This window comes from Lonsdalea britannica, from assembly GCF_002111595.1.
Classification (GTDB): domain Bacteria; phylum Pseudomonadota; class Gammaproteobacteria; order Enterobacterales; family Enterobacteriaceae; genus Lonsdalea; species Lonsdalea britannica.
The window spans coordinates 57,672-99,562 of sequence record NZ_LUTN01000015.1 but is presented as its reverse complement, the minus strand read 5'-3'; the positions used below and the strand labels follow the sequence as shown (position 1 = coordinate 99,562).

The 41,891-nt window shown below is 54.9% G+C and carries 32 protein-coding genes and 2 pseudogenes (1 of these 34 only partly in view); 25 read left to right on the top strand and 9 right to left on the bottom strand.

What is annotated here, in order from left to right; translation table 11 throughout:
• Positions 1 to 976 (bottom strand): DUF3289 family protein (locus tag AU509_RS13195; protein WP_139824056.1); only part of this gene is annotated, 976 nt, incomplete at its 3' end.
• Between the two features lie 911 nt (positions 977 to 1,887).
• On the opposite strand from AU509_RS13195, the gene AU509_RS13185 reads away from it, so the two are divergent.
• The 5 genes from AU509_RS13185 (at position 1,888) to AU509_RS13170 (ending at position 7,221) form a co-directional block, all read left to right on the top strand.
• A complete protein-coding gene (locus tag AU509_RS13185; protein WP_085652750.1) occupies positions 1,888 to 3,546 on the top strand; it encodes a methyl-accepting chemotaxis protein in 1,659 nt (552 codons plus the stop codon).
• 1,013 nt (positions 3,547 to 4,559) lie between these two features.
• A complete protein-coding gene (locus AU509_RS13180; protein ID WP_254901583.1) occupies positions 4,560 to 5,486 on the top strand; it encodes a glycerol dehydrogenase in 927 nt (308 codons plus the stop codon).
• Positions 5,487 to 5,497: 11 nt separating this feature from the next.
• Entirely contained in the window at positions 5,498 to 5,665 is a 168-nt protein-coding gene (locus AU509_RS18745) for a hypothetical protein (protein ID WP_254901582.1), read from the top strand.
• A gap of 290 nt (positions 5,666 to 5,955) precedes the next feature.
• Complete coding sequence (locus AU509_RS13175; protein ID WP_094118549.1) at positions 5,956 to 6,606, top strand: DUF421 domain-containing protein; 651 nt, start codon at positions 5,956 to 5,958, stop codon at positions 6,604 to 6,606.
• Positions 6,607 to 6,879: 273 nt separating this feature from the next.
• Positions 6,880 to 7,221 carry a zinc ribbon domain-containing protein YjdM gene (locus AU509_RS13170; RefSeq protein ID WP_026738787.1) on the top strand — a complete coding sequence of 114 codons (342 nt, stop codon included), beginning with the start codon at positions 6,880 to 6,882 and terminating at the stop codon, positions 7,219 to 7,221.
• A 345-nt stretch (positions 7,222 to 7,566) separates the two neighbouring features.
• Here the strand turns inward: AU509_RS13170 and AU509_RS13160 are convergent, their stop codons facing one another.
• Positions 7,567 to 8,295 (bottom strand): GGDEF domain-containing protein, encoded by a 729-nt coding sequence (locus AU509_RS13160; protein WP_094118547.1) that lies wholly within the window; start codon positions 8,293 to 8,295, stop codon positions 7,567 to 7,569.
• Between the two features lie 772 nt (positions 8,296 to 9,067).
• Between AU509_RS13160 and AU509_RS13155 the strand changes: the two genes are divergently transcribed.
• The 8 genes and pseudogenes from AU509_RS13155 to AU509_RS13130 all read left to right on the top strand — a co-directional run bounded on the left by AU509_RS13155 (position 9,068) and on the right by AU509_RS13130 (position 16,869).
• The gene (locus tag AU509_RS13155) at positions 9,068 to 9,625 is read left to right on the top strand and encodes a hypothetical protein (protein ID WP_139824055.1); all 558 of its coding nucleotides are present in this window, start codon (positions 9,068 to 9,070) and stop codon (positions 9,623 to 9,625) included.
• 2 nt (positions 9,626 to 9,627) lie between these two features.
• A complete protein-coding gene (locus AU509_RS18000; RefSeq protein ID WP_139824054.1) occupies positions 9,628 to 10,149 on the top strand; it encodes a hypothetical protein in 522 nt (173 codons plus the stop codon).
• A 213-nt stretch (positions 10,150 to 10,362) separates the two neighbouring features.
• A complete protein-coding gene (locus tag AU509_RS18740; RefSeq protein ID WP_254901581.1) occupies positions 10,363 to 11,034 on the top strand; it encodes a uroporphyrinogen decarboxylase/cobalamine-independent methonine synthase family protein in 672 nt (223 codons plus the stop codon).
• The gene (locus AU509_RS18735; protein ID WP_254901580.1) at positions 10,986 to 11,471 is read left to right on the top strand and encodes a uroporphyrinogen decarboxylase/cobalamine-independent methonine synthase family protein; all 486 of its coding nucleotides are present in this window, start codon (positions 10,986 to 10,988) and stop codon (positions 11,469 to 11,471) included. Before AU509_RS18740 ends, AU509_RS18735 begins: the two co-directional genes overlap by 49 nt.
• 127 nt (positions 11,472 to 11,598) lie before the next feature.
• Positions 11,599 to 13,257 (top strand): multidrug ABC transporter permease/ATP-binding protein, encoded by a 1,659-nt coding sequence (locus tag AU509_RS13145; RefSeq protein ID WP_094118545.1) that lies wholly within the window; start codon positions 11,599 to 11,601, stop codon positions 13,255 to 13,257.
• Positions 13,258 to 13,576: 319 nt separating this feature from the next.
• Complete coding sequence (gene aroL, locus AU509_RS13140; RefSeq protein WP_085652743.1) at positions 13,577 to 14,098, top strand: shikimate kinase AroL; 522 nt, start codon at positions 13,577 to 13,579, stop codon at positions 14,096 to 14,098.
• An 85-nt stretch (positions 14,099 to 14,183) separates the two neighbouring features.
• On the top strand, positions 14,184 to 14,468 hold the full coding sequence (ppnP, locus tag AU509_RS13135; protein ID WP_094118544.1) for a pyrimidine/purine nucleoside phosphorylase: 285 nt from the start codon (positions 14,184 to 14,186) through the stop codon (positions 14,466 to 14,468).
• Between the two features lie 611 nt (positions 14,469 to 15,079).
• A pseudogene (locus AU509_RS13130) lies at positions 15,080 to 16,869 on the top strand (methyl-accepting chemotaxis protein).
• Between the two features lie 53 nt (positions 16,870 to 16,922).
• On the opposite strand, the gene rdgC reads toward AU509_RS13130, so the two are convergent.
• From rdgC to sbcD, 3 genes are all read right to left on the bottom strand, one after another.
• Positions 16,923 to 17,834, bottom strand: coding sequence for a recombination-associated protein RdgC (gene rdgC / locus AU509_RS13125; RefSeq protein ID WP_094118543.1), 912 nt, complete (start codon positions 17,832 to 17,834; stop codon positions 16,923 to 16,925).
• A gap of 142 nt (positions 17,835 to 17,976) precedes the next feature.
• Positions 17,977 to 21,660 carry an AAA family ATPase gene (locus tag AU509_RS13120; RefSeq protein ID WP_094118542.1) on the bottom strand — a complete coding sequence of 1,228 codons (3,684 nt, stop codon included), beginning with the start codon at positions 21,658 to 21,660 and terminating at the stop codon, positions 17,977 to 17,979.
• On the bottom strand, positions 21,657 to 22,889 hold the full coding sequence (gene sbcD / locus AU509_RS13115) for an exonuclease subunit SbcD (RefSeq protein ID WP_094118541.1): 1,233 nt from the start codon (positions 22,887 to 22,889) through the stop codon (positions 21,657 to 21,659). Before sbcD ends, AU509_RS13120 begins: the two co-directional genes overlap by 4 nt.
• A gap of 210 nt (positions 22,890 to 23,099) precedes the next feature.
• Here sbcD and phoB point away from each other — a divergent pair, with 210 nt between their 5' ends.
• The 5 genes from phoB to proY all read left to right on the top strand — a co-directional run bounded on the left by phoB (position 23,100) and on the right by proY (position 29,634).
• Positions 23,100 to 23,789, top strand: coding sequence for a phosphate response regulator transcription factor PhoB (gene phoB, locus AU509_RS13110; protein WP_094118540.1), 690 nt, complete (start codon positions 23,100 to 23,102; stop codon positions 23,787 to 23,789).
• A gap of 27 nt (positions 23,790 to 23,816) precedes the next feature.
• A complete protein-coding gene (gene phoR / locus AU509_RS13105) occupies positions 23,817 to 25,142 on the top strand; it encodes a phosphate regulon sensor histidine kinase PhoR (RefSeq protein ID WP_094118539.1) in 1,326 nt (441 codons plus the stop codon).
• Positions 25,143 to 25,377: 235 nt separating this feature from the next.
• Complete coding sequence (locus AU509_RS13100; protein ID WP_094118538.1) at positions 25,378 to 26,484, top strand: cobalamin-independent methionine synthase II family protein; 1,107 nt, start codon at positions 25,378 to 25,380, stop codon at positions 26,482 to 26,484.
• 398 nt (positions 26,485 to 26,882) lie between these two features.
• Positions 26,883 to 28,202 carry a branched-chain amino acid transport system II carrier protein gene (gene brnQ / locus AU509_RS13095; RefSeq protein WP_085651682.1) on the top strand — a complete coding sequence of 440 codons (1,320 nt, stop codon included), beginning with the start codon at positions 26,883 to 26,885 and terminating at the stop codon, positions 28,200 to 28,202.
• Between the two features lie 73 nt (positions 28,203 to 28,275).
• Positions 28,276 to 29,634 carry a proline-specific permease ProY gene (proY, locus tag AU509_RS13090; RefSeq protein WP_085651683.1) on the top strand — a complete coding sequence of 453 codons (1,359 nt, stop codon included), beginning with the start codon at positions 28,276 to 28,278 and terminating at the stop codon, positions 29,632 to 29,634.
• 111 nt (positions 29,635 to 29,745) lie between these two features.
• On the opposite strand, the gene AU509_RS13085 is transcribed toward proY, so the two are convergent.
• Positions 29,746 to 30,348, bottom strand: a complete 603-nt coding sequence (locus AU509_RS13085) for a peroxiredoxin C (RefSeq protein WP_085651684.1) — start codon at positions 30,346 to 30,348, stop codon at positions 29,746 to 29,748.
• Between the two features lie 154 nt (positions 30,349 to 30,502).
• Positions 30,503 to 31,102 carry an acyl carrier protein phosphodiesterase gene (locus tag AU509_RS13080; RefSeq protein WP_094118537.1) on the bottom strand — a complete coding sequence of 200 codons (600 nt, stop codon included), beginning with the start codon at positions 31,100 to 31,102 and terminating at the stop codon, positions 30,503 to 30,505.
• A 116-nt stretch (positions 31,103 to 31,218) separates the two neighbouring features.
• Between AU509_RS13080 and queA the strand changes: the two genes are divergently transcribed.
• The 5 genes from queA (at position 31,219) to secF (ending at position 36,798) form a co-directional block, all read left to right on the top strand.
• Entirely contained in the window at positions 31,219 to 32,289 is a 1,071-nt protein-coding gene (queA, locus tag AU509_RS13075) for a tRNA preQ1(34) S-adenosylmethionine ribosyltransferase-isomerase QueA (RefSeq protein ID WP_094118536.1), read from the top strand.
• Positions 32,290 to 32,382: 93 nt separating this feature from the next.
• Entirely contained in the window at positions 32,383 to 33,513 is a 1,131-nt protein-coding gene (tgt, locus tag AU509_RS13070) for a tRNA guanosine(34) transglycosylase Tgt (protein WP_085651687.1), read from the top strand.
• Between the two features lie 93 nt (positions 33,514 to 33,606).
• On the top strand, positions 33,607 to 33,942 hold the full coding sequence (yajC, locus tag AU509_RS13065) for a preprotein translocase subunit YajC (RefSeq protein WP_026738805.1): 336 nt from the start codon (positions 33,607 to 33,609) through the stop codon (positions 33,940 to 33,942).
• A gap of 29 nt (positions 33,943 to 33,971) precedes the next feature.
• Complete coding sequence (gene secD / locus AU509_RS13060; protein WP_085651688.1) at positions 33,972 to 35,819, top strand: protein translocase subunit SecD; 1,848 nt, start codon at positions 33,972 to 33,974, stop codon at positions 35,817 to 35,819.
• Positions 35,820 to 35,829: 10 nt separating this feature from the next.
• Complete coding sequence (secF, locus tag AU509_RS13055; protein ID WP_027063691.1) at positions 35,830 to 36,798, top strand: protein translocase subunit SecF; 969 nt, start codon at positions 35,830 to 35,832, stop codon at positions 36,796 to 36,798.
• Positions 36,799 to 36,912: 114 nt separating this feature from the next.
• On the opposite strand, the gene AU509_RS13050 is transcribed toward secF, so the two are convergent.
• Both AU509_RS13050 and mgtA read right to left on the bottom strand, forming a co-directional pair.
• Positions 36,913 to 37,488 carry a DUF3251 domain-containing protein gene (locus AU509_RS13050; RefSeq protein WP_094118535.1) on the bottom strand — a complete coding sequence of 192 codons (576 nt, stop codon included), beginning with the start codon at positions 37,486 to 37,488 and terminating at the stop codon, positions 36,913 to 36,915.
• Between the two features lie 229 nt (positions 37,489 to 37,717).
• Positions 37,718 to 40,418 (bottom strand): annotated as a pseudogene (gene mgtA, locus AU509_RS13045) (magnesium-translocating P-type ATPase).
• A 451-nt stretch (positions 40,419 to 40,869) separates the two neighbouring features.
• Between mgtA and nrdR the strand changes: the two are divergent.
• Entirely contained in the window at positions 40,870 to 41,319 is a 450-nt protein-coding gene (gene nrdR / locus AU509_RS13040) for a transcriptional regulator NrdR (RefSeq protein WP_026738810.1), read from the top strand.
• A 43-nt stretch (positions 41,320 to 41,362) separates the two neighbouring features.
• Positions 41,363 to 41,891 carry the beginning of a bifunctional diaminohydroxyphosphoribosylaminopyrimidine deaminase/5-amino-6-(5-phosphoribosylamino)uracil reductase RibD gene (ribD, locus tag AU509_RS13035; protein WP_085651691.1) on the top strand. 587 nt of this gene lie beyond the right edge of the window, so only the first 529 of its 1,116 coding nucleotides appear in the window; its start codon is at positions 41,363 to 41,365; its stop codon lies off the right edge, out of view.

Below are 41,891 nucleotides of genomic sequence, written 5' to 3'. Positions count from 1 at the left end.
ACCCATAGTCATAATCGATTGCGGATTTCAGCGTCTTTTTGATATTTAGAAGTGTACTGCTGCTGGAATTGTCTTCCAGTATTTGCTCTTTCAATGCACAGTCCAGAAAGGGGTTACTAAAGGGAGTACCCGTGTTTTCTTGCATGTGGTTGATCATCTCGATGATGATATGCTTATATTTCCCAGCAAAAGAAAACATCACAGCATAGTTCCTGAATTCATCAAACATCATCGCGGCCGCTTTTTCCTGGGGCACCTTTTCATTTTGTATAGGTATAGTAGGCAGATCTATCACACAGGGATCGATATCTAGAGATGGCGGGAGCACTGGGCTGATCTGTTTTTTTACAAGATCTACGGGATCCACAACGGAAGATACATTATTGACATCGATATTATATTGACTTTTCAGCGTCTCAATATCGAGATCGCCGCACTTCATGTCATCCGCTTCGTAATCATCCATTTTATGTCTGGTGGTAAAGATGAGCGCCGGTATGGCCATTCTTTGCGGCTCCTGTCGCTCTTCGTTGGCCTTAGGCTGCACAAATTGCGTGAGCGTATCTTCTAAGGGTTGCGGCATGTAACAATAGGCAGGCCTTTTAAGCTGTTTATTGATCAGATAATTCAGTCTGTCCTTAAGAAAAATAGGCAGTCTCTCATTGAGCCTGTTTCCACCGGAAAGAACGCCCATGATTTCTACGCCATAAAACGTATTTCTAATCAGCAATAGCGTTCCGTTGCGTATCTCCTCCAGCACGCTTCGATAGGCCATCCAGCGGTAGTGATGGAAGAGTTGATGTTTATCCGCGGATAACCTGAGTCCCATCGGGAGCCTGGCGTCGTCAATGTTGGCCTCAGGTTGCGCGATGTGTTGCAGAGACTGGTAAGCGTGTTCAGGGTGAAGGATATAGGGAATATCTTCAAAGTAGACAGCGTCTAAGGGGTTGGCTGTGTAAGCATGCAAATTATTCAATTATGCAATTCCTTTTGTTTGAATGTTTATACTGCGTAATCCTCCGATTGACGCAGTGTTTTGATAAAACGAATTTTAACCCTGCTACTAATACCATAACATCTTCGATATCAAGGCGATAAATAACCCGTTAAATTGAGTGTTAATAACTGTTTGCCTGGAATAGCGTTGTTCGCATGGCATGGTGCTCAGAAATAGACTCACGCGGTTATGTCACACAACAACCACGGTATTCCGGTCATTGACGATGCCCCCACGCTGCAGGCGCCGATGACCAAAATCAGTACGTCGGCCAGCAGAGTGGGCAAAGGCTATTTTCTCTTTCTACATGGCTTGCAGATGTGTCGATATGCTTGGGATTCTCAGTGTGTCATTTCTTTATTCGCCCTTCAGGCCACACTTTGCCGATGCGTTGATTGTTCGTTGAAGCAGGGCGCGATGCTGATCGTATATGCTGTCTTTCTGCGTCATTTCTTCGCGTTTGTGCTGAAAAAAGGCGGGGTTTTATAAATGTATGTTGAATAATACCCTAGGTTAAAGATGAATAAACCTTCACGATAATGCGGGGTTCTTCAGGTTTCCCGGCATCAATCTTTTTGTTTTATTTCTGATCAAATAATGGCTCATCTTCTCCTTGTCATCAAAGGGTGATATGGGAGTGATTTTCCATGCCTTTCAGCATGATTTCAGCGTAACGTTCAGTATTTAAGACTGAATCATCAAAATCCATTTAATTAAATTATTCTTTTTAATCAATGGTTTTTTGTGTTTTGGTTGATCTTGGTTGGTTTTTTGATAAAAAGTCAGCTCCAACTCATGTTTACAGTCCAATTGAGCTTAACTGCGCGCTTTTTCTGCCGATAGTAATGATGTCGGCAATATCGTCATTTTGCTCATTTATAGGACTCATCATGTCAATCAAACGCTTCTCTCTCATTATTCTTGGTACACTTTTACTTATATTTTTCGCGAGTACGATATCGAATGTCTGGATGCTGATACGCAGCAACGATTCGCTGGATAGTGTGAATAAAGAAATACGCGTCGTGCTGTCGGTCATTGACCCCATCAACCACAGCCGCACCCTGCGCGTTCGTATCATGGAATATATGGAGGATATGGAAAAAGGGGGCGGTCAGAATTCTCAGTCGATGCTGGAAGGCGTGAATGCCGTTATGGCGAAAGCGGATGCGGCGTTTCAGTCTTATCTCAACGCACCTAAACAACCGTCGGAAGGTCCACTGGCCGACGCGTATCGCACGACTTATCTCGCCTATCGTCAGGATGGATTGCAGCCTTTGCTGGATGCGGCGGCCAAAAATGACGAACCTAAGTTTTATGCGCAGCTGGCCGTTGTTAGACAGCTGGATCGTCAGTACGAAATCGCGCTGGATAAACTCCTGGAATTCCGTGAGCAATATGCCAAAACGCTGAATCAGGATGCGCAGAGTAACTTCACCTTCTCAATGACGCTGATTGTGATCTTCGCCGTGGTGTTTATCGCCATCATCGCCGGGATGATGATCCTGCTGAAACGCTTTGTGCTGGATCAGCTGGGTATCGCCAAGGATCACTGCAGCCAGATTGCCAATGGTCATCTGGAAACCACGGTCAATGCGCATTTGAAAGGTGAGATTGGCGACCTGATGCGCTCGATGGAGCAGATGCGTCTCTCTCTGGTGCAGATTATCGGGCAGGTGCGCGACTCGAGCTATACCGTCGCTCACGCGTCTCAGGAAATTGCCGCGGGTAACATCGACCTCTCTTCCCGTACTGAGCAGCAGGCGTCCGCGTTGGCGCAAACGGCGGCGAGCATGGAAGAACTGGGCGCGACCGTTAAGCAGAATACGGCGAACGTCTATCAGGCGACGAGCCTGACTCAGGACGCGGTCAAAGCCGCGCAGGAAGGGGAGAAGGTGGCGAAAGAGGTGGGGGAAACCATGCTGGGCATCACCTCCAGTTCGAAGAAAATCGAAGATATCACCAGCGTCATCAACGGCATTGCATTCCAGACCAACATACTGGCATTGAACGCAGCGGTAGAAGCGGCCAGAGCCGGAGAGCAGGGCCGAGGATTTGCCGTCGTGGCTGGTGAGGTCCGTAATCTGGCGCAGCGCAGCGCTCAGGCAGCGAAAGAGATTGAAGGGCTGATCAGCGAATCGGTGAACGGCGTGCGCATGGGGTCGGATCAGGTCACCAAGACCGGAGAGGCGATGACCGCCATTATCACCTCCATTACGCGTATCAACGATTTGATGGGTGAAATCGCCACGGCGTCCGACGAACAGAGCCGCGGCATCGGTCAGATAGAACAAGCCGTGACGGAAATGGACGGCGTGACGCAGCAAAATGCGGCATTGGTTCAGGAGTCCGCTGCTGCGGCCGCGTCGCTGGAAGAACAGGTGCATCACCTGACGAATGCCGTCTCTTCCTTCAAACTTCCCACGAATGAAAACACGCTGTTACGGCCGACGCTAACGAAGAAAACGTCGTCTTCTTCCAGCGTCAAAGCGCTGCCTGCAACTACCGGCGGTAAAAAGACGGGCGAAGATAACTGGGAGAAATTCTAAAAAAAACAGGCGCGCCAATCACCCATCGTCGCAACGTTTCTCACGCTGTGGCGGTGACCCGGGGAACTGGCCGAACCGTATAATGGATGTACGGTCGGCGAGTGGATTTCCCCCGTTTGCCGACAAGTGATTGGTGATAGGGCATCGCGGACTCGCAAACCGCGATGCCCGCCAGCCTGACGTTCCTCGTCCGCTCCCTTCCTCTGATCTTCTCGTCGTTTTCATGGTGTCGCGATGCTTTGTTGCGTGCCCAAGGGAAGCGCTGCGTCTGCCTGATGGCAATAAACTCTCTCCTTTTTACGTGATAACCGCTGCGCTGCTCTTGATAACCACGCAGATGATCCGCCAAGACAACACCGATCGCGCTCAGCGTTGTGGAAATAAGATGGCGACTCATTGACCGCTTTAGGTGTGGGTATCACCGGTTTGTTTTTCTTTTGTCGTGCAAAGAAAATCGAAAACAAGGGTTTATTTACCCTCAATCCGGCGGAAGAGAAAAAGCATAATAGCGGCTGAAATGAGACTTATTTTTTAAAGAATAAAAAGGGGATTTCTATAGAGGACTCATCGCGGGAAAAGCGTTATTTCTGTTATTTGGGGATTTAGAGAAGAGGCTATTTCGGGACATGTTTTGGTTAAAAATTAGTGCCTGTTTTTTATATTAAAATCCTGACTAATTTCATCAGGTATTGTTTGTTTATTGTTCTTTCATTGTCTTTGTAATTAGTTTTTTAATTAAAAACATTTAGTTAGCTGTCGGCGGTCTTGTTGTGCGGTATGACGTACTTTGAAATCCATCTTTAATGGAATAATTTATTGATTTTAGTGGGGTTGATAGGGCTTCATTGCCTGATTTTCCCTATCTTGCCGATTTTTGATTTGCGACAACATGGCCTCGATAAAAATGATTACTTTAGTTTCATAATGGCGGTGTTATTATATCGCGACACCAGGTTGCCGTATGGGTAATCAAACTGGCACGGCAAAACTTAATGATTCAGGAGCTTCAGATAATGAAAACGCCTCGCACTATAACTTCTCCTAAAAAATTCTTTATCGGCAACGGTATTCTTAATCAGCTCCATGATTTCGTAAAAGATTTCGGGGATAACGCATTAATCGTCTGTGATGAATTCATTCTGCAGAAAGTTAAAGATGATGCTGTCCCGCCCCTGTTGGAAAAAGGGATGAAATGTACCGCTGAGAAATTTAATTACGAATGTACTGATGTTGAAATCAATCGCCTGGGCGACATCGTCAACAGCCAGAAAGCGAATGTTATTGTCGGCGTCGGCGGCGGTAAAACGCTGGACGTATCTAAAGCCGTGGCTTTCTATCAGAAACTGCCTGTCATCCTGTTCCCGACCATTGCGTCTACCGATGCGCCTTGCACCGCGCTATCCGTTATCTACAAAGAAAACGGCGAATTCGACCGCTACCTGTTCCTGCCTCAGAACCCGGATGCGGTGATTGCGGATACCGCTATCATTGCTTCCGCGCCGGTTCGTTTCTTTGCGGCAGGCGTGGGTGATGCACTGGCGACCTATTTTGAAGCGCGCGCCTGCTATCAGGCGGACGGCATCAACCTGGTTCTGAAAAAACCGTCAAGAACGGGGCTGGAGCTGGCAAAACTGTGTTATCAGCTGCTGAGTGAAAACGTTGAATCCGCCATGGATGCCATCAAAAACAAGGTCGCAACGCCCGCGCTGGAACAGGCGATCGAAGCGACAATTTATCTGAGCGGCGTCGGCGCAGAATCCGGTGGTCTGGCGGCGGCCCATGCGGTGAACAACGGGATGTCCGTCGTTCCCGATTTGCACAGAGCCCAGCACGGTGAAAAAGTGGTATTTGGCCTGCTGACGCAGCTGGTGCTGGAAAACGCGCCGGTCGCTGAGTTTGATGAAGTGATTCGTATCATCAAACGGCTGGCCTGCCGTTGACGCTGGAAGATATGGGACTCAAAACGTTTGTCGAAGCCGAATGGCGTAAAGTGGCGGAAATCGCCTGCCACAAAGACGACACCATGGGCAACATGCCGATGGAAGTCACGGCAGAGGATGTTTACAACGCGATGGTTGCGGCTAACAGCCTGGCTGAGCGTTACAAAGCGAAAGCCTAACGTTACCCCGCGATGTTTCATGCCGACCCGCCTGTCGGGTTGGCATGTCCCTGCTTTCCTTTTCATGCGGCGTTCTGCCGTAGCCGCTCAACGTCTTTTCTTACCGACAGTACGTATTCACGTATGATTTCTCATCGTTAATAAACTACTTCGTCATCTTGCTATGGTTGATCATGATTGAGTATGAATTAATCCCCGACAGGGCTGAAGTCAGGCGAAGTTCTCATTCTCTATTATACTGTCTTCGGTCATAAAACTGAGGCGCAGCAGACGCTGTGAATAGAGCAGAGATGGAATATTATTGCTTCGTATTAATCAAGTTCATTATTGGTTTTACTATTGTCATCACGCACCTGAATGTTTCAGGTAAAACACAGTTATCGCAAATGACGCCGGTGGACTTCATCGGTAACTTCGTGCTCGGGGGAATTATCGGCGGGGTCATTTATAGCGACAGCATCCCACTCTATCAATACATCATTGTATTATTTATCGGCGTAGGACTTATTTCATTGCTGAATTTCATCAGCAAGCATTTTCATCTGTTTCGTTCTATCGCTATTGGCGATCCTTTGCCGATCGTCAAAAAAGGCCGTTTTCTGATGGAAAACATCCTGCGACAGAAGAACAAAATCGATATCCTCAATGTTGCCTCACAGCTCCATTCGCAGGGGATTCGTTCATTTCAACAAATCACCTACGCTCAGATCGAGCCCAGCGGCCAGCTGACGGTCGTCTGCGAAGACAACGAAATGCCGTCGGTGATTGTCATGAAAGACGGCGAAATCAGACGGCGAGAGTTGGAACAAATTGAAAAAGATGAGGATTGGCTGGCAAAACAGCTCAGCAAGCATGAACTCCAAGAAGACGACATCTTTATCGCCGAGTTTTGGGACGGAAATCTGATGTTTATCCTGCGGGATGGTTCGGTAATCAAATAGCGTTTGCGCGCAATCCGGCGGATAGAGCCAGTTTCTTTTAGCGGCGCAATGAGGCATTGATGCCGCTAACGCTCTGTCTTAATTCTTATTTCCCCCCTTTTCCGGGGCCATCAACCTGTGTTGGCGGCCCCGGTTTTCGTGTTGTCCGAAAGACCTTTACGTAAAGATGGCTACTCAGTGGGGCCTTAAAACGTTAAAATATGCTCAGCTGAATATACTGCTATTGATTTCATTGGTTTTTTACATACATTTTTTATTTTTAGGAATTTTATCATGCAACAGCTACCCAATTGCCCAAAATGCCAATCTGAATACACCTGGCAGGACAACGACATGCTGAACTGTCCTGAGTGTGGGCATGTTTGGTCAATGGCGGGCGAGGCCGCGGAGCAGGAAGAAGGACTGGTCGTTCGCGATGCTAATGGCAACCTGCTGGCCGATGGCGACACGGTCACCGTGATCAAGGATCTGAAAGTGAAGGGCAGCTCTACGCCGCTGAAAATCGGCACGCGCGTGAAAGGGATCCGCCTGGTGGAAGGCGACCATAATATCGACTGCAAAATCGACGGTTTTGGCGCCATGAAGCTGAAATCCGAGTTCGTGAAGAAAAACTAATTGCCGCGCCTTCGCTTCCTGAAATAACGTTATCGATTTCAGGAAGCGTCTCTTCTTATTTATTCCACGTATCATCTTCCCGTCATTTTATTATGACTTCAGCCTTCCATTTTTTATTCAATGAACGTGATGTTTCATTTCGTTCCTATTCGCTTCTCGAAAATGGAAAAGGCATGGCGCTGCGCTTTTATTTCGCTATTCCATCATAAATCGTTTATTTCGCGACGCCATGCCAGCGATGACGAGGCGTTATTCATGGATGCCCATAAGCCAACGGTCGTCGACCTTCAGGCTTCACCGTCTTCCTGCTCGATGACGCTATCAGCGTCACTTCATTAACGCTGCTCACGAGGACGTCACACCCAGCGGGAGATGCTCCACGCGATTTTTCCCCTGATGCTTGGCGTGGTACAGCGCGGTATCCGCCGAGCCATACAAGGTATCGAAATGCGTCAGCGGCGGCGCCCAGCTGATGCCGAAGCTGGCGGTGACGACATCAGTTGGGAGAGGCTCCAGCGGCCGCTGATTCAGGCTCAGATGAATCTGCCGGGCGATATCCAGCGTTTGCGCCAGCGAGTAATCCTCCAACAGTATCGTGAACTCTTCACCGCCCACACGGCCGATGCTGCCTTGCCCGCGCAGCACATGGCGTATCCGGGCGATCAACGCACAGATGACCGCGTCGCCCGCCGGATGGCCGTAGGTGTCGTTGACGCGTTTGAAGTGGTCGATATCCAGCACAATCAGCCCGGCTGGCGCTTGTTCCAGCGTGTGTTCGATTAAATCGATGATGGCGCTGCGGTTGAAGACATCGGTCAACGGATCGTGGGTGGCTCTGTATTCCAGCTCAACTGCCAGCGAATGAAGCTGGTTGTTGAGCTGAGTCAGCTCCCGTTCGGCGCGATCGCTGCGGCTGATGAGTCGGTGAGTCTCCCTGACCAGTCGCTGGTAGTGCTCGGTCAGTATCTGGAGACTCTCCCGATAGACCTCCGGCGGTAGCGCTTGCTGATCCGCTATCGTCCGCGCTGAGAGCAGAATGTCGTACTCCGGCGTAAACAGTTCATAGTGGCTCATGACGTTACTCCAGGTGATGACGCTGAAAGTCCAACGTCGGAAAGTCCATGTTGAGATCCTGTCCAAACATTTTCGCAATGTCGTCATCCGGATGGTGATACCCGTGAAGCGCCACAGGGATGTGTCGTGCCGCTGCCTGAGCAATCGCTCGGCTCCCAGACCAGACACCAGTCGGCGAGGGTGGCGGACATCGCTTGCCGGGAGGTGCTCAGTGCGCAGGGGACATCAAGACAAAAAAAGTGGCGAGTCGAAATGGCGAACGAGCCCATAGCGTATTATCTTTATGCGGGTAGTCGTTTGTAAAAAATAACAATGGTGCGTGACGGAATCATGACATTCGTTTTCAACGGGGATATCGCGCAAGGGTGAAATAGTGGCAAGTGCCATGAATTCCCTATTTTTATTCTTTTTTAGTCTTAACCAAAAAATACATTAGCCGATATATTTTAGGGAACAGACTTTTTTGACTTTGACCTCAGCCGTCCCCGATCGATGAACGCCTTTCATTACAGGGCAATCGCTGAGCCTGTTTTCTCTAGTGTTTGATATTCGCCACCAGGAGCCTATTTGCATTTCCAATAATCGCTGTCGGGATGACGGCATTTGAACGCTATTTCAATGTATTGGTGTTTGTTATTACGATAACTCGTAATTTTTACGGTATGACGGCATTAATTGAAATATAACAAGGAGACGTATCGTGGCTATATCTGGTATTGAGACACACAGTCAAAATATAAAGCCCTATTATCCCCTCGTGACATCAATTAGCGTGGCGAATAAGAGCGGCTCATCCACCGCGGATAGCACAAGCGGCTTTCCGTTGAACAATAGCCAGTCGGGGGCGAGCTTTAGCGACGTTGCCACGCAGGCGTTCACCACGGGCACCGTGAGCGCATCGGATTCAACTCAATCGACCGACGAGCGGCTGGAGGAGTTGGAGACTCAATTGCAGTCTCGCGAAGCCCAGCAGGCGAAGGACGACAGAGAAGAGGTGCAGTCCGAGTCGCTGGAACGTTCTCTGCAAATGATGAATGGGATCCCCATGTACGGCGGCACGTTGGTGTCGATGATCAGTTACCCCGACGGCAGTTGGGAGGCGCACGACGCCTTTTCCGGCGAGCCGGTCACCACCGAGGAACTCGTCAAAATGGGGCAAGACAGCAGCAGTGCGGACAGCGATATGTTCAGCTTTTACAGCAAAGGAATATATAAAGGCCTCTCCGCCGCCGAAATTTACGAAAAGATACAGCAAATGATGGGGGCTGGCTCGGAAGAGATGGCCTGGGGGATGATAGGTTCTTCTGAGGTTTCCTCGACAAACTCATAACAATGCTTGCGTTGTTTTCCGAGTTTGCTGCGGGTGTCGCACGTTTTTGGATAAAGCCCATTCCGGTTAATCAGGCGTTGTTTCTGACGTATGGACTTTCGCACCGGATTCGCTTTACTGCGTATCAAACAGCGACCGGAATATCTGCATTTATCGTTTTGATGATGTGCCCTGTTTCGTATGTCGTTAGCCACCGACAAATCTTCATGTTACGCACCTTGTTGTTATCGGCGGACCGCACTTTTCGGTCCGCCTATTTTTACGTTATGGCCCGGGTGAACCCCCTTATCGCCAGCCTTCCGCATCACACTTTCTGCGCCATTCATCTTTTAAAAACAAAAACGAACAAAAACGGCGCCTGCCCCCCGGAAGTCCGACGACTTCAACGCGCTTATTCGGGTATCCTTGCGCTGAATAAGTTGCCTGACCGCCTTATTCGCCCCCGGTGTATTCGACGTTTTTCCCATTTTCACTCTTCGATACCGAATCTTCCTGTGATGGACTCGGTGAAAAACCGGATCTAAATGTTTCAAAAAAAATAATTACTTAAAGTGACTCTTGCCAGTAACTTCAATAAGTTAAGCCATGTTTTTTCATCACCGACCGAGGGTCGAGCGGCAGTGTTTGCCGGAAAAAGGCGATGTCTGCCGACAATGTGACCCTGGTGATGGCGTTAAGTGAAAAACAGAGCGCAGAGAAGCGCAAATCACGACAGTTAATCAAAAGGATCCGTTTTCATGAGTCGTAACACTCACAAGCAGCCCCCGCCTTTCCATGCCGAACACATCGGCAGTTTCGTTCGCTCGTCACGGCTACGGCAAGCGCGCCAGGATTGGGAGCTGGGGCGGCTTTCTCGCGACGCACTGACCTACATCGAAAACACAGAAATACAGCATGCGATAGATCAGCAGAAAGCCTGCGGGTTGCGTGTTCTGACTGACGGTGAACTGAGGCGCGCTTGCTGGCAGACCGATTTCTTCGAACATCTTTCGGGAATCCAACGACTCCCCGAACCGTCCGGCGGGCGAAAGAAGGGCGAGATCGGCATTGAGATCGTGGGAGAGATTGAATTTGAAGCCTCTCACCCGTTCCTGGCGCATTTTCGCTTTCTGCATCAGGCCATTGGTGGCGAATCCGAACTGCTGGCCAAGCAGACGCTACCGAGCCCGACCATGCTGCTGCATCCCTCTCTGCGTGATAACGGCTGTTATCCGTCGATTGAGGCCTACGCTAGCGCGTTGTCCCACGCCTATCGACAGGCGATACGGGCATTTTATGAGGCGGGCTGCCGCTATTTGCAGCTGGACGACATGATGTGGCTTATCTCTCCGACCACGCCGTCATTGCGCATGAGCAGGGGATGGGGAACGACCCGCAGTATCTGCTGGATCTGTGCATTCGTACGCTGAATCAGGCGTTAGTGGACAAACCGGAAGACATGTCTATTAGTCTGCATCTGTGCCGGGGCGAGTTTTCCGGTCAGTGGCGCTATGGCGATGGCCTCAATGCCATTGCTTATGCGATGGCGCACGCGCAGGTGGATTGCCTGATGGTGGAATATGACGACCACCGCCCGGCGGAACTGGAGTTGCTTCGTCACGTTACCCATCAGAGGGTCGTGCTTGGGATTGTAAACAGTCGGCAGGCCGAGTTGGAAGACCCGTCGCTGGTCATGATGGCTATCAACACGGCATCCCTGTATATGCCGCTGCGCAGGCTGGCGCTGAGTCCGACCTGCGGTTTCGCTTCACAAAATGGGGATGACGTGTTGAGCGAAACGGAGCAGTGGGCCAAGCTCAGGCACGTCGTCGACATCGCAAAAGCCGCCTGGCTGATCCCGGATTAAGTCCCAGGATCCGTGAGCCGGTTGGTGAAAAAGGCGGTGCTAATCGCAGCCGCCTTTAATAACTGATTGATATCGTTTTGCCGCTAACTACACTGGCTGCATCCAACTTCTCATCATGCGGGATCCCATGGAGCTGATTCACCTTGTTTACCGGCAATATCGCTGGCCTTTTTTCGCCGTCATTCTGCTGAGTCTGGCCAGCGCGGCGCTGGGAATCGGCCTGATCGCGTTCATCAATCAGCGGCTCATTGCCACCACGCATTCAGACCTCTGGGTGCTGCCGCAGTTTCTGGGCTTACTTCTGTTTCTGATGTTGGTCACGTTGGGGGCCCAGCTGGCGTTGACGCTGTTAGGGCACCACTTTGTGAGCCGCATGCGCGGACAGCTCATCAAACGTATTCTGGATACGGGCGTGGAACGCATTACCCGCATTGGCCATGCTCAGTTGCTCGCCAGCCTCTCTAACGATATCCGCAGTATCACTATTGCTTTTGTTCGACTGCCGGAGCTGGTGCAAGGCGTCGTCCTGACCGTCGGCGCAGCCGGTTATCTGGCGTGGCTGTCACCGCGGATGATGTTGTTCACTACGCTGTGGGTGACGATCACGATTTGGGGCGGATATTGGCTGGTCTCGCGCGTTTACCGCCATTTCAACCGCGTGAGGGAAATGGAGGATAGCCTGCATGAAGACTATGAGCGGGTCATTTCGGGGTGCAAGGAGCTGGGACTGAATCGGGACCGCGCTCAGCGGCTGTACGAAGAGGATTATCAGCAGCATGCCAACGAATATCAGCACCATATTGTGCGGGCTGACTCCTATCATCTCAGCGCCATCAACTGGTCGAATATTATGATGCTGGGCACGATTGGCGCGGCGTTTTTTATGGCGAATGGTCTGGGCTGGGCGGACAACACGGTGGCCGCGACCTATTCGCTGACGCTGCTATTCCTGCGCACGCCGCTGTTGCAGGCGGTCGGCGCGTTGCCGACGCTGCTCAGCGCACAGGTGGCGTTTGATAAACTGCGTCGACTCAAGCTAAATCCTTATCAAGAAGGGTTTCCGGCGTTCGCGGCCCCGTCGCACTGGCAATGTATCGAACTACGCGACGTCTGCTTCCGCTATGGGCAATCCGGCTTTGATATTGGTCCGATCAACGTGCGTATTCAACGTGGCGAGCAGGTGTTTATCATCGGCGGCAACGGCAGCGGCAAGTCCACGCTGGCGATGCTGCTGACCGGGCTTTACACGCCGGTCAGTGGACAGATTCTATTGGATGGCAATCGGGTATCGCTGCCGAATTATCAGGCGCTGTTCTCCGCCGTCTTTACCGATTGTCACCTGTTTGACCGCCTGATGGGACCGCAAGGCGAAGCGCCGCCCGCGAGGCTGATCGAACGCTGGGTAGAGCGTCTCAATATGCAGCACAAACTGAAGCTGAACGGGACCCAAATCGAAAATCTGTCGTTGTCTCAGGGGCAGCGTAAGCGGGTCGCGTTGCTACTGGCGCTGGCGGAGCAGCGAGAAATCCTGCTGTTGGATGAATGGGCCGCCGATCAGGATCCCCAGTTCCGACGCGTGTTTTATCAGGTGCTGTTACCGTACCTGATGGCCGAAGGCAAAACGGTCATCGCGATCAGCCATGACGATTATTACTTTGGTCAGGCGGATCGTTTACTGGAGATGCGCGCCGGTCTACTGGTTGAGCTGACCGGGCAAGCTCGCGCCGACGCCAGCCGCGATGCCGTCGCGAGGATCAACCGTCCCGAAGAGGGCGAGGCGGGCTGACAAGCCGCTTTCCCCTCGCCACTTTCTTGCGTTGACGCCCGTGTCATCGCCGCGTTGCGGCGGTTCGATATTCTTATTCCCTCGCTTTGCTTGTATGATTCAACTCTTGGTATGACCGAAGACGGCTGATGTGATGGCCGTCGACTCAGAGCCTATTCTCTGCGGGCGATGTCAGCGGTCATTCGGGCCTGGCCGTGCTTGAAACCTTTTCGCACTCTCGTGTGCGCGCCGGTTTCACTGCGCTGGTGGCGTCCAAATGGGCGGCGGCAATAACGCCTTGTGGGATAGGTTCTATGATTAATTAAGGACTCGTCGTTACATGACACGACCGATTTTTATGGTTGGCGCCAGAGGGTGTGGCAAGACTACCGTGGGCGGGGAACTGGCGCGCGCGCTCGGCTATCAGTTCGTTGATACCGATATTTTCATGCAGGAAACCAGCCAGCTGACGGTGGCTGATGTTGTCGCACAGGAAGGCTGGCCCGGTTTTCGTCGTCGCGAGAGCGCGGCGCTTCAGGCGGTAACGCAGCCTGAGAGCGTCATTGCCACCGGCGGCGGCATCGTCCTGCTGGACGAAAATCGCCGCTTTATGCAAGAGCAGGGAAGAGTCATCTACCTGCATGCGCCGGCAGGGTTACTGGCCCAACGGTTGGTTGCCGATCCTCAGGCCGAGCAACGGCCCACGCTCACGGGACGCCCGATTGCGGCGGAAATGGCGGCGGTACTGGCTGAACGCGAGGCGTTCTATCAGTCTGTCGCGCACCACGTCATTGATGCGACACAGACGCCCGAGTCCATCGTGGCGGACGTATTGCAGGCGCTCAGACTGGCGGCGGCTTGAATCCGCATCGCGGGCGACAGCCGGTACGGTCTTTTTCCCTATGATTTTTTATAACATGATGACTGTTCGATAAGAGGATGTTTGTATGCTGCAGGTGAACGAGTATTTCTCAGGAAAAGTAAAATCGATCGGCTTTGATAACAGCGCCGATAGCCGCGCGAGCGTAGGGGTTATGGCGGAAGGCGAGTACACCTTCGGGACAGGTCAGGCCGAAGAAATGACGGTCATCAGCGGCGCGTTGAACGTGCTTCTGCCGGGGACGGTGGAGTGGCAGCTGTTCTCCGCAGGAGAAACGTTCTCCGTCCCGGGGAAGAGCGAGTTTAATCTGCAGGTTGCCGAACCTACGGCTTATCTGTGCAAATATCTCTAATTTACATCGTCTGAAAGGCGGGCACCGTCAGAAAAGGTGCTCGCTGTCCCGCGGTTGAGGTATCAGGCCGTACGGTATTTCCCCTGTTGTTGCTTCTCTTCTCCTGCCGCCAGGAGGTATTTCTTTTTCTCTACACGTTGTTATTGAGGGAATGACATTCCGTCTATTCACGCGCTGATGCGTTATTCTTCGTATAATTAAATTCATTAACGGACGTCGTAAATTTATTTATGCATCATATATAAATCTGTGATTGTCTATTTTTAAGCGGCGCATTATCGGCAGGATAAATAAAAACTTTATGTGCTTATTTGAAATATAAAAATTGCCTATGGCACAAGGTGTTCTATTTTTATTGATGGATCGCGCAGCTACGCCATTCCTGATTTCTGATGCTATTTTCTTATATTAAAAAAAGGACATAACGCTGTGAATAAATTGCCTCCCGTTGTATTTTGCTGAGAGGCCCCGCAGCGGCGCGGGAGAGAAGGGTGCTAAACAGGAGGGGGACGCAAAACGCTGGCCGAGTCTATAAAGAAAAGAAAGCCTCTGCATTTGATTGAGGAAATTATATTGGATATTCAAATCCTTATTACGAATGGTTGACTATTATGCTCAAGACTACACGCGCTCGTATTTTGGCTGTATGTACCGCAATTATCGTATTTTCTCTGATGATTAATACCTTCCTGAATTACCAGGTAGCAGGGAAATATAACGACAAATCTATTAATAATATGCTGTCCGCCGTCACGGAAAGCCATAGTTTGGCTATCGGCGACTGGGTGGAATCTAAAAAACAGATGATGGCTTCGTTGTACGACGTCGCCGCGGGTAGCGACGATCCCGTGCCGATTTTCCGACAGATTACCCATTCGGGCGACTTCATCAACGTGTACATGGCTACGCCAACGGAACGGCGAAGTTCGTCGAGACAGGCGGTATCCCTGCAGACTATAACCCGACGGTGAGGCCGTGGTATCAGCAGGCGGTCAAGGCAGGAAAACCGCTGGTGACCGCTCCCTACGTGGACATGGTCACGAATACCATCGTGGTCTCGTTTGTGGCGCCAGTGGTTGATAACGGCACCCTCAAAGGCGTGGTAGGCAGCGATATGGCGATGAAGAACGTCATTGCCAACGTCAACGCCATTCATCCTACGACCGAGAGTTACGGTCTGCTCATTCAGGCCGACGGCACCATCATCGCTCACCCCAACCCCGAGCTGACGATGAAGCCGCTGAAGGATATCGCGCCGGATATTGCCTTGGATCGCGTGTTGTCCGCCAAAACCCCTGTCGAGGTCACCCTCTCCGGCGTCAGCAAGCTGGTGTTGGCTAAGCCTGTCGCGGGGACGGACTGGTATGTGCTGGTGGCGTTGGATAAGGCGCAGGCCACGGCGGGGATGCACTCGCTGCTCCTGACATCGGTGATTACGCTGGTGGTCATTGCGCTGCTGGGATCGTTGATCGTGGGCCTGATGGTGAATTCGTCTCTGAGACGTCTGTTGCAGGTGCGTGATGCTATGGACGACATCAGCAATGGGACGAATGACCTGACCCGTCGCTTGCCGGATGACGGTCATGACGAAGTGGCGCAAATCGCCCGCTCGTTCAACACGTTCGTCGACAAACTCAGCATGATTATGCTGCAAATTCGCGACGTGAGCGCCTCGCTACAGATGGCGGCCAACGAAATCTCTGCGGGCAATAACGACTTGTCCTCTCGAACCGAGGCGTCTGCGGCGAGCCTGCAGCAAACGGCGTCGGCGCTGGAACAGATTTCGGCGACGGTCACTCAGTCGGCGGGATCGGCGCAGCATGTGAATGAGCGCTCACTGATACTGGCGAAAGACGCCCGCAGCGGCGGCAAAGTGGTCTCGGACGTGATTGTGACCATGGATGATATCGTGGTGGCCTCCGGTAAAATCGGCGACATCATCGGCGTGATCGACGGCATTGCGTTCCAGACCAACATTCTGGCGCTCAACGCCGCGGTCGAGGCCGCGCGAGCCGGTGAGCAGGGGCGAGGATTTGCGGTTGTTGCAGGAGAGGTGCGAGCGCTTGCTCAGCGTAGCGCCCAGGCGGCAAAAGAGATCAAGGAGCTGATCGAATCGACGGTACGCAGCGTAGGCGCAGGTTCGAAACAGGTGCGCCAGGCCAGCAGCACCATGAATGAAATCGTTGGCGGCGTGTCGACGGTGACCACGGTAATGTCAGAGATCACCCATGCATCGGAAGAGCAGATGCGCGGGATTCAGGAGATCAACAAGGCGATGGCGCAGCTGGACTCGATGGTGCAGCAGAATGCGGCGTTGGTTCAGGAATCTGCCGCCGCGTTTGCTTCGCTGCAATCGCAAACCGAGGAGCTGAATTCGGCGGTCGGACACTTCAAACTGTAATCGTCATTCCCCCGCCTTTCGGCGGGGGAGTGTTGACGAAGAAGCGGAGGGCATTAACGCGGAGCTTCTCCGCCCAGCGCTTCGATCAGGTTAGCGATGAGCGCCGCCAGTTCAGCGGTCATCAGAATGAAATCCGCATCGAATTTCTGCGCGAAATCTTCACGGTCGATATCGTCATTCTGTTCCCGCAGCTCGTCGGAGAATTTCAGGCGTTTCAGCGACCCATCGTCGCACAGCATCAACTGAACGCGTTCCTGCCAATCCAAAGCCAGCTTGGTCACCAGCTTTTGCGCTTCGATATGCGCGGCAATTTCGTCGCTGACCAAGTCTTGCTTCTTACAGCGAATCACGCCGCCGTCTTCCAGAATAGCCTTCAACTCGGCTTCGTCCTGCAACGCAAAGCCCTGCGGCGTTGTGCCGGAGCGGACCCATTCGGTCATCGTCAGCTCGATAGGGCTTTCCATCGTCAACGGCACCACGGGCAGAGAACCGAGCGTTTTGCGCAGCAGCGCCAGCGTATCTTCCGCTTTTTTGGCGCTGGCGGCATCGACCATAATCAGGCCGTTGACCGTATCAATCCACAGCCAAACCTGGCTGAAGCGGCTGAATGCGCGCGGCAGTAAGCTGTGCAGCACTTCATCCTTGAGGGCGTCTTTCTCAGTTTTTTTCAGTTTGCGATGCTGTTCGTTTTCCAGCTTATCGATTTTGGCTTCCAGCGCTTGCTTGATGACCGGCGACGGCAGGATCTTTTCCTCTTTGCGGGCGCAGATCAGAATTTGGCCGTTAACTTCATGCGTCAAGGCATCGCTGTGGGAACCCATCGGCGTCACCCAACCGCTTTTGGTCATATCCTGACTGCCGCACGGCGTGAAGGAGAATGAGGCCAGCTGCTTTTCCATCTCATCCGCGGACAAACGGACGTCGCGGCTGAGGCGATAAATCATTAAATTTTTAAACCACAGCATTCTGTTATTCCAGGCTGATGCGCAAAAAGAAGACGCGCGCAGGATTAATGTCAGCGCGCATGATAACGACTGAGGCGGGCGACGTTAAGATAAAAACGAGGTTGTCGTCGCCCGCCGGGTGGGTGTGGGAGTGATGCAGGGATTATTTGACCGCGTACTGACTGTCCAACTGACTGATTCCCAGCCCATTGCGTTTTTTCACGCGGATTTGCACCTGAATACGTTCTTTCATTGCTTCGACATGGCTGATGACGCCGATGGATTTCCCCGTCGCGTTGAGGTTGTCGAGCACGTCCAGCGCGGAGTCCAGCGTGTCTCCATCCAGCGACCCGAAGCCTTCGTCGAGGAACAGCGAGTCGATGCGGGTCTTGTTGCTCACCAGATCGGAAAGCGCCAGCGCCAGCGACAGGCTGACCAGGAAACTTTCGCCGCCGGAGAGCGTGCGGGTATCTCGCGTGGCGTCCGCCTGCCAGGTGTCGACCACCTGCAGTTCCAGCGTATCGGAGGCTTTACGCTGAAGCAGGTAGCGTCCGTGCAAGCGCGACAGCTGGCGGTTGGCCAAATACACCAGATGATCCAGCGTCAGCCCCTGTGCAAATCGTCTGAATTTGTCCCCTTTTTGAGATCCGATCAGCTGATTCAGCTGCGCCCAGTCTTCGCACTGCTGTCTGCGCCGCGCAACCTCTTCCAGCAAGGTGCGCTGTTTGTCCTGCAACTGCTGGTCGCTTTGCAGCTGTTGACGGATCTCGCCCTGTTGCTGCGCGCCGTTTTTCAGCAGGTTGCCGATCTCGACGAGCATTTGCAGCACGTCGGCATAGACCAGGTCTTCCGGTAGCGATGCCGGTCTGGCCGCCTGATGCTGGGTCAGTTTTTCTTCCGCCTGCGCGTGGAGCGCATCGGCCTGCTGCTGACGTTGATTGAATCGTTCTTTCAGCGCCGTGAGCTGCTCGCGCGCCTCCTCGCTCAACAGCGCGCGCACGAAGTCGTTTTCATCATTGAACGGGCTGGCCTGCAACGCGTCGGTAAAGCGGCTGGCCGCTTCCGTCAGCGTATTTTCGGTGCGCTGCAACTGCTGTTCCAGCGACTGTTTCTCGCCGGACATCCGACTGAGCTGCGACTGAGCCGACTGCCATTTCTCTTGCGCCAGTCGGAGGTCGCGTTCGTCATCCTGCGCCTGTTGACGCAGTTGCGCCTGAACATCTTTGACGCTCTGATTGCCCAATAGATTCCAGCGCGTCTGCTGCGCCGTTTCCAGCGATTGCAGCGTCGCTTTCAGTTGCTGCTGCAAGGCAGCGAGTGATGCCTCCGTTTCTTTCAGACGCTGCTGCGTATGTTCGGTGTCGGCGCTCAGCGCAGAGAGCTTGGGTTCACAGACGTGCTGTTCGTGTTCGTTCTCCTGCCAGCGCTGCCATTCGCGCCGACGGAGGTTCAGCCACTCTTCTTGCTGGGCATCGGCGGGCGCGACGAGATGGAACTCGGCCAGTTTATGGCTCAGCGCGTCGTGCAGACGCACCCGCTCTTTCTCGGTTTTTTCCTGTGCCTGCTGTAATTCCTCACGGGACTGGGTCAACGTTTCTTGCTGCTGCGCATTCAGCGCCAGCTGCTGTTCAGTTTGCTGCAGCGACTGCTGCGCGGAGGTCAGTAAATCCTTACTATCCTGAATCTGTCGTCGAATGTGTTCGCGCTCGGCAAGCTGAGACTGCAACGCTTTCTCCTGCTCGTCGCACTGTTCCTGCCAGCGAGTCAGCGCTTCCGGCTGATTCAGGTCAAAATCGATATGCAAGCGCTCACTGACATTTTGGCACTCCCGACGCAGGACGGCGATTTCATCGTTCACCTGATTCAGCCGCAGATGCTGCTGCTGTCGTTGCTGCTGTAACAGGTGCAACTGGGTGGTGGTCTGCACCACCTTCGCCTGCAGCGCGTCGACCTCCTGACGCAGCGTATGCAGCCGCAATTGGGTTTCGGACGGACGCAGCGATTGGTAGCGCTCGATGGCCGGGTGGTGCGTGGAGCCGCAGAGAGGGCACTCTTTGCCGGGCTGCAGCTGTTTACGCTCGCTTTCCAGATTGGCGATGCGCTGCTCCAGTTCGTGCCGTTTATCGAGATCGTCGAGGTGGCCGACGCGTTGTTGATGCTCACGACGCTGCTGCTCCTGTTCCCGCTCCAACTGCTGGATGCGGTGGTGATCGTCCAGAAGCTGTGACTCCAGAAGCGTATGCTGGCTCAGCAGACGTTGCAGGACGGTCGCACGGGTGGCGAACTGCTGACGGTCCTGACGTTGAGCCGCCAGATCGCTTAACTGCTGACGCAGGGCGTCCGTCGACAGAGAGGCTTCACGCTCCTGAATACGTTGTTGCAGCTGTTCGTAATTTTGCCGGGCGCCTTCCGTCGTCGTCCGCTGCGCCTGTTCTTTTTCTGTCAGCGTCGCGCGCTGCTGCTGGAAATAATCGGCGCGGACCTGCTGCTCGGCGGTCTTGGTGTGCTGGGATTTCAGCTCCTGTCGCAGCGCTTGCAACTGGGGAAACTGAGCTTCCCATAACGGAATGTGGCTGCCCCAATACTGATAAACGCTGTATTGCTGTCTGAATTCGGCGATCTGGGCCAGCCGCGTCTGAACGTGCTCGCGCTCCTGACGCAGTTTGGACTGGTTTTCGATCAGATCTTTTTGCAGCTGCTTCTGCTGGTCCTGAGACTTCTGCTGCTGGTCGCGTTGTTCCCGCAGCGTGGCGATACGCTGGTCCAGCGGCAGGACCTGCTCGCCGATCAGCGTTTCTTGACGCTGGCGTTCTTCGACGTGCTGTTGCTGACGCGTAGCGGCGTTTTCTTTCTGCGTTTGCAGTTGCGCCAGCGTGCTCTGCTGTTGCGTCATTTGCAGATCGAGTTTGGCGAGAAGATTCGCCAGATGCGTCTTTTCCTGCACATAACGTTGGCGTTCGCTGTAGATCGGGCGCAGCTTTTCTGCAGGAATGCTAGCGTCCAGACGCTCCAGTTGGGGCTTTGCCTGGACTCTGTCTAATTGCAGCGATCGTTGTTTCTCCTGGCTTGATGCGAGCGCCCGCTGATGTTCTTGCAGCGTTTCAAACCAGCGCTGATGGGCGGTGATGTCATCGCGATGACGTGCGTTGTCCCGCTCCTGCTGCTGTAGCTCGCTGAGCTGCTGTTCAAGTTCCGCACGCCGTTCGCTGCTCAGGCATTCAATGCCGCCAGCCTGCGCCTGTAGCTGTTCGAGCGCGCTTTGCGCCGCTTTATGCTGCTCGAAAACGCGCTCTGAGATCCGCCCGTAGATGTCCGTTCCGGTCAACTCTTCCAGCAATTCGGCGCGCGCATTGGCGTCGGCATTGAGGAAGGCGGCGAACTGTCCCTGAGACAGCATCATGGACTTGGTGAAACGGTCAAAATCCAGACCGGTAATCTGCGCGATGGTCGACAGCTTGTCGTTGACTTTGTCGGTGATGATTTTGCCGTCCGCGCAGTACGCCAGCTCGACTTTTGGCGCCTGTAGATTGCCGTCCGGCGCATTGCGCGCGCGGCGCTGGCTCCAGAATGCGCGATAGGCGGTGCCTTTCACCTCAAACTCGACTTCGGCAAGGCATTCCGCGGTGTGGCGAGTCATCAGTTCGTTGTTGCTGGGGGTGACTTTCAGGCGCGGGGTCTGGTGGTAGAGCGCCAGGCAAATGGCGTCCAGCAGCGTGGTCTTGCCCGCGCCGGTGGGACCGGTAATGGCGAACAGACCATTGCTGATAAATGGCTCGCGGGTGAAATCGATTTTCCATTCGCCCTGCAACGAGTTGAGGTTTTTCAGCCGTAGACTCAAAATCTTCATGCTTTTGCCTCCTGGCTATCGTCTTCCACTTCTTGCAGCACCTGAGTGAACAGCGTACGCAAACGCTGCTGCTGAGGCTCCTCCAAATCCGGTTCCAGCGCCAACCGCCTCTCGAAAACTTCGCCGGGCAGCAGCTCGTCCAGCGTCTCTTTCTCTTGCTGGACCAGCATTTGCAGATGTTGTTCGCGCGCGCGGCGTAACAGTACCACTTCTACATTCAAGTCGTCCGTCAGATTTTGAATATGCTGCTGGATATCGCTCAGGTAGTCCTGCGTGGCGATTTCAATATCCAGCCAAACCGGTTTCTCACCGTCGTATTCACGAAAACCGGCCAGCCGGCGCTCGATCTCGGGCAGACTGCCTTTGACCAACTGCATTGGCTGAGTCGTGGGGATCGTCAGGGGAGTGACATCTTCCAGTTTGTCCTGTTCGAAATGTACCAGATACACCGATTTTTCGTGATTCAGCTCGTCAAAGCTCAGCGGGATGGGCGAACCGCTGTAGCGAATATGTTCCGTCTGAGCGATGCGCTGAGGGCGGTGGATGTGGCCGAGTGCAATGTAGTCCGCCGGCGGAAACGACTGAGCGGGAAAGGCATCTAACGTCCCAATATAGATATCCCGCACGGAATCGGTGGTGGTAACGCCCACGGTGGTTAAGTGTCCGGTGGCGATAATCGGCAGCGTAAGGCCCATTGCTTCGCGGCGGCGCACGGCAAGTTGATAGCTGCGCTGATAGTGGTCGGCAATCGCTTCCTGCAACGCCAGCTGTTTGTCTGCGCCCGACTGCCCGGCCTGGCTGGTAAGCACGTCGCGCGGCCGCAGGAACGGGATCGCGCACAGCAGAGCGCCGGGCTCGCCCTCGCGGGTATTCAGGACGATGACCTGCTCTTCAATATCGCCTTCGCAGCTCGCGATGACTTGGGTGTTCAGGCAAGAGAGCAGCAGTCGCGACTCGTTAAGCGTAGCGACGGAATCATGATTGCCGCCCAGAATAACCAGCTGACAGCCGGTCTCATGCAGCTCGACGACGAAGCGGTTATACATTTCCCGGGCGTAGCTCGGTGGCGTGCCGTTATCGAAAATGTCGCCGGCCACGACGACGGCATCGACGTGATGCTGCTCCACCTGCTCAATCAGCCAGCGCAGAAACGCCTGATGTTCCGCGGCCCGGCTCTTGGTGTAGAAGTACTGTCCAAGATGCCAGTCGGAGGTATGGATAATTTGCATGGGGCGTCCTGTTGAGGCGTCGGGGTTGGCTGAGTGTTACGATTATCGGCGATTATAGACAGACAGTTTAGGCTGTCTCAGGGAATATCCGCCCCGATGCGGTCAGTTAATCGGGGATGTCAGGGGAAGCGCGTTATCATAAATCTGTCATAAAACTGACGCATAATCCCCACCGCACGCCAATAGCGACGATTAACGGCAGGATTAACGATGGCAAGACGCATTTTGGTAGTAGAAGATGAAGCGCCTATCCGTGAGATGGTGTGTTTCGTTCTGGAACAGAACGGTTATCAGCCCGTAGAAGCCGAAGATTACGATAGCGCGGTCAATCGACTGTCGGAACCTTATCCCGAATTAGTATTGTTGGATTGGATGCTTCCCGGCGGTTCCGGTTTGCAGTTCATCAAACACATGAAGCGTGAAACGCTGACCCGCGATATTCCCGTCATGATGCTGACCGCGCGCGGTGAAGAGGAAGACCGGGTCAAAGGTCTGGAAGTCGGCGCGGACGACTACATCACCAAACCCTTCTCCCCCAAAGAGCTGGTGGCTCGTATCAAGGCGGTCATGCGCCGAATCTCCCCGATGGCCGTCGAAGAAGTGATCGAAATGCGCGGCCTCAGTCTGGATCCTTCGTCCCATCGCGTTACCACCGAAGATCGGGCGCTGGATATGGGGCCCACCGAATTCAAGCTGTTGCATTTCTTTATGACCCACCCGGAACGGGTATATAGTCGGGAACAATTGCTGAACCATGTCTGGGGCACTAATGTCTATGTTGAAGATCGCACTGTCGATGTTCATATTCGCCGCCTGCGTAAAGCGCTGGAAACCAGCGGGCACGACAAAATGGTGCAGACAGTACGGGGAACCGGTTACCGATTCTCGACGCGCTACTGATCCCGGTCGTTGTGGAGACAACCTCACGTGTTAGAACGCTTATCCTGGAAAAGGCTGGCGGCGGAGTTGGCGATTTTCTGCCTACCTGCGCTGCTGCTGGGACTGATCTACGGTTACCTGTCGTGGTTCTTGCTGGTGGCGGTGCTGTCCGCGCTGTGCTGGAACTACTATAACCAGCTGCGCCTTTCTCACTGGCTTTGGATCGACCGCAGCATGACGCCGCCTCCCGGCCGCGGCAGTTGGGAGCCGCTGCTTTACGGTCTGTATCAAATGCAGCTGCGCAGCCGCCGTCGTCGACGCGAGCTGGCGGTGCTGATCAAACGCTTTCGCAGCGGAGCGGAGTCGCTCCCTGACGCTATCGTCATCACGACGGAAGAGGGCGGGATCATCTGGTGCAACCGACTGGCTCAACATCTGCTGGGGCTGCGCTGGCCCGACGACAGCGGACAGAATGTGCTTAACCTCCTGCGTTACCCTGAATTTTCCCGCTATATGCAGTCTCAGGTGTTTGATCGCCCGCTCACGCTTCAGCTTAATAACGGCCACCACGTCGAGTTTCGATTAATGCCTTATTCCGAAGGCCAAACGATGATGGTGGTGCGCGACGTCACGCTGATGCATCAGTTGGAAGGCGCTCGCCGTAACTTCTTCGCCAATGTGAGCCACGAGCTGCGTACGCCGCTGACCGTGCTGCAAGGGTATCTTGAGATGATGCATGACGGGCCGATGGACGGACCGCCGCAGGCGAAGGCGCTCAATACCATGCAAGAGCAGACGCGGCGCATGGATGGTCTGGTGAAACAGCTGCTAACGCTCTCCCGAATTGAAGCGGCGGCGGCCATCAACCTCAATGAAAAGGTCGACATTCCGCTGATGTTGCGGGTGTTGCAGCGCGAGGCACAGACCCTGAGTCAGGGGAGGCACGAGATTGTTTTTCGCGTTAACGAACAGCTGATAGTGTTTGGGAATGAAGAACAGTTGCGCAGCGCCGTCTCCAATCTGGTCTATAACGCCATCAACCATACGCCGGAAGGGACTCGCATTGAGGTCACCTGGCAACAGACGTCGCAGGGCGCGCAGTTCCAGGTCAGCGATAATGGTCCGGGAATCGCGCCGGAGCATTTGCCCCGGCTGACGGAACGTTTTTACCGCGTTGACAAGGCGCGTTCGCGCCAGACGGGCGGTAGCGGTCTGGGGTTGGCTATTGTCAAACACGCGCTTAGCCATCACGATACCCGACTGGAAATCCTCAGCGATCTGGGGGCTGGTTCCCGGTTTTTGTTTACGCTGCCCAACCGCCTGATTGTGACATCGCCTTCTTCTCAGCCCCACTCGGCGCCCTCTCCGTTGTAACTCTGCGGGTCGTCGGTAAAGCGATGACTTGCAAAAAGCGCTTCCTTGCTCCTTTTACTCCATGCAACGCTGTTACGCGGAATGAAAACTATTCTATTGTCGAATGACGCGATTCATGTCAGGATGAGGTCATTATAGCCGTCTGGATGTCTATTTTAATCGTGATATTCCACGCTCTCTCATTAACCCTGTCTGCTGCGGTCAGCCGCCGCCAGCAGCGACTCAGGAGTCAAACATGACACAACCTAAACCTCCGTTCCGTGCAGATGTCGTAGGCAGCCTGCTGCGCCCGGCAGCGATCAAGCAGGCGCGCCAGCAATGGCAGGCAGGTGAGATCGAGGCGACGCAGCTACGCGAAGTGGAAGATCGCGAAATTCTGCATGCCGTTGAGCGTCAGAAAGCCGTGGGATTACAGGTCGTTACCGACGGAGAATTCCGCCGGTCGTGGTGGCACTTCGACTTTTTCGAAGGGCTGGAAGGGGTTGAGGGCTATGAAGCCGATCACGGTATCCAGTTCAATGGTATTCAGACCAAATCCCGTAGCATCAAAGTCACCGGAAAGGTCAGATTCAACCCGCGCCACCCGATGCTGGACGATTTTCGCTATCTGAACAGCATTGCGGGAGACGTCTCAGCCAAAATGACGATCCCAAGCCCCAGCGTATTGCACTTCCGGGGCGGCCGCGACGCGATCGACAGCACTGTTTATCCGACGTTAGACGCCTATTTTGACGACCTGGCTCAGACCTGGCACGACGCTATCCAGGCATTTTACAAGGCGGGATGCCGCTATCTGCAGCTGGATGACACCGTATGGTCGTATCTCTGTTCCGAAGACCAGAAGCGCCAGATCCGCGAACGCGGGGAAGATCCTGACGTTCTCGCCAGCACCTATGCGCGCGTGCTGAATCAGGCGCTGGCCAACAAACCGGCCGATTTGGTGATTGGTCTGCACGTGTGTCGGGGCAATTTCCGTTCCACCTGGATTGCAGAAGGCGGCTATGAACCTGTCGCCAGTATTCTGTTTGGTGAAGTGAATGTGGATGAATTTTTTCTGGAATACGACACGGAGCGGGCTGGCGGCTTTGAACCGCTGCGCTTTATTCGTCCGGGTCATCAGCAGGTGGTGCTGGGATTGATCACCACTAAAACCGGCGAGCTGGAGACGGTGGCTGACGTGGAGCATCGGATTGCTGAAGCGGCGCAGTACGTTGCGTTGGATCAGCTATGCCTGAGCCCGCAGTGCGGTTTTGCTTCTACCGAAGAGGGGAATACCCTGTCTGAAGACGAGCAGTGGGATAAGCTGAAACGCGTCGTGGAGATTGCGAAACGAGTGTGGTGACGTCCTATACCCTCTGCTTTTATAACGCCGATATTGGATATCGGCGTTTTTTATATCAATAAGTTTTGATTATGACTATGTTTCGCGCAGGGCGGCATGAAAGTGCCATATTATTGCTCTGGAAGGGGATAGAATGCACAAATCATGTGTTAGCCTATAAAGAAAAACTAATCACATTCACTGGATATTACAAATAATTCAGTTCGATATTCTGCTTTTATATTCTCGCCTTGTATTTTTTCGCTATAAACGGTTTACTTAGCCACCACAAACGCTGTGTGGAAAATAACCATTCCTATACTTCTGCGCACCATCCGAAATCAAGAGCGGATTCATACCGGCGACGACCCCGTTCCGGTCTCTTTTCAGTACGTTTTACAGGCAACACGACATACGTTATGAATTATCGTTTAAAAACCAGAGATATCGTGGCATTAGGTTTTATGACCTTTGCCTTGTTTGTTGGCGCGGGTAATATTATTTTCCCGCCTATCGTCGGACTGGAAGCGGGTCCTCACGTATGGATCGCGGCACTAGGCTTCCTGATTACTGCCGTGGGGCTGCCTGTCATCACCGTCGTCGCGCTGGCGCGTGTGGGCGGTGGTATCGACGCCCTGAGCACGCCGATTGGTCGAAAAGCCGGTATTGTGTTGGCGACGGTCTGTTACCTCGCCGTGGGACCGCTGTTCGCCACGCCGCGCACCGCGACCGTCTCCTTTGAAGCCGGTATTGCGCCGCTGGTCGGCTCCGGCGGCATGCCGCTGCTGGTTTATAGCCTCGTCTACTTCGCCATCGTTATCGGTATTTCCCTCTATCCCGGCCGCCTGCTGGATACCGTCGGACATATTCTGGCCCCGGTAAAAATCGTCGCGTTAGGCATCCTCGGGATTGCCGCGCTGCTGTGGCCTGCCGGTTCGTCTATTCCGCCAGCGCCAGCGTATCAAACGATGCCGTTCTCGAGCGGATTCCTGAATGGCTATATCACGATGGATACGTTGGGCGCGATGGTGTTCGGTATCGTGATCGTGAACGCGGCCCGTTCGCGCGGCGTCAGCGACGCCAAGCTGCTGACGCGTTATACCGTGATGGCCGGTTTGATTGCCGGGCTTGGCCTTGCCCTGGTCTATCTGAGCCTGTTCCACCTCGGCGCCAACAGCGGTCAACTGATCCCAGGCGCTCAGAACGGCGCTGAGATTCTGCACGCGTACGTACAATATACGTTCGGCAACATGGGCAGCGCGTTCCTGGCGATACTGATTTTTGTGGCCTGTCTGGTGACGGCGGTCGGGCTGACCTGTGCCTGCGCGGAGTTCTTCGCCGAATATCTGCCGCTTTCATATCGCACGCTGGTCTTTGTGCTGGGGCTGTTTTCCATGGTGGTGTCCAACCTGGGACTGAGCCATCTGATCCAGCTGTCTATTCCGATCCTGACCGCCATTTACCCGCCGTGTATCGTGCTGGTGTTGCTGAGCTTTACCCTGCGTTGGTGGAATAACAGCAGCTACATTGTTGCTCCCACGATGCTGATCAGTCTGGTCTTCGGCGTGATTGATGGCGTAAAATCGTCGGCCTTTGCTTCCTGGTTGCCTGAGTGGGCGAACTACCTGCCGCTGGGTCAACAAGGGCTGGCCTGGCTGTTGCCGTCGCTGGCCGTGTTGCTGGTGGCTGCCGCCTACGATTTGCTTATCGCTCGTCAGACGGCGACAACGCGGACTTAGTACGGCAAGAGGGATTTGCACCACAGGCTTCGGCCTGTGGTTTTTTCGTTTGTAAAACAGGGTTGCTTTAAATATGGAACAAGAGTCCAAGCTCAAGCGTGGCTTAAGTGCGCGGCACATCCGTTTTATCGCCTTAGGTTCGGCGATAGGAACCGGTCTGTTTTATGGTTCCGCCAGCGCTATTCAGATGGCGGGTCCCAGCGTTCTGCTGGCTTATCTCATTGGCGGCGTCGCGGCTTATATCATCATGCGCGCACTGGGAGAGATGTCGGTCAACGATCCCCAGGCCAGCTCCTTTTCCCGCTATGCGCGCGATTATCTCGGTCCGATGGCCGGCTACATCACCGGATGGACCTACTGCTTTGAAATGCTGATCGTTGCCATTGCCGATGTCACGGCCTTCGGTATCTATATGGGCGTCTGGTTCCCTGCGGTGCCGCACTGGGTCTGGGTGTTGAGCGTCGTGCTGATCATCGGGGCGATAAACCTGATGAACGTGAAGGTTTTTGGCGAGCTGGAATTTTGGCTGTCCTTCTTCAAAGTCGCGACCATCATTCTAATGATTGCGGCGGGTATCGGCATCATTATCTGGGGGATAGGCAACGGCGGCCAGCCGACGGGTATCCACAACCTCTGGACCAACGGAGGCTTCTTCAGTAACGGGATAATGGGGATGATATTGTCGCTGCAAATGGTGATGTTTGCCTACGGCGGCGTGGAAATCATCGGCATCACCGCGGGTGAAGCGCAAGATCCGCGTAAATCCATCCCGCGAGCCATCAACTCCGTCCCCTGGCGTATTCTGGTGTTCTACGTCGGGACGCTGTTCGTCATCATGTCCATCTATCCGTGGAATCAGGTTGGCACCAGCGGCAGTCCGTTCGTGATGACCTTCCAGCACATGGGCATTAATGCCGCCGCCGGTATTTTGAATTTCGTGGTGATCACGGCGTCGTTGTCGGCGATTAACAGCGATGTATTCGGGGTAGGGCGGATGCTGCACGGTATGGCTGAACAGGGCCATGCGCCCAAAGTGTTCATGCGTCTGTCCCGTGGCGGCATTCCGTGGGTGACGGTGGTGGTGATGATGGTGGCGCTGTTGGCGGCGGTCTATCTGAACTACATCATGCCGGAAAAAGTGTTCCTGGTTATCGCTTCGCTGGCGACCTTCGCGACGGTATGGGTATGGATTATGATCCTGTGCTCCCAAATCGCTTTCCGCCGCAAGCTAAGCCGTGAACAGACGAAAGCGCTGGCGTTCCCGGTGCCGGGTGGGGCGGTGACTTCTGCGGTGGGGATTGTTTTCCTGGCGTTTATCATCGGCCTGATCGGCTACTTCCCGGATACGCGTATCTCTCTGTACGCCGGCTGTCTGTGGATTGCTCTGTTGCTGGTTGGGTACGTCGTCTTCCTGCGACGCAAAGCCGCCTGATGACCGCAAGCCGGACGGTGTGACCGAATTGTCCGATCCGGCTTGAATGGCGGTCAATAAAAAACCCCGCGGCGACCACCGCGGGGTTTTTTGACGTGACAGGCTGTTAAATTACAGCTTGCTCGCGTTCTGAGACAGGTATTTGGCGACGCCGTCCGGAGACGCGCCCATGCCTTCTTCACCCTTCACCCACTGCGCCGGACACACTTCGCCGTGCTCTTCGTGGAACTGCAGGGCATCGACCATACGCAGCATTTCATCAACGTTACGACCCAGCGGCAGATCGTTAACGACCTGATGGCGCACGATGCCGTTTTGGTCGATCAGGAAAGAACCGCGCAGAGCGACGCCCGCATCCGGGTGTTCGATGCCGTAGGCTTTCTGAATTTCGCGTTTGATGTCTGCCACCATCGCGTATTTCACTTCGCCGATGCCGCCTTTGTCGATAGGGGTGCTGCGCCAGGCGTTATGGACGAACTCGGAGTCGAAGGAGACGCCTACGACTTCAACGCCGCGCTTCTGGAACTCTTCGTAACGATGGTCGAAGGCGATCAGTTCTGACGGGCACACGAAGGTGAAATCCATCGGCCAGAAGAAGATGACGGCCGGTTTACCGTTGATGTGCTCTTTCAGATTGAAATTTTCAACGATCTCTCCGCTGCCTAAAACGGCGGCGGCAGTGAAATCGGGGGCGGGACGAGTGACCAGAACCATAATAACTCCCGTGGTGGTAAATGAGTAAAGCGGAGGGGAATAAACCCTAGCGAGTATAGGTATTTCGCGAGGGTGAATAAAGGGAATGTCGGCCAATCAATGAGATAGGTTTTGCCTATTGCATCAATTGGTATTGCTTTCCGAGGTCGACCGGTTAGCGCGGCGCTGCTGATGACAACCGCCCGCTTTTTACGGTCTCCATCATGACGGGATAAAACTGCCAGAACAGTGTTTCAAGCTGATGATAGTGACGCTCCACCTCCTGGAAAGAACCCGCCAGCGCGGCCAGACGAGGACGCCGCAGCGCCATTCGGTACAGGACTTCGCCGATAAACGGAAGCTCGGCATAGCGCTCCAGCCAACGCTCGGTCCACAGGTAGTTGTTTAGATTGCGGAAACGCTCCGGGGTTTCCGGCAGATGCGGTTCGATCTCTCTGCGAGCGTCGGCGACGAATTGCGGCAAGGTGACGTGGGGGACCAGTGTCGTCCAGTGCCGCGCCAGAAAATGATCCCACAGCACGTCGAGCGTAATGGGCGCCACGCGACGATAATCTGCGCTGAAATAGCGGCACGCGGCGCGAACTTCCGGCAGGCTGTCCGTCAGGCTGTCAATGCGGCGATGCAGCCGAATGCCGGCGACGATCTTGTCGGGGAAAATGCCGTCGGGGTTGCCGCGGACAAAGTCAGCCATTAGGTTTCCCAGCAGGGAGCTGTCGGCCAGCGTGGCTAAATGGAGATGGGCGAGAAAATTCATCCCGGCAGTATAAGTGCAATTCCTCTCACAGACCGCTTATTTCTTGCAGCCGGTCGTTCCCGGCTCTAGACTAGGCCGCCTCTTTTTCCCTCTGTCAGATAGCTAAGTGAATAGTCATGCGTGTTGCCGATTTTTCGTTTGAACTCCCTGAGTCTCTCATCGCCCATTATCCCCAGGCGCAGCGTAGCGGATGCCGTTTGTTGTCGCTGGATGGGCCGAGCGGAGAGACGTCTCTGGGCATCTTTAGCGATTTGTTGGACAAGCTGGAACCTGGCGACCTGCTGGTTTTCAACAATACGCGCGTGATCCCCGCCCGACTGTTCGGACGTAAAGCGAGCGGCGGCAAGCTGGAAGTTCTGGTAGAGCGTGTACTGGACGAACATCGAGTGTTGGCGCATGTGCGCGCCTCCAAGGCGCCCAAGCCGGGCGCGGAGCTGGTGCTGGGCGAGGATGAAAGCGTAGCGGCCACGATGCTGTCTCGTCAGGATGCGCTGTTCGAAATTCGTTTCGACGATCCGCGCGACGTACTGACCATTCTCAACGATATCGGTCACATTCCGCTGCCGCCGTATATCGACCGTCCTGATGAGGATGCCGACCGCGAACTGTATCAGACCGTCTACAGCCAGCGTCCCGGCGCAGTCGCGGCGCCGACCGCCGGTCTGCACTTCGATGAACCGCTGCTGGCAGCGCTGCGCGACAAGGGCATCGAAATGGCCTTCGTCACCTTGCATGTCGGGGCGGGCACTTTTCAGCCGGTACGCGTGGACAGCATTGAAGATCACGTCATGCACGCCGAGTATGCGGAAGTCCCGCAGGACGTCGTGGATGCCGTGCTGGCGTGTAAAGCGCGCGGTAATCGGGTGATTGCAGTCGGCACGACATCCGTCCGCTCGCTGGAAAGCGCGGCGCAGGCCAGCTCGGAGGCGATGATGGCTCCATTCTTCGGCGATACTCGCATCTTCATCTATCCCGGCTACCACTATCGCGTGATCGATGCGCTGGTGACCAATTTCCATCTGCCGGAGTCCACGTTGATCATGCTGGTCTCCGCTTTCGCTGGCTACCGTCACACCATGAACGCCTATCGTCAGGCGGTGGCGGAGCAACTACGCTTTTTCAGCTACGGCGATGCGATGTTTATCACGCGCAATCCCGAGGCAGAGCAGGAACACGTCGGCGAATAAACCGATGATTACCGGCGGTATAGGCCGCCAGCAGTGCCTATTTATAGGTCATCAACAACGACATCAGACTGTTTCTCTGGTGCTGGAGGTTAAGTGAAGTACGAATTGTTTACGACGGATGGTCGTGCCCGCCGCGGACGACTGGTGTTTGAACGTGGCGTAGTTGAAACCCCGGCCTTTATGCCGGTGGGGACTTACGGCACCGTGAAAGGCATGACACCGGAAGAAGTAAAAGAGACGGGCGCGCAGATCATTCTGGGCAACACGTTCCACCTGTGGCTGCGGCCGGGGCAGGAGATCATGAAACTGCACGGCGACCTGCACGACTTCATGCAGTGGCAGGGGCCGATATTGACTGATTCCGGCGGTTTTCAGGTGTTTAGTCTGGGCGATATCCGCAAGATCACCGAAGAAGGCGTTCATTTCCGTAACCCGATCAACGGGGATGCGATCTTCCTTAGCCCGGAAAAATCGATGGAAATCCAGAACGACCTGGGATCGGATGTCGTGATGATTTTTGACGAATGTACGCCATATCCTGCCGACTGGGACTACGCTAAACGCTCAATGGAAATGTCGCTGCGCTGGGCGAAGCGATGCCGTCAGCGCTTCGACGAGCTGGGCAACGGCAATGCGTTGTTCGGCATCATCCAGGGCAGCGTTTACGAAGATTTACGAGATGTGTCGGTAAAAGGGCTGGTAGACATTGGTTTTGATGGGTACGCTGTGGGCGGCCTGGCGGTCGGCGAGCCGAAAGCGGATATGCATCGCATTCTGGAGCACGTCTGCCCTCAGCTTCCGGAAGACAAACCCCGTTACCTGATGGGCGTTGGTAAGCCAGAAGACTTGGTGGAAGGCGTGCGACGCGGCGTAGATATGTTCGACTGTGTGATGCCGACCCGCAACGCCCGCAACGGTCACCTGTTTGTGACCGATGGCGTGGTGAAAATTCGCAACGCCAAGCATAAGGATGATACCGCGCCGCTGGATGCCGAATGTGATTGCTATACATGCCGCCATTACAGCCGTGCTTATCTGCATCATCTTGATCGCTGTAACGAAATACTCGGCGCGCGTCTCAATACCATCCATAATTTGCGCTATTATCAGCGGCTGATGGCGGGTTTACGCCAGGCTATCGAAGACGGTAAATTGGATGACTTTGTCGCCGCATTTTACCAGCGTCTTGGTAAGCCGGTTCCGCCGGCGATTGACGCAGTATAAGTCGTATAAGCAGTATGAGGGCGGCGGCGGACGTCGCTCCCTTGACGTTATTTGGTTTGATCACTTTTTCGTTTTTATAAAGAGGAAACTTACATGAGTCTTTTCATTTCCGATGCCGTTGCAGCAACAGCGGGGGCTCCGGCGCAGGGAAGCCCTTACTCTCTGATCATCATGCTGGTCGTATTCGGTCTGATTTTTTACTTCATGATCCTGCGTCCTCAGCAAAAGCGCGCCAAGGAACACAAAAAGTTGATGGATTCCATCAGCAAAGGGGATGAAGTGCTGACTAACGGCGGCCTGGTAGGTCGTGTGACTAAAGTCTCCGAGAACGGCTACATCGCCATCGAACTGAACGAAAACAACGAAGTCGTGATCAAACGTGATTTCGTAGCCTCCGTGCTGCCGAAGGGTACTATGAAAGCCCTGTAATTTTTTGCCTTTTCCCAAAGGGAACTACCGTGTTGAACCGTTATCCTTTGTGGAAGTACATCATGCTGATCGTGGCTGTTCTTGTCGGTCTGCTGTATGCGCTTCCTAACCTATATGGTGAGGATCCGGCGATTCAGATCACTGGCGCGCGGGGTGCCGCCGCCAGTGAGTCTACGCTGGTCCAGGTCCAGAATGTCTTAAAAGAACAGAATCTTTCCAGCAAGTCGATTGCGCTTGAAAACGGCGCGATACTGGCTCGTTTCTCCAACCCTGACGTACAGCTCCGCGCACGTGAAGCGCTGCTCGGCGAGCTGGGCGACAAGTTTGTCGTTGCGCTCAACCTGGCTCCCGCCACTCCGCAATGGTTGAGAATGTTGGGCGCTGAACCCATGAAGCTGGGGCTTGACCTGCGCGGCGGCGTGCACTTCCTGATGGAAGTGGATATGGATACCGCGCTGGGCAAGCTGCAGGAACAAACCATGGATTCCCTGCGCAGCGATCTGCGTGAGAAAAACATTCCCTACGCTTCCGTCCGCAAGATTGATAACTACGGCGTCGAAATTCGCTTTCGCGACAATCAGACCCGCGATCAGGGCGTTAGCTATCTGACATCCCGTCACCGCGATCTGGTGATCAACGCCAATGGCGACGCGACGCTGCGTGCGGTCATGAGCGATGCGCGACTGAGCGAAGCCCGTGAGTATGCGGTTCAGCAGAACATCAACATTCTGCGTAACCGTGTAAACCAGCTGGGCGTTGCCGAACCGTTGGTTCAGCGTCAGGGCGCCGACCGTATCGTCGTCGAACTGCCGGGTATTCAGGATACGGCGCGCGCGAAAGAAATTTTGGGCGCGACGGCGACGTTGGAGTTCCGTCTGGTCAACTCCAACGTGGATTCAACGGCCGCCGCCAGCGGACGCGTACCGGGTGACTCAGAAGTGAAACAGATGCGTGAAGGCGGTCCTGTCGTGCTGTACAAGCGCGTGATTCTGACCGGCGACCACATCACGGATTCCACGTCCAGCTCTGACGAATACAACCGTCCTCAGGTCAACATCTCTCTCGACAGCGCCGGCGGCAACATGATGTCCAACTTTACCAAGGACAACATCGGCAAACTGATGGCGACGTTGTTCGTGGAATATAAGGACAGCGGTAAGAAAGATGCCACTGGCCGCGCGATTCTGGAGAAACAGGAAGAGGTCATCAACGTCGCGACCATCCAGTCTCGCCTGGGCAACAGCTTCCGTATCACCGGCATTAACAATCCGAACGAAGCTCGCCAGCTGTCGCTGCTGCTGCGCGCCGGTGCGTTGATTGCGCCGATTCAGATCGTCGAAGAGCGGACCATTGGCCCGACGCTGGGGATGCAGAACATCACTCAGGGTCTGGAAGCCTGTCTGTGGGGCCTGATCGCGTCCATCGTGTTTATGGTGGTTTACTACCGTAAATTCGGGATTATCGCGACGACCGCGCTTATCGCGAACCTGGTGCTGATTGTCGGGATCATGTCTCTGCTGCCCGGCGCGACGCTCACCATGCCGGGGATTGCCGGTATCGTGCTGACGCTGGCGGTGGCGGTCGATGCGAACGTGTTGATTAACGAACGTATCAAGGAAGAGCTGAAAAACGGGCGTACGGTGCAGCAGGCGATCCATGAGGGTTATAAAGGCGCGTTCTCCAGTATCGTGGATGCCAACGTGACGACCCTGATCACTGCCGTGATCCTGTATGCGGTCGGTACCGGCTCGATTAAAGGCTTTGCTATCACCACCACGATCGGGGTTGCGACCTCGATGTTTACGGCGATTGTCGGTACCCGTGCCATCGTGAACCTGCTTTACGGCGGTAAACGCATTAACAAGCTGTCTATCTGAGGAGTGCGTTGTGGCACAGGAATATACTGTTGAGCAACTCAACTACGGCCGTAAAGTCATCGACTTTATGCGCTGGGACAATCTGGCGTTCCTGATTTCGGGGATTCTGCTGGTGATTTCGCTGGTGCTGATCGGCGCTCGCGGCTTCAACTGGGGACTGGATTTCACCGGTGGTACGGTGATTGAAATTCATCTGGAAAAACCGGGCGATCTGGACGAAATGCGTCAGGCGCTGGAGAAAGCCGGCTTTGCCGACCCTCTGGTTCAGAACTTCGGCAGCAGCCGCGACGTGATGGTGCGTATGTCGCCGAACGTCGGCAACTCCGGGCAGGAGTTGGGTAATCAGGTGTTGAACGTGATTAACCAGAGCACCTCCCAGCACGGCGAAGTGAAACGTATCGAGTTCGTGGGGCCGAGCGTGGGTAACGATCTGGCGCAGGCGGGTGGCATGGCGCTGCTGGCGGCGCTGATCTGCATCCTGATCTATGTCGGCTTCCGTTTTGAATGGCGTTTGGCGCTGGGCGCGGTTATCGCGTTGGCGCATGACGTCATCATCACGCTGGGCGTGCTGTCGCTGTTTCAGATCGAAATCGATTTGACCATCGTGGCGTCGCTGATGTCGGTCATCGGTTACTCGCTGAATGACAGCATCGTGGTCTCCGACCGTATCCGTGAGAACTTCCGTAAGATCCGCCGCGGTACGCCGTACGAGATCATGAACGTGTCGCTGACGCAAACGCTGAGCCGTACCATTATGACGTCCGCCACCACGCTGGTGGTGGTGCTGATGCTGTATATCTTCGGCGGTGCGATGCTGTCAGGCTTCTCGCTGGCGATGCTGATCGGCGTCTCCATTGGTACGGTGTCTTCGATTTACGTCGCGTCCGCACTGGCGCTGAAGCTTGGCATGAAGCGCGAGCACATGATTCAGCAGAAAGTCGAGAAAGAAGGGGCGGACCAGCCGTCGCTGTTACCGTAACATTCTCTTTCGATACGCAAAAAACCCGCCGGAAGGCGGGTTTTTTTTGGGCTTGAGTGACGGTGTGCGGCAGAAAGGCGCGGGCGAGATGATGCCCGCAATCGAACCCACTCGTTAGTGCGCCGGGGAGGAAATTTGGCCCGGCTGCGGCGCAACGCCGGCGACCTTTTCGATATCGTACAGGCGAATGAAACCCAGTTGTTCAGGCGGCAGGCCGGTCAGGCGCAGCGCGATGGCGGCTTCCCATTTGGGAACCAGCGTTTGCGACACGGCGAAGGACTGGGTCTGCGCGCCATTGGTCAGCGGCTTTCCAGAGGCGTCTAGTTCGCCCCAATCCAGATGTGCGCGGAAATTCGGTAGCGTCCCACCGTCGATCAGTCGGATATGCAACTGGGCGTATGTCCCGCTGGCTTCCTGCGAAACATGGCTGAGAGAGACGCTCAGTCGGCCGATCGCGCTGTCCACCAGCGCATAGTTTTTGGCCGCCGGCAGCAGATAAACGCCCGCGCTGGAGTGTGCGTTCAGGGTATTTTGACGCTCAAGCGCCGCGGCCTGTTCAGCCAGCGTCTGCAACCGCTGATTCAATTGGCGGATCTCTTGCTGCACCTGAGGCAGTTGCTGCTGCTGAGCACAGCCTGCCAGCGCGATCATCGTCGGCAGTAAAGTTAGCAGGCGGAAACGGATGGTCATTGAAAGAGTCTCCTTCAGAAACGGCGAACAGACCTTAAAGGCTGGGGCGTGTCGTCGTGGGGAGCGGACGCCGAGTCGGGGTCATCGCCAAGTCAGTGTTCTGCGACAGATAATAGCGGATGTGGAATAAAAACGGAGCATCGTCAGCCAGTGGCAGGACAGAAACGCGAGGAAGAGGAGGGGGCTGCGCCCGAAAAAGGGGAGCGGGCGCAGCCGTTGCGTCGGGTGGTTACTGCCAGCCGTAGTGGCGAGCGAAGAAGCCTTTCATCGCCTGCGTTAGCATCATGTAGCCGCAAAGAATGGCGATGAGCCATGGGAAATAGCTCAGAGGCAGTGGCTGTAGCTCCAGGAACCCGGCCAGCGGTGAGAAAATCAGCGCGATCCCCGTCGCCATAATCAGCAGCGTCATCATCGCCAGCGGCCATGACGGTCGACTCTGAATGAACGGGATCTTACGGGTACGGATCATATGTACGATCAGTGTCTGCGACAGCAGTCCTTCAACAAACCAGCCAGACTGGAACAGCGTCTGCATCTCCGGCGTGTTGGCCTGGAAGACCCACCACATCAAAGCGAACGTCATCACGTCAAAAATAGAGCTGATCGGACCGAAGAACACCATGAATCGACCAATATCTCCGGCATTCCAGCGCTGCGGGCGGCGAATCTGCTCATCGTCCACGTTATCGAACGGGATGGCGATCTGGGAAATATCGTACATCAGGTTCTGGATCAGCAGATGCAGCGGCAGCATGGGCAGGAACGGCAGAAATGCGCTGGCGATCAGCACGCTGAACACGTTACCGAAGTTGGAGCTGGCCGTCATCTTGATGTATTTCAACATGTTGACGAAGGTTCGGCGGCCTTCAATGACCCCTTGCTCCAGCACCATCAGGCTTTTTTCAAGCAGGATGATATCGGCCGCTTCCCGGGCGATATCCACCGCAGAGTCGACGGAGATACCGATGTCCGCCGCGCGAAGCGCGGGGGCGTCGTTGATGCCGTCGCCCATGAAGCCGACGACATGTCCCCGCGCTCGCAGCAGACGCACAATGCGCTCTTTGTGCATCGGCGTCAGCCTGGCAAACAGCGTGGTGGTTTCTGCCTGAGCCGAAAGCTCCTCGTCGGTCATCTCATCGAGGCGGCTGCCGATCAACGTCTCCGAACAGTCGATGCCGACGTCGCGGCAGACCTTGGCGGCCACGAGTTCACTGTCCCCGGTCAGAATTTTGACCGTGATCCCGCTGTTTTTCAGCGCTTTCAACGCCGGGGCGGTGCTTTCTTTCGGCGGATCGAGGAAAGCGATATAGCTTCCAGAATCAGATCGGACTCATCCGCGCGGGCATAATCCCGCGGCTCGGCGTCGATCACCTTGCTGGCGACGGCGACCACGCGCAGACCCTGGCGATTCCAATCGTCGGTGAGATGACGGATCCGCAGCAGCCGGTCCTCATCCAGCATTAGGGTGTCTTCACCGAGTCTCACTGAGGAGCAGACGCTCAGCATTTCATCCAGCGCGCCTTTGCAAATCAGCTGATGCTCCCGATCGTTTTCGGCGACGACGACCGACATGCGGCGGCGCTCGAAGTCGAACGGAATTTCGTCCACTTTGCGCCAGCGGGAAAGAATGTCGTGCTGCTCTTTATTGGAAACGCCTTCCAGTACGGCTTGATCGAGCAGGTTGCGCAGCCCGGTTTGATGCGCGCTGTTCAACCACGCCAGACGCAGCACCTTTTGGCTGCAGCGCCCGAACGCGTCGGTATGACTTTCCAGCGCAATGCGATCCTGTGTGAGCGTGCCGGTCTTGTCGGTGCAGAGAATATTCATCGCGCCGAAGTTCTGAATGGCGTCCAGACGTTTGACGATCACTTTTTGGCGAGAGAGTTTTACCGCGCCTTTCGCCAGCGTCGAGGTGACGATCATCGGCAGCATTTCCGGCGTCAGGCCGACGGCGACCGATAGCGCGAACAGCGCCGCTTCCCACCAGTCGCCTTTGGTGTAGCCGTTAATGACCAGCACGATGGGCGTCATGACCAGCATGAAGCGGATCAGCAGCCAGCTGACGCGGCTGATGCCTTTCTGGAACGCGTTTTCCTGCTCGGGTTGAAGCGTTATCCGGCCTGCCATCTGGCCGAACCAGGTATTGGCGCCGGTGCCGATAACGATCGCCTGCGCGGTGCCGCTGATGACATTGGTGCCCATGAAGCACAGGGTATCGCTTTCCAATGCGGGGGCGTTTTTCGCCAGACGGCTGTGCGCGACTTTTTCCACGGGCAGTGACTCACCGGTCAGCGAGGCCTGACTGATAAACAGATCGCGCGCCTGCAACACACGCAGATCCGCCGGGATCATGTCGCCCGCCGCCAGCTTGACGAGGTCGCCCGGCACCAGCTGATCCAGCGGAATTTCCTGATATTCGCTGCGTCCGGTTTGCTCATCGCATCTCAGGACGGTGGCGGTATTGCTGACCATCGCTTTCAGCGTGTCGGCGGCTTTGCCCGAGCGTGCTTCCTGAACAAAGTGAAGCAGCGTCGAGATCAGCACCATCAGCCCAATGACCAGCGCCGCGGTCAGGTCCTCCGTGGCGTAGGAAATCAGCGCCAGCAACGTCAGCAGCAGGTTGAAAGGATTGCGGTAGCAGCGCCACAAATGCAGCCACCAGGGCGCGGCTTGCTCGCCGGGGATCTGATTTTCACCGTAGGTCAGCCGAGCCTGACGGACTTCGTTAGGCATCAGCCTTCGGGATGGCTGTCAAAAGCCTGATAGAGCGCGTCCTCACTCAGCCAGGCGTAGTGATGACACTGACGGGCGAGACGTTCCGGTATGGCGTTCGCCTGACCGTCGGGCATCGGCGCGCGGTGGAACAAACGAGAAGGCAGATGGCGGCTAATTTGAACGAGCCACTGCCGGGTGAGGCGTGTCAATAGCATAACAGTCCCTCCGCCACGACGTTATAACGTCGCAGCGTGATGACGCGCAGGGGAATGCCACCGGCGCGTCGGCATCATAGAATGAGCAGGGACGATAGGTGAACGTCGCTGCCTTACTTATTGGTCGGTAAGGCAGCGAGAAAAAGGGCTGTCTTACCGAAGAAGTCCTGCCTGAGCAGGGTGAGGTTCTGGTTCCATCACATTTCTCCGGGGTTGATGCCATTCCTGACGACGCGAGCGTGGGGTCAGAAGGCGAATTTCAGCTTAGGCAATAGCCGTTGAACGGCGGGCGCCAGTTTGCGGAGTCTCAAACTAGCAGATCGATCCTCAACCCAATCTAAACCGATGGCCGGGAGGCCCACTTGGCCGCGTTGCGCCACAAGGAGACTGGGTTAGGCGGTTAATTCAGGGTAAACTATTCTCACGATAAACGGAGGGAGCGGGAAAGGTTATGCATTGCCCATTTTGTTCTGCGGTTGATACCAAAGTGATTGATTCCCGGTTGGTTAGTGAGGGAGCACAGGTACGTCGACGTCGTCAGTGTCTGGTATGCAACGAACGTTTTACCACCTTCGAAGTGGCGGAACTCGTGATGCCTCGTATCATCAAAAGCAACGATGTGCGAGAGCCTTTCAATGAGGACAAACTGCGCAGCGGTATGCAGAAAGCGCTGGAAAAAAGGCCGGTCAGCTCCGATGACGTGGAAATGGCGATTAATCACATCAAATCGCAGCTGCGAGCCACTGGCGAGCGGGAAGTGACCGCGAAGATGCTGGGTAATCTGGTGATGGATGCGCTGAAAAAGCTGGATAAGGTCGCCTACATCCGCTTTGCCTCGGTTTACCGCAGCTTTGAAGATATTCGAGAGTTCGGGGAAGAGATCGCCCGTCTGCAGGATTAACCCCGTCATGCCGCACAGTCGGCGTTGAGAAGAGAGGCTGGGAATGACACTACCGTCGGATGAATTTTATATGGCTCGGGCGCTGGAACTGGCGCGCCGGGGGCGTTTCACCACTGCGCCCAATCCCAACGTCGGCTGTGTGATCGCCCGCGACGGCGAGATCGTTGGTGAAGGCTATCATCAGAAAGCGGGCGGTCCCCATGCGGAAGTCCACGCCCTGAGCATGGCCGGTGAGCGCGCGCGCGGCGCGACGGCTTACGTTACGCTGGAGCCCTGTAGTCATCACGGACGTACGCCGCCGTGCGCGGATGCCTTGATCGCCGCTGGCGTAACGCGGGTTGTCGCCGCGATGCAGGATCCCAATCCACAGGTCGCCGGACGAGGGCTGACGCGACTGCATCAGGCCGGTATTGACGTCAGCTATGGGGTCATGGCGGCGGAAGCCGAGCAGCTTAATCGCGGTTTTCTCAAACGCATGCGTACCGGATTGCCCTTTGTACAGCTCAAAATGGCGGCGTCACTGGATGGCCGCACGGCGATGGCTTCCGGCGAAAGCCAGTGGATTACGTCGC

Bases quoted from the DNA above. Each gene is read 5' to 3' on its own strand.
- AU509_RS13185 (WP_085652750.1), top strand. From the start codon at position 1,888: ATGTCAATCAAACGCTTCTCTCTCATTATTCTTGGTACACTTTTACTT.
- AU509_RS13180 (WP_254901583.1), top strand. From the start codon at position 4,560: ATGAAAACGCCTCGCACTATAACTTCTCCTAAAAAATTCTTTATCGGC.
- AU509_RS18745 (WP_254901582.1), top strand. From the start codon at position 5,498: ATGGGACTCAAAACGTTTGTCGAAGCCGAATGGCGTAAAGTGGCGGAA.
- AU509_RS13175 (WP_094118549.1), top strand. From the start codon at position 5,956: ATGGAATATTATTGCTTCGTATTAATCAAGTTCATTATTGGTTTTACT.
- AU509_RS13170 (WP_026738787.1), top strand. From the start codon at position 6,880: ATGCAACAGCTACCCAATTGCCCAAAATGCCAATCTGAATACACCTGG.
- AU509_RS13160 (WP_094118547.1), bottom strand. From the start codon at position 8,295: ATGAGCCACTATGAACTGTTTACGCCGGAGTACGACATTCTGCTCTCA.
- AU509_RS18000 (WP_139824054.1), top strand. From the start codon at position 9,628: ATGCTTGCGTTGTTTTCCGAGTTTGCTGCGGGTGTCGCACGTTTTTGG.
- AU509_RS18740 (WP_254901581.1), top strand. From the start codon at position 10,363: ATGAGTCGTAACACTCACAAGCAGCCCCCGCCTTTCCATGCCGAACAC.
- AU509_RS18735 (WP_254901580.1), top strand. From the start codon at position 10,986: ATGGGGAACGACCCGCAGTATCTGCTGGATCTGTGCATTCGTACGCTG.
- AU509_RS13145 (WP_094118545.1), top strand. From the start codon at position 11,599: ATGGAGCTGATTCACCTTGTTTACCGGCAATATCGCTGGCCTTTTTTC.
- aroL (WP_085652743.1), top strand. From the start codon at position 13,577: ATGACACGACCGATTTTTATGGTTGGCGCCAGAGGGTGTGGCAAGACT.
- ppnP (WP_094118544.1), top strand. From the start codon at position 14,184: ATGCTGCAGGTGAACGAGTATTTCTCAGGAAAAGTAAAATCGATCGGC.
- rdgC (WP_094118543.1), bottom strand. From the start codon at position 17,834: ATGCTGTGGTTTAAAAATTTAATGATTTATCGCCTCAGCCGCGACGTC.
- AU509_RS13120 (WP_094118542.1), bottom strand. From the start codon at position 21,660: ATGAAGATTTTGAGTCTACGGCTGAAAAACCTCAACTCGTTGCAGGGC.
- sbcD (WP_094118541.1), bottom strand. From the start codon at position 22,889: ATGCAAATTATCCATACCTCCGACTGGCATCTTGGACAGTACTTCTAC.
- phoB (WP_094118540.1), top strand. From the start codon at position 23,100: ATGGCAAGACGCATTTTGGTAGTAGAAGATGAAGCGCCTATCCGTGAG.
- AU509_RS13100 (WP_094118538.1), top strand. From the start codon at position 25,378: ATGACACAACCTAAACCTCCGTTCCGTGCAGATGTCGTAGGCAGCCTG.
- brnQ (WP_085651682.1), top strand. From the start codon at position 26,883: ATGAATTATCGTTTAAAAACCAGAGATATCGTGGCATTAGGTTTTATG.
- proY (WP_085651683.1), top strand. From the start codon at position 28,276: ATGGAACAAGAGTCCAAGCTCAAGCGTGGCTTAAGTGCGCGGCACATC.
- AU509_RS13085 (WP_085651684.1), bottom strand. From the start codon at position 30,348: ATGGTTCTGGTCACTCGTCCCGCCCCCGATTTCACTGCCGCCGCCGTT.
- AU509_RS13080 (WP_094118537.1), bottom strand. From the start codon at position 31,102: ATGAATTTTCTCGCCCATCTCCATTTAGCCACGCTGGCCGACAGCTCC.
- queA (WP_094118536.1), top strand. From the start codon at position 31,219: ATGCGTGTTGCCGATTTTTCGTTTGAACTCCCTGAGTCTCTCATCGCC.
- yajC (WP_026738805.1), top strand. From the start codon at position 33,607: ATGAGTCTTTTCATTTCCGATGCCGTTGCAGCAACAGCGGGGGCTCCG.
- AU509_RS13050 (WP_094118535.1), bottom strand. From the start codon at position 37,488: ATGACCATCCGTTTCCGCCTGCTAACTTTACTGCCGACGATGATCGCG.
- nrdR (WP_026738810.1), top strand. From the start codon at position 40,870: ATGCATTGCCCATTTTGTTCTGCGGTTGATACCAAAGTGATTGATTCC.